This window comes from Pseudomonas sp. EB271-G4-1 (genome assembly GCF_058791355.1).
The window spans coordinates 1-56,695 of the sequence record NZ_JBYTEO010000045.1 but is presented as its reverse complement, the minus strand read 5'-3'; the positions used below and the strand labels follow the sequence as shown (position 1 = coordinate 56,695).

General features: G+C 59.1%; 54 protein-coding genes and 1 tRNA gene (1 of these 55 cut by a window edge). 31 read left to right on the top strand and 24 right to left on the bottom strand.

Annotated features, from left to right (window positions below; translation table 11 throughout):
• From msrQ to AC3WWR_RS21245, 6 genes are all read right to left on the bottom strand, one after another.
• Window positions 1–516, bottom strand: partial view of a protein-methionine-sulfoxide reductase heme-binding subunit MsrQ gene (msrQ, locus tag AC3WWR_RS21270; RefSeq protein ID WP_042955491.1) — the 5' portion only. 105 nt of this gene lie to the left of the window's left edge; the window shows 516 of its 621 coding nt (coding positions 1–516); its start codon is at window positions 514–516; its stop codon lies off the left edge, out of view.
• Window positions 516–1,529, bottom strand: a complete 1,014-nt coding sequence (msrP, locus tag AC3WWR_RS21265) for a protein-methionine-sulfoxide reductase catalytic subunit MsrP (protein ID WP_020798576.1) — start codon at window positions 1,527–1,529, stop codon at window positions 516–518. The genes msrQ and msrP overlap by 1 nt, the downstream gene beginning before the upstream one ends.
• Before the next feature lie 63 nt (window positions 1,530–1,592).
• Window positions 1,593–2,450, bottom strand: a complete 858-nt coding sequence (gene pssA, locus AC3WWR_RS21260; RefSeq protein ID WP_020798577.1) for a CDP-diacylglycerol--serine O-phosphatidyltransferase — start codon at window positions 2,448–2,450, stop codon at window positions 1,593–1,595.
• Between the two features lie 144 nt (window positions 2,451–2,594).
• Window positions 2,595–3,611: a ketol-acid reductoisomerase gene (gene ilvC, locus AC3WWR_RS21255; RefSeq protein WP_007909969.1), complete on the bottom strand. Its 1,017-nt coding sequence runs from the start codon at window positions 3,609–3,611 to the stop codon at window positions 2,595–2,597.
• A gap of 45 nt (window positions 3,612–3,656) precedes the next feature.
• Window positions 3,657–4,148: an acetolactate synthase small subunit gene (gene ilvN / locus AC3WWR_RS21250; protein WP_003176102.1), complete on the bottom strand. Its 492-nt coding sequence runs from the start codon at window positions 4,146–4,148 to the stop codon at window positions 3,657–3,659.
• A 2-nt stretch (window positions 4,149–4,150) separates the two neighbouring features.
• Window positions 4,151–5,875 carry an acetolactate synthase 3 large subunit gene (locus AC3WWR_RS21245; RefSeq protein ID WP_020798578.1) on the bottom strand — a complete coding sequence of 575 codons (1,725 nt, stop codon included), beginning with the start codon at window positions 5,873–5,875 and terminating at the stop codon, window positions 4,151–4,153.
• A gap of 400 nt (window positions 5,876–6,275) precedes the next feature.
• Between AC3WWR_RS21245 and AC3WWR_RS21240 the strand changes: the two genes are divergently transcribed.
• Window positions 6,276–6,698, top strand: coding sequence for a DUF4124 domain-containing protein (locus AC3WWR_RS21240; RefSeq protein WP_489326402.1), 423 nt, complete (start codon window positions 6,276–6,278; stop codon window positions 6,696–6,698).
• A 108-nt stretch (window positions 6,699–6,806) separates the two neighbouring features.
• Here AC3WWR_RS21240 and AC3WWR_RS21235 read toward each other — a convergent pair whose 3' ends face one another.
• Genes AC3WWR_RS21235 through mrcB form a run of 3 tightly spaced genes read right to left on the bottom strand, consistent with a single transcriptional unit; the run spans window position 6,807 to window position 10,232 of the window.
• Entirely contained in the window at window positions 6,807–7,142 is a 336-nt protein-coding gene (locus AC3WWR_RS21235) for a YqcC family protein (protein ID WP_020798580.1), read from the bottom strand.
• Window positions 7,142–7,891 (bottom strand): tetratricopeptide repeat protein, encoded by a 750-nt coding sequence (locus AC3WWR_RS21230; protein WP_020798581.1) that lies wholly within the window; start codon window positions 7,889–7,891, stop codon window positions 7,142–7,144. Before AC3WWR_RS21230 ends, AC3WWR_RS21235 begins: the two co-directional genes overlap by 1 nt.
• Before the next feature lie 16 nt (window positions 7,892–7,907).
• Entirely contained in the window at window positions 7,908–10,232 is a 2,325-nt protein-coding gene (mrcB, locus tag AC3WWR_RS21225; RefSeq protein WP_033044039.1) for a penicillin-binding protein 1B, read from the bottom strand.
• A gap of 115 nt (window positions 10,233–10,347) precedes the next feature.
• Here mrcB and AC3WWR_RS21220 point away from each other — a divergent pair, with 115 nt between their 5' ends.
• From AC3WWR_RS21220 to AC3WWR_RS21200, 5 genes are all read left to right on the top strand, one after another.
• Window positions 10,348–11,904 (top strand): bifunctional aminoglycoside phosphotransferase/ATP-binding protein, encoded by a 1,557-nt coding sequence (locus AC3WWR_RS21220; RefSeq protein WP_020798583.1) that lies wholly within the window; start codon window positions 10,348–10,350, stop codon window positions 11,902–11,904.
• A 90-nt stretch (window positions 11,905–11,994) separates the two neighbouring features.
• Window positions 11,995–12,339: a pentapeptide repeat-containing protein gene (locus tag AC3WWR_RS21215; protein ID WP_020798584.1), complete on the top strand. Its 345-nt coding sequence runs from the start codon at window positions 11,995–11,997 to the stop codon at window positions 12,337–12,339.
• 242 nt (window positions 12,340–12,581) lie between these two features.
• On the top strand, window positions 12,582–12,854 hold the full coding sequence (locus tag AC3WWR_RS21210; RefSeq protein ID WP_007971093.1) for a TfoX/Sxy family protein: 273 nt from the start codon (window positions 12,582–12,584) through the stop codon (window positions 12,852–12,854).
• 16 nt (window positions 12,855–12,870) lie between these two features.
• On the top strand, window positions 12,871–13,680 hold the full coding sequence (locus tag AC3WWR_RS21205; protein WP_492599036.1) for a Crp/Fnr family transcriptional regulator: 810 nt from the start codon (window positions 12,871–12,873) through the stop codon (window positions 13,678–13,680).
• 311 nt (window positions 13,681–13,991) lie between these two features.
• Window positions 13,992–14,309, top strand: a complete 318-nt coding sequence (locus AC3WWR_RS21200) for a Rieske (2Fe-2S) protein (RefSeq protein ID WP_454866296.1) — start codon at window positions 13,992–13,994, stop codon at window positions 14,307–14,309.
• Here the strand turns inward: AC3WWR_RS21200 and sfsA are convergent.
• Together sfsA and AC3WWR_RS21190 are read right to left on the bottom strand one after the other, a co-directional pair.
• Window positions 14,306–15,019: a DNA/RNA nuclease SfsA gene (sfsA, locus tag AC3WWR_RS21195; RefSeq protein WP_454866297.1), complete on the bottom strand. Its 714-nt coding sequence runs from the start codon at window positions 15,017–15,019 to the stop codon at window positions 14,306–14,308. The two genes, AC3WWR_RS21200 and sfsA, sit on opposite strands and share 4 nt — an antisense overlap.
• Window positions 15,019–16,191: a pyridoxal phosphate-dependent aminotransferase gene (locus tag AC3WWR_RS21190; RefSeq protein ID WP_020798588.1), complete on the bottom strand. Its 1,173-nt coding sequence runs from the start codon at window positions 16,189–16,191 to the stop codon at window positions 15,019–15,021. Before AC3WWR_RS21190 ends, sfsA begins: the two co-directional genes overlap by 1 nt.
• Before the next feature lie 333 nt (window positions 16,192–16,524).
• Here AC3WWR_RS21190 and dksA point away from each other — a divergent pair, with 333 nt between their 5' ends.
• The 14 genes from dksA (at window position 16,525) to AC3WWR_RS21120 (ending at window position 36,457) form a co-directional block, all read left to right on the top strand.
• Window positions 16,525–16,968, top strand: a complete 444-nt coding sequence (dksA, locus tag AC3WWR_RS21185; protein WP_008058386.1) for an RNA polymerase-binding protein DksA — start codon at window positions 16,525–16,527, stop codon at window positions 16,966–16,968.
• Window positions 16,969–17,170: 202 nt separating this feature from the next.
• Window positions 17,171–18,067, top strand: a complete 897-nt coding sequence (gene gluQRS / locus AC3WWR_RS21180) for a tRNA glutamyl-Q(34) synthetase GluQRS (protein ID WP_110751127.1) — start codon at window positions 17,171–17,173, stop codon at window positions 18,065–18,067.
• Window positions 18,068–18,144: 77 nt separating this feature from the next.
• Window positions 18,145–18,321: a hypothetical protein gene (locus AC3WWR_RS21175; RefSeq protein ID WP_003176118.1), complete on the top strand. Its 177-nt coding sequence runs from the start codon at window positions 18,145–18,147 to the stop codon at window positions 18,319–18,321.
• The gene (locus AC3WWR_RS21170) at window positions 18,305–21,259 is read left to right on the top strand and encodes a sensor histidine kinase (RefSeq protein WP_162276369.1); all 2,955 of its coding nucleotides are present in this window, start codon (window positions 18,305–18,307) and stop codon (window positions 21,257–21,259) included. Before AC3WWR_RS21175 ends, AC3WWR_RS21170 begins: the two co-directional genes overlap by 17 nt.
• Before the next feature lie 22 nt (window positions 21,260–21,281).
• Window positions 21,282–22,721, top strand: coding sequence for a sigma-54-dependent transcriptional regulator (locus AC3WWR_RS21165; protein ID WP_492599035.1), 1,440 nt, complete (start codon window positions 21,282–21,284; stop codon window positions 22,719–22,721).
• Window positions 22,722–23,420: 699 nt separating this feature from the next.
• A complete protein-coding gene (locus AC3WWR_RS21160; protein WP_020798592.1) occupies window positions 23,421–24,821 on the top strand; it encodes a polynucleotide adenylyltransferase PcnB in 1,401 nt (466 codons plus the stop codon).
• Window positions 24,822–24,824: 3 nt separating this feature from the next.
• Entirely contained in the window at window positions 24,825–25,310 is a 486-nt protein-coding gene (folK, locus tag AC3WWR_RS21155) for a 2-amino-4-hydroxy-6-hydroxymethyldihydropteridine diphosphokinase (protein ID WP_492599034.1), read from the top strand.
• Window positions 25,311–25,675: 365 nt separating this feature from the next.
• Complete coding sequence (gene panB, locus AC3WWR_RS21150) at window positions 25,676–26,476, top strand: 3-methyl-2-oxobutanoate hydroxymethyltransferase (protein WP_020798594.1); 801 nt, start codon at window positions 25,676–25,678, stop codon at window positions 26,474–26,476.
• Window positions 26,473–27,333 (top strand): pantoate--beta-alanine ligase, encoded by an 861-nt coding sequence (gene panC / locus AC3WWR_RS21145; protein WP_020798595.1) that lies wholly within the window; start codon window positions 26,473–26,475, stop codon window positions 27,331–27,333. The genes panB and panC overlap by 4 nt, the downstream gene beginning before the upstream one ends.
• Before the next feature lie 221 nt (window positions 27,334–27,554).
• A complete protein-coding gene (pgi, locus tag AC3WWR_RS21140) occupies window positions 27,555–29,219 on the top strand; it encodes a glucose-6-phosphate isomerase (RefSeq protein ID WP_020798596.1) in 1,665 nt (554 codons plus the stop codon).
• Window positions 29,220–29,378: 159 nt separating this feature from the next.
• A complete protein-coding gene (gene acs, locus AC3WWR_RS21135; RefSeq protein WP_492599033.1) occupies window positions 29,379–31,316 on the top strand; it encodes an acetate--CoA ligase in 1,938 nt (645 codons plus the stop codon).
• A 37-nt stretch (window positions 31,317–31,353) separates the two neighbouring features.
• A complete protein-coding gene (locus AC3WWR_RS21130) occupies window positions 31,354–32,223 on the top strand; it encodes an oxygenase MpaB family protein (RefSeq protein ID WP_033039530.1) in 870 nt (289 codons plus the stop codon).
• A 169-nt stretch (window positions 32,224–32,392) separates the two neighbouring features.
• A complete protein-coding gene (locus tag AC3WWR_RS21125; protein ID WP_033039528.1) occupies window positions 32,393–33,409 on the top strand; it encodes a class I SAM-dependent rRNA methyltransferase in 1,017 nt (338 codons plus the stop codon).
• Window positions 33,410–33,502: 93 nt separating this feature from the next.
• The gene (locus AC3WWR_RS21120; RefSeq protein WP_033039526.1) at window positions 33,503–36,457 is read left to right on the top strand and encodes a DUF748 domain-containing protein; all 2,955 of its coding nucleotides are present in this window, start codon (window positions 33,503–33,505) and stop codon (window positions 36,455–36,457) included.
• Window positions 36,458–36,691: 234 nt separating this feature from the next.
• Here AC3WWR_RS21120 and AC3WWR_RS21115 read toward each other — a convergent pair whose 3' ends face one another.
• Together AC3WWR_RS21115 and AC3WWR_RS21110 are read right to left on the bottom strand one after the other, a co-directional pair.
• The gene (locus tag AC3WWR_RS21115) at window positions 36,692–37,045 is read right to left on the bottom strand and encodes a BON domain-containing protein (protein WP_033039525.1); all 354 of its coding nucleotides are present in this window, start codon (window positions 37,043–37,045) and stop codon (window positions 36,692–36,694) included.
• Window positions 37,046–37,357: 312 nt separating this feature from the next.
• On the bottom strand, window positions 37,358–37,777 hold the full coding sequence (locus AC3WWR_RS21110; RefSeq protein ID WP_020798602.1) for a pilin: 420 nt from the start codon (window positions 37,775–37,777) through the stop codon (window positions 37,358–37,360).
• A gap of 313 nt (window positions 37,778–38,090) precedes the next feature.
• On the opposite strand from AC3WWR_RS21110, the gene AC3WWR_RS21105 reads away from it, so the two are divergent.
• The 5 genes from AC3WWR_RS21105 (at window position 38,091) to AC3WWR_RS21085 (ending at window position 41,778) form a co-directional block, all read left to right on the top strand.
• Window positions 38,091–39,308 (top strand): type II secretion system F family protein, encoded by a 1,218-nt coding sequence (locus tag AC3WWR_RS21105; RefSeq protein WP_033039523.1) that lies wholly within the window; start codon window positions 38,091–38,093, stop codon window positions 39,306–39,308.
• A gap of 1 nt (window position 39,309) precedes the next feature.
• A complete protein-coding gene (locus AC3WWR_RS21100; RefSeq protein ID WP_020798604.1) occupies window positions 39,310–40,182 on the top strand; it encodes a prepilin peptidase in 873 nt (290 codons plus the stop codon).
• On the top strand, window positions 40,179–40,802 hold the full coding sequence (coaE, locus tag AC3WWR_RS21095; protein WP_033039521.1) for a dephospho-CoA kinase: 624 nt from the start codon (window positions 40,179–40,181) through the stop codon (window positions 40,800–40,802). The genes AC3WWR_RS21100 and coaE overlap by 4 nt, the downstream gene beginning before the upstream one ends.
• Complete coding sequence (yacG, locus tag AC3WWR_RS21090; RefSeq protein WP_020798606.1) at window positions 40,799–40,999, top strand: DNA gyrase inhibitor YacG; 201 nt, start codon at window positions 40,799–40,801, stop codon at window positions 40,997–40,999. The genes coaE and yacG overlap by 4 nt, the downstream gene beginning before the upstream one ends.
• A 218-nt stretch (window positions 41,000–41,217) precedes the next feature.
• Window positions 41,218–41,778: a hypothetical protein gene (locus AC3WWR_RS21085; RefSeq protein WP_020798607.1), complete on the top strand. Its 561-nt coding sequence runs from the start codon at window positions 41,218–41,220 to the stop codon at window positions 41,776–41,778.
• A gap of 21 nt (window positions 41,779–41,799) precedes the next feature.
• On the opposite strand, the gene AC3WWR_RS21080 is transcribed toward AC3WWR_RS21085, so the two are convergent.
• Genes AC3WWR_RS21080 through AC3WWR_RS21060 form a run of 5 tightly spaced genes read right to left on the bottom strand, consistent with a single transcriptional unit; the run spans window position 41,800 to window position 46,815 of the window.
• Entirely contained in the window at window positions 41,800–42,117 is a 318-nt protein-coding gene (locus AC3WWR_RS21080) for a cytochrome C oxidase subunit IV family protein (RefSeq protein ID WP_033039536.1), read from the bottom strand.
• A 13-nt stretch (window positions 42,118–42,130) separates the two neighbouring features.
• Window positions 42,131–42,835 (bottom strand): heme-copper oxidase subunit III family protein, encoded by a 705-nt coding sequence (locus AC3WWR_RS21075; RefSeq protein WP_033039518.1) that lies wholly within the window; start codon window positions 42,833–42,835, stop codon window positions 42,131–42,133.
• Window positions 42,836–42,841: 6 nt separating this feature from the next.
• The gene (locus AC3WWR_RS21070) at window positions 42,842–43,534 is read right to left on the bottom strand and encodes a cytochrome c oxidase subunit 3 (protein WP_020798610.1); all 693 of its coding nucleotides are present in this window, start codon (window positions 43,532–43,534) and stop codon (window positions 42,842–42,844) included.
• Window positions 43,531–45,306, bottom strand: a complete 1,776-nt coding sequence (ctaD, locus tag AC3WWR_RS21065) for a cytochrome c oxidase subunit I (RefSeq protein ID WP_020798611.1) — start codon at window positions 45,304–45,306, stop codon at window positions 43,531–43,533. Before ctaD ends, AC3WWR_RS21070 begins: the two co-directional genes overlap by 4 nt.
• Before the next feature lie 48 nt (window positions 45,307–45,354).
• Window positions 45,355–46,815: a cytochrome c oxidase subunit II gene (locus AC3WWR_RS21060; protein WP_033039513.1), complete on the bottom strand. Its 1,461-nt coding sequence runs from the start codon at window positions 46,813–46,815 to the stop codon at window positions 45,355–45,357.
• Between the two features lie 180 nt (window positions 46,816–46,995).
• On the opposite strand from AC3WWR_RS21060, the gene AC3WWR_RS21055 reads away from it, so the two are divergent.
• Window positions 46,996–47,337 carry a hypothetical protein gene (locus AC3WWR_RS21055; protein ID WP_492599032.1) on the top strand — a complete coding sequence of 114 codons (342 nt, stop codon included), beginning with the start codon at window positions 46,996–46,998 and terminating at the stop codon, window positions 47,335–47,337.
• Between the two features lie 20 nt (window positions 47,338–47,357).
• Here the strand turns inward: AC3WWR_RS21055 and AC3WWR_RS21050 are convergent, their stop codons facing one another.
• Window positions 47,358–48,047 (bottom strand): energy-coupling factor ABC transporter permease, encoded by a 690-nt coding sequence (locus tag AC3WWR_RS21050; RefSeq protein ID WP_020798615.1) that lies wholly within the window; start codon window positions 48,045–48,047, stop codon window positions 47,358–47,360.
• A gap of 76 nt (window positions 48,048–48,123) precedes the next feature.
• Complete coding sequence (locus AC3WWR_RS21045) at window positions 48,124–49,056, bottom strand: LysR family transcriptional regulator (protein ID WP_020798616.1); 933 nt, start codon at window positions 49,054–49,056, stop codon at window positions 48,124–48,126.
• A 120-nt stretch (window positions 49,057–49,176) separates the two neighbouring features.
• On the opposite strand from AC3WWR_RS21045, the gene AC3WWR_RS21040 reads away from it, so the two are divergent.
• Window positions 49,177–49,419, top strand: coding sequence for a DUF2790 domain-containing protein (locus AC3WWR_RS21040; RefSeq protein WP_033039509.1), 243 nt, complete (start codon window positions 49,177–49,179; stop codon window positions 49,417–49,419).
• Window positions 49,420–49,432: 13 nt separating this feature from the next.
• Here the strand turns inward: AC3WWR_RS21040 and AC3WWR_RS21035 are convergent, their stop codons facing one another.
• From AC3WWR_RS21035 to AC3WWR_RS21025, 3 genes are read right to left on the bottom strand one after another with little or no spacing between them, the layout of a single operon-like run.
• Window positions 49,433–50,701, bottom strand: coding sequence for an OprD family porin (locus tag AC3WWR_RS21035; protein WP_248676999.1), 1,269 nt, complete (start codon window positions 50,699–50,701; stop codon window positions 49,433–49,435).
• Between the two features lie 17 nt (window positions 50,702–50,718).
• A complete protein-coding gene (locus AC3WWR_RS21030) occupies window positions 50,719–51,936 on the bottom strand; it encodes a benzoate/H(+) symporter BenE family transporter (protein WP_492599031.1) in 1,218 nt (405 codons plus the stop codon).
• Window positions 51,933–53,300, bottom strand: a complete 1,368-nt coding sequence (locus tag AC3WWR_RS21025; protein ID WP_020798620.1) for an aromatic acid/H+ symport family MFS transporter — start codon at window positions 53,298–53,300, stop codon at window positions 51,933–51,935. Before AC3WWR_RS21025 ends, AC3WWR_RS21030 begins: the two co-directional genes overlap by 4 nt.
• 221 nt (window positions 53,301–53,521) lie before the next feature.
• Here AC3WWR_RS21025 and AC3WWR_RS21020 point away from each other — a divergent pair, with 221 nt between their 5' ends.
• From AC3WWR_RS21020 to AC3WWR_RS21005, 4 genes are read left to right on the top strand one after another with little or no spacing between them, the layout of a single operon-like run.
• A complete protein-coding gene (locus AC3WWR_RS21020; protein ID WP_003228301.1) occupies window positions 53,522–54,148 on the top strand; it encodes a DUF1780 domain-containing protein in 627 nt (208 codons plus the stop codon).
• On the top strand, window positions 54,145–54,672 hold the full coding sequence (locus AC3WWR_RS21015) for an MOSC domain-containing protein (protein ID WP_033039503.1): 528 nt from the start codon (window positions 54,145–54,147) through the stop codon (window positions 54,670–54,672). The genes AC3WWR_RS21020 and AC3WWR_RS21015 overlap by 4 nt, the downstream gene beginning before the upstream one ends.
• 52 nt (window positions 54,673–54,724) lie before the next feature.
• The gene (locus AC3WWR_RS21010) at window positions 54,725–54,898 is read left to right on the top strand and encodes a DUF3094 family protein (protein ID WP_020798622.1); all 174 of its coding nucleotides are present in this window, start codon (window positions 54,725–54,727) and stop codon (window positions 54,896–54,898) included.
• A 60-nt stretch (window positions 54,899–54,958) separates the two neighbouring features.
• Window positions 54,959–56,257, top strand: coding sequence for an NAD(P)/FAD-dependent oxidoreductase (locus AC3WWR_RS21005; protein ID WP_020798623.1), 1,299 nt, complete (start codon window positions 54,959–54,961; stop codon window positions 56,255–56,257).
• 195 nt (window positions 56,258–56,452) lie between these two features.
• Here the strand turns inward: AC3WWR_RS21005 and AC3WWR_RS21000 are convergent.
• A tRNA-Pro gene (locus AC3WWR_RS21000) sits at window positions 56,453–56,529 on the bottom strand.
• Window positions 56,530–56,695 lie beyond the last annotated feature (166 nt).

The following is a 56,695-nucleotide window of genomic DNA, read 5'->3' as shown; positions in this document are numbered from 1 at the left end:
GATCGACCACTCCTTAACATCGGCGCGCACGATCCAGAGCATATGCAGCAATCCGAGTACGAGAACCAGATAAGCCAAGCGATGCAGCTTCTTCCAAAGAACTCCCATACGTCGTTGGCTGTATCGATTGGACGTGCAAGCCAACGACAGCAAACACAAAAAACCCAATGCCCCGACAATGATGTACGGTCGCTTGCGCAATTCGACACCTAGCTGCGACCAGTCAAATCCAAGGATGAACGCCAGGTAGGCGCTCAAGTGCAGAACCACGTAAGCGAAACACCACAATCCCAATTGCCGCCGGACCGCTATCCACACCGCCCAACCCGTGAGCTTTTGCAGCGGCGTCATACTGAGCGTGATGAGCAACAGCACAAGCGCCCCTAACCCCAACCGATCAACCAGCACCTTGCCGGGATCAGGCCCCAGCGCATCCTGCCAGGCCTGGTACAACCAAAGCAGCGGCCACACCATTGCACAAATGAAAACCGCTGTACGCCAGAGCGGATATCGCATCAATAATTCTTCCGCAAATCGAGCCCTGCATATAAAGAAGCGACTTCATCCGCATAACCGTTGAATATCAGCGTGTCACGCACATTGGGCTTGAACAGGCCGCTCGGCAGTCGGCGCTCGCGAGCCTGGGTCCAGCGCGGGTGGTCAACCGTAGGATTCACGTTCGCGTAGAAACCGTATTCATCCGCGGCAATACTCTGCCAAGTGGTTTTAGGCTGTTCGCTCACCAGGCTTATCCGCACGATGGACTTGATGCTTTTAAACCCGTACTTCCATGGCACGACCAAACGCAAAGGCGCCCCGTTCTGGTTCGGCAACTCACGCCCGTACATCCCCACCGCCAGTATTGCCAGCGGGTTCATGGCTTCATCCAATCGCAGCCCTTCTACATAAGGCCAGTCGATCAAGGCGAACCCGGACCGCTGTCCAGGCATGCTCTTTGGATCCTGCAGGGTTTCGAAGCGTATGAATTTGGCGCTTGACGTGGGCTCTACCTGGCCAAGCAGCGCCGAAATGGGGAAGCCGATCCATGGAATCACCATCGACCACGCCTCAACGCAGCGCAAACGGTAAATGCGCTCTTCCAACTGATAAGGCTTCATGAAGTCTTCCAGAGCATACCGCCCAGGCTTACCCACCTCCCCGTCCACGACCACGCTCCAGGGTTCGGTTTTCAGCGCACCGGCGTTGGCAGCCGGGTCACCCTTGTCAGTGCCGAACTCATAGAAGTTGTTGTAATGCGTCGCGTCCTTGAACGGTGTGATCGCCTCATCCTTCACGCTGACGGCACCCCATCGAATCGAGGGAAGCTTTTCGCCAAACCAGGAGGGTGCCTTGCCAGGCTCGACACCCGGGTATCGCGCCGCTTCATCGGCCACCGCCCACCGCGGCAGACTGCTCACCGCCAATCCGGTTACGGCAGCACCCAATACATTGCGTCGAGAAAGATAGAGAGATTCAGGCGTGACGTCCGACTCATGGCAGTCGGACGCTTTTGGGACTTTGATCAGCATGGCTACTCCGCAGCATTGGAGAACAGGCGCACCAACAGACTGCGGAGTATGAGGGAAATTACATCACTCGGCGCTTTTACGCCGACGAAGATGTAACAGGTATTGCACTGGACCAGATGCGGCGTAGGCGAGGAACACCAGGAGCAGGATGCGCGGCGGATCACTGAATACGACGGCAAACACCAACACCACAGCAAGGATCGCCACAAACGGAACGCGCCCTTTCAGGTCCAGCTCCTTGAAGCTGTTGTACTTGATGTTGCTGACCATCAGCATGCCGGCCGCCGCCACCATCAGCGCAACCAGGAAGGACATCTTGGAACCCTGGATGCCGTAATCACTGAACGCCCAGACAATACCGGCTACGACTCCCGCCGCAGCCGGGCTGGCGAGACCGATGAAATAACGCTTGTCGGCAGTACCGACCTGGGTGTTGAACCGTGCCAGGCGCAACGCCGCACCCGCGACATAGATGAAGGCGACCATCCAGCCGACCTTGCCCATGTCACCAAGCGCCCAGCCGAAGGCGAGCAACGCCGGTGCCACGCCAAAGGCGACCATGTCCGACAGCGAGTCGTACTCGGCGCCAAAGGCGCTCTGGGTATTGGTCATGCGGGCAACGCGGCCGTCAAGGCCGTCGAGCACCATCGCCACGAAAATCGCGATGGCGGCGAACGCAAAATACTTGCTCGCACCAATCGAATCGCCGGCACTCAAGGCACTCTGGGCGCTCATCGAGTTGATGATGGAATAGAACCCTGCGAAGAGATTCGCAGTGGTGAACAGATTCGGCAGAAGATAGATACCACGATGCCGGACTTTACGGCCGTCAGCGTCATGCCCTTCTTCGATGTGCTCATCGATGGGCAGAAGGCTTTCGGCGTCAGAAGCCTGCTTTGGCTCTTCGGGACGTTCGCTCATGGACATTACCTTGCAACGGGGTGGAAAGTTTCGACAGGTGTCTGGGACGACGGTTCGACCGCAAACGATGCAGCTTTATACCAGAACCGGTCACCCAAACGAAAAAACGCGGCCTAAGCCGCGTTTTTCGGACAAGCAATCGACTTAGTTCTTGGCTTTGTCGACGATCTTGTTGGCACCGATCCAAGGCATCATGGAGCGCAGTTGCTCGCCGATGACTTCGATACCGTGCGCGGCGTTATTACGACGCTTGGCGGTCATCGAAGGATAGCCGGTAGCGCCTTCGCTGATGAACATCTTGGCGTATTCGCCGTCCTGAATGCGTTTCAGGGCGTTGCGCATGGCCTGACGGGATTCGGCGTTGATCACTTCCGGGCCAGTCACGTACTCGCCGTACTCGGCGTTGTTGGAGATCGAGTAGTTCATGTTGGCGATACCGCCTTCGTACATGAGGTCCACGATCAGCTTCAGTTCGTGCAGGCATTCGAAGTAGGCCATTTCCGGCGCGTAGCCAGCTTCAACCAGGGTTTCGAAACCAGCTTTTACCAGTTCAACGGTACCGCCGCACAGAACGGCTTGTTCGCCGAACAGGTCGGTTTCAGTCTCGTCCTTGAAGGTGGTTTCGATGATGCCGGTACGACCGCCACCCACGCCAGCAGCGTAGGACAGTGCTACGTTTTTAGCGTTGCCGGATGCGTCCTGGTAGATCGCGATCAGGTCAGGGATACCGCCGCCTTTGACGAACTCGGAACGTACGGTATGACCTGGTGCCTTCGGCGCGATCATGATCACGTCGAGGTCAGCGCGCGGCACAACCTGGTTGTAGTGGATCGCGAAACCGTGGGAGAAGGCCAGGGTGGCGCCTTTCTTGATGTTCGGCTCGATTTCGTTCTTGTACAGGGAAGACTGGAACTCGTCCGGGGTCAGGATCATGACCAGGTCGGCAGCAGCAACAGCGGAAGCAACGTCAGTCACTTTCAGGCCGTGGGCTTCAGCCTTGGCAACAGTGGCCGAGCCTTTGCGCAGGCCAACAGTCACGTCAACGCCGGAATCTTTCAGGTTGCACGCTTGAGCGTGGCCTTGGGAGCCGTAACCGATGATGGCAACTTTCTTGCCCTGGATGATCGACAGGTCGCAGTCTTTATCGTAGAAAACTTTCATGAATTTCCCCTATATCAGGCCGTTCAGGCCATTCGCTAATTTGGTTTAGATGCTGAGTACTTTGTCGCCGCGGGCAATACCGGTGACGCCACTGCGGACGGTCTCCAGGATCGAGGCGGTGCCAATGGACTGGATGAAGCTGTCGAGCTTGTCGCTGGTACCGGTCAATTGAACGGTATATACGCTGGCACTGACATCGACGATCTGTCCACGGTAAATATCGGTGGTGCGCTTGATCTCGGCGCGCTGGGCGCCGGTGGCCTTGACCTTGACCAGCATCAGTTCGCGCTCGATGTGAGCACTTTCCGACAGGTCGACCAATTTGACCACTTCGATCAGCTTGTTCAGGTTCTTGGTGATCTGCTCGATGACTTCATCGTGCCCGACAGTGGTCAGCGTCAGACGCGACAGGGTCGGGTCTTCGGTGGGGGCCACGGTCAGGCTTTCGATGTTGTAGTTGCGCTGCGAGAACAGGCCGACAACACGAGACAAAGCGCCAGGTTCGTTTTCCAGAAGCAAGGAAATAATGTGCCGCATGATTAAGTACGCTCCGTCTTGCTCAGCCACATATCGCGCATGGAGCCGTCTTTGATCTGCATCGGATAGACGTGCTCGCTGGTGTCGACCGAAATATCGATTACCACCAGGCGATCTTTCATGGCGAACGCCTCTTCCATCTTCGACTTCAAATCTTTCGAATCAGTGATGCGCACGCCAACGTGGCCATAGGCCTCCGCCAGCTTGACGAAATCAGGCAGCGATTCCATGTAGGAATGAGAGTGACGGCTGCCGTAGCTCATGTCCTGCCATTGGCGAACCATGCCCAGTACACCGTTGTTCAGGATGACGATCTTGACCGGCAAACCGTATTGCAGGCAGGTCGACAATTCCTGAATGTTCATCTGGATGCTGCCCTCGCCCGTTACGCAGGCGACGTCATCATCCGGAAAGCTCAACTTGATACCCATGGCCGCAGGGAAACCGAAGCCCATCGTGCCCAGGCCACCGGAGTTGATCCAGCGGTTCGGCTTGTTGAACTTGTAGTACTGCGCCGCGAACATCTGGTGCTGACCCACGTCGGAGGCTACAAAGGCATCGCCCTTGGTCACTTCGCACAGGGTTTCAATCACCGCCTGCGGCTTGATGACACTGCCGTCGCCCTTGTCATAAGGGAACAGGCCGCGGTCACCGCGCCACTCGTCGATCTGCTTCCACCAGCTGGCCACGGACTCCTTGTTCGGGGTCTCGCCGATTTCCTTGAGGATCGCGACCATTTCGGTCAGGACGCTCTCGACCGGACCCACGATAGGCACATCGGCCTTGATGGTCTTGGAGATCGAAGCCGGGTCGATGTCGATGTGGATGATCTTGGCGTTCGGGCAGAACTTCGATGCGCCGTTGATGACGCGGTCGTCGAAGCGCGCGCCGACGGCCAGGATCACGTCAGCATGGTGCATCGCCAGGTTGGCGGTGTAGCTGCCGTGCATACCCAGCATGCCGATGAACTGACGGTCGGTACCAGGGTAACCGCCCAGGCCCATCAGGGTGTTGGTCACTGGCAGGTTGAGCATCTTCGCCAACTCGGTGAGCGGCGCGGAACCACCACCCAGGATGACGCCACCGCCCGAATACAGCACAGGCCGCTTGGCCGCCAGGAGCATTTCTGCCGCCTTGCGGATTTGCCCCGAGTGGCCGCGAACGGCCGGGCTGTAGGAGCGCAGCTTGGCTTTTTTCGGGAAGACGTATTCGAACTTCTCGGCCGGGTTGGTCATGTCTTTCGGAATGTCGACAACGACCGGACCAGGACGACCGGATTGCGCCAGGTAGAACGCCTTCTTCATGACTTCCGGGATTTCCGACGCATGCTTGATCATGAAGCTGTGTTTCACGATCGGCCGGGAGATACCGATCATGTCGGTTTCCTGGAAGGCGTCGGTACCGACCATGGTGCTAGGCACCTGGCCGGAAATCACCACCATCGGAATGGAGTCCATGTAGGCCGTGGCGATACCGGTGATGGCGTTGGTCGCGCCCGGGCCGGAGGTCACCAGTACCACGCCGGCTTTACCGGTGGCACGGGCGTAGCCGTCAGCCATATGGGTCGCGGCCTGCTCGTGACGAACCAGGATGTGAGTCACTTCCGGTTCTTTGAACAAGGCATCATAGACATGAAGAAGAGCACCACCCGGGTACCCGTAGATATATTTGACGCCTTCGTCGCGCAAAAAGCGGACGAGCATCTCACCGCCAGATAAAAGCTCCACGTTGTTCACCTCTAAAACGCCAGAATACCGTCCACGAAAAGGGGGACGGGTCTTAATAGGTTTACTTCCCAGCAGAGCATGAGCGACGGTGGTCGCCGACTACGTCAGCACTGACTGAGCAAGTATTGGGATCGTCCCAAGTGTTGCGGGCCTTTCCCACCCAGCGCGAGGTAACGCGTTGCGGGTGTAACAGGTCGGCGCGGATGTGCGCCTCATGATCTGCCGAGTGGGTCTGCTTCTGGCAGTCCCTCTACAGCGGACTTTGGATTCTTCTGTTTCATCCCTTGCAAGTCAAGTCGTCTATGAGCTTTATTCTACTAACCACATGAGAACGCAAGAAAAAACCTGTAAACCCCCTGCGTGTTAGCTTCAATTGCGCAACTTTTGACAAGGAATTGGCATGCGTACGCACTTCCTCATCGCCGGCCTGATGCTCGCCCTTAGCCCGATGTGCATGGCCGCGCAGATTTACCAGTGGGTCGACGCCCAGGGCGTTACCCATTTCGATGCTCAACCGCCTCGGGATCAGCCTGCCACTACCATCGTCACGCCCGCCCCAAAGCCTGGCAGGTCGGGCACTGGCGCACAAAACGGGGCCATTGGCGACCAACAGGCGATCGACAAGTCGGTGAAGAAGCAGGTGAGCGAGCAACAGAACCAGCTGAAGGTCTTCTGCGAACAGGCACGAACCAACCTGGCGCAGCTACAGAATAATCCGCGCTTGAGAGAGGAAGTGGATGGCCAGATGCGGCGTATTGACGACTCCCAGCGTCAGGAGCGCATCGATGAAACGCAAATGCAGATTGCGGATAACTGCATGTAGGAGCCCGTAGGAGCTGTCGAGTGCAACGAGGCTGCGATCTTTTTTTGAAAGCAAGATCAAAAGATCGCAGCCTCGTTGCACTCGACAGCTCCTACAGGGGATCGCAGCTCAGCGCGAGGCGGTGATCAGTTGATCGAACTCTTTGAGCAAAGCCTGCAGCTGCCGATCCTTGCCCTGGACATTGCGCTGGGCGAAGACCATTTCAGCCATCTCCTGAATCCCCGATGCATTCGGCAAGGGCAGATCCTGCTCCAGGATTGCTTTCATGCGCGGCAGGAAGATCCATTGCAGCCACTGCTCGAAGTCCAGCGTATCAACTGAAAACGGCTCGACGCTGGACAGCGCTTCAGCGGATGGCGCGACCTCGTCCCACCACCCTTGCACCCGCAATTCGCGTTCGATCAGCAGCAGTTGATCGGCAATCTTCGGAAACCGTACATCCATCACGAAGTAACCTTGGCTTTCTGGCGAGCCAAAGCGGCGCCCGCCGAATCACCCTGCTTCTCGCGCGCTTGGGCAATCAGCTCCCAAAGGCTGGCCTGCAGTGCCGGACGCCCGTTGGCGAAGGTCAGGCCACGGCGAGCAAATTGCTCGGCCTGCGGCGCATCACCTTGGGCCATGCGCACCTGCGCCAGGCGATAGAGCACTTGCGGCTCACGCGGGGCGACACGCTGGGCGCGCTCGAGGCTGGAAGAAGCGCCATTGAGATCGCCGCCGGCCTGTTGCTGCTGAGCGGTGGTTAATAATGCCAGCACCGGCCCGTCCAGTTGCTCGTCGGCGGACAAGCCACCGGAAGTGGCCGACGGAATCCCGCTCGGTGTCGAGGGCATGCTGTAGCTGCCTTGATTGACCGGTGCGGACTGAACCGGCGACGTATCGATCGGCCCGGGCGTAATCGGGCCCGGGGTTATTGGTCCCGGAGTAATCGGAGTCGTGCTGATCGGTGCCGACGTCACCGCACCACCACCCGGCACCATCACGACAACACCGGTATCGCCTTGTGGAATCTCCTGGGCCTGGGGTTGCACAGGACGCTTTACCGTCGTCTGACGGTAGCCGCCGTTCGCCGATACGCGCTCGCTATTGGAGACCTTGGTGCCGGAGTCCACCACCGGAATCGAGCCGCGCTGTACCGAAGAACAACCGCTGAGCAAAGCCACGGCGGTAATCGCTGGAATCAACCACTTGTTCACTTGAAACCCTCTTTGCTTAATTCATCCAGCCCTTGACCCAATCCATCACCGTTTCACCGTTGATCGGGCTTTCGCCACCACAAGCGGGACCGGGAGGCGGTTCGCTGCCGCGAATATACGGCATCTGCACGGCGCCGGGGCAACCGGCGTCGGAGCCTTGGCCGGTTCGCGAATCGACCCAGGCCTGAACGATATTATCCGGCTGCGGCATGTCCAGCGGCAACGGGTCGGCCTTGCGCATGAAGCTGGTCCAGACCTGCAACGCACCGGTGGCACCCGTGAACGGTGTCTTGCCGTTGTCGTCGCGTCCCAACCAGACCACCGCCAGCAAGTCCTGACTGAAACCTGCGAACCAACTGTCTCGCGAGTCGTTACTGGTGCCGGTCTTGCCGGCCAGGGTCAAGGTCTTTGGCAACACGTTGTAGACCGAGCTGCCGGTACCTTCACGCATCACGCGCTGCATGGCGCTCTGGATCAGGTAGATCGACGCGGGGTCGAAACGCTGCTGGATCTGGAACGGATAACGCTTGAGCGGCTCGCCTTCCGCCGTCAGGACGCTACGGATCCCGCGCATCGGCGTATTGAAACCGCCATTGGCGAGCGTCTGGTACATGGTCGCCACTTCGATCGGGGTCATACCGCCAGCGCCCAGCAACATCGACGGGAAGGCCGGAAACTCGCGACTGACACCCAGGCGCCCAAGAGTCTTGAGGACATTCGGCACACCCACGGCCAGGCCCAGGCGTGCGGTCGACAAGTTGTAGGAGTGCGCCAGCCCTTGGTAAAGGAAGACCGTGCCGTGGGAACGGCGATCATAATTCTGCGGTTTCCAGACCTGGCCGTCGGCGCCCTTGACCGAGAAGTAGTCGTCCGACAGCCAACTGGTCAATGTGTACTGGCTCGGTTTTTCCAGCGCCGTCAGGTAAACCGCCGGCTTGATCAACGAGCCGATCGGCCGCACCGCGTCCAGCGCCCGGTTGAAACCGGCAAAGCTGGCCTGGCGACTGCCGATCATGGCCTGCACCTCGCCGGTTTCCGGATTGGTCACCACCATCGCCGCCTCGACCTCATCCGAGCCCTTGCGACCGGACAGGCGCTTGAACGTGTCGTTGACCGACGCTTCGGCCTTCATCTGCAGGATCGGATCGAAGCTGGTGAAGATCCGCAGCCCCTCCTCGGTCAAGTCTTCGTCGCGGTAGTCTTCACGCAGCTGGCGCTTGACCAGGTCAAGGAAGCCAGGGAACGAGCTGTCCGCCAGACTGCCGCGCTTGGTCACGCCCAACGGCATTTTTTTCGCCGCTTCGACTTGCTCCGCCGTGGCGACACCCTGCTCCTGCAGCACGTCGAGCACCAGGTTACGTCGCTCAAGTGCACGCTCCGGATACCGGCGCGGGTTGTAGGAGGACGGCCCCTTGACCATGCCGACCAGCAAGGCCACCTGATGCAGCTTGAGCTCGGCCAGAGGCTGACTGAAGAAGAACTGGCTGGCCAGGCCGAAACCGTGCACCGCGCGTTGACCATCCTGACCGATAAACACTTCGTTGAGGTAAGCCTCAAGGATCTCACGCTTGTCGTAGTGCAGTTCCAACAGCAACGCCATCATGGCTTCGGTCAGTTTGCGGGTCAGGCTGCGCTCGTTGGTCAGGTAGAAGTTCTTGACCAGCTGCTGGGTCAGGGTACTACCCCCCTGACGCATGCGACCCGACGAGCCGTTGACCCAGATCGCCCGGGCAATCGACTTCGGCGAGACACCAAAGTGGTGATAGAAATCACGGTCCTCGACCGCGACCAGGGTCTCGAGCAAATACGGCGGCACCTGATCGATCTTGATCAGGATCCGGTCTTCGAGGTTTTTCGGGTACAGGCCACCGATCAGCAGCGGTTCCAGACGCACCACCGACAGTTTCGAACCCTTGGCCGCCGACAGCTCGGCCACGTAGTCGCCCGAGAAGCGCACACGCACCGGTTGCGCTTGCTCCATGCCTTCATAGAACTGGAAGCCACGGGTATTCAGATCGACGGTATTGCCGTTGACGGAAGCCGCGCCCGGACCGTTGGCCACGCTTTCACGGCGATAACCCAAGGCATCGAGCTCGGTGAGAAAATCGTCCCTGCTCAGCTTTTGTCCGACGAACAGCTCGAGCGGACGTGCGTAGACCTTGGCCGGAATCATCCAGCGCTTACCGGAGAACTTCTCCTGCACGATGGCATCGAGGTAAACGGCGAACCCGGCCAGCACCACAAGGCCGACCAGGCTGAGTTTAAGGGCCCAGCCAAGCCAGGGCCGCAGGCCTCTGGAGGGGGGATTCTTTGGGGTACGGGGGGATCGAGTACGAGTCATGGCGGCGGATTATACGCACTTTATTCATAGTCAACAGGAGGCCCGCGAGTTTGCGTTAGGCTGGCTAGACGCCATAATGACGACCTGAATTTTTTCCGACTCTTAAGGATCGCCTGTGAGCCAGTCCCTGATCGCCGCCCTGCAAAACCCGGCCCTCTACCCGCATCCTGTAGATGGATTCAAGGTCATCGAGACCCACATTTCCTGGGTCGTGCTTACCGGCCCCTTTGCTTATAAAGTGAAGAAGCCGATGAACTTCGGCTTCCTCGACTTCACCACCCTCGAGGCTCGGAAGCACTTCTGCGCAGAAGAGCTGCGCCTGAACCAGCGCCTGACCCAGGATCTTTATCTCGAAGTGTTACCGATCACCGGTAGCGCCGAAGCACCGCAACTGGGCGGCGAGGGTCCAGCCATCGAGTACGCGCTGAAAATGCGCCAGTTTGATCAGGACGGATTGCTCAGCACTCTGCAAGCCAATGGCGAACTGACACCGGCGCACATCGACCAGATGGCTGAACAGATTGCCCGCTTCCATCTGGACGCACCGCGAGTGCCGGCAGAACACGAAGCCGGGACCGCAGACAGCGTCATGGCCCCTGTACGGCAGAACTTCGAGCAAATTCGCCCCTTCCTCAGCGACAAGGCCGACCTGCTGCAACTGGACGCCCTGCTGGCCTGGGCTGAAAGCAGCTTCGAGCGTCTCAAGCCACTGTTTGCCCAACGCAAGGCCGAGGGCTTCATTCGCGAATGCCACGGCGACATCCATTTGGGCAACGCTACCGTGATCGACGGCCGCGTGGTGATCTTCGACTGCATCGAGTTCAACGAACCGTTCCGCTTCACCGACGTGTACGCCGACACCGCCTTCCTGGCGATGGACCTGGAAGACCGCGGCCTGAAGTGCCTGGCACGTCGATTCATCAGCCAATACCTGGAGCTGACCGGCGATTACCGTGGCCTGGAACTGCTGAACTTCTATAAAGCCTACCGGGCGCTGGTGCGCGCCAAGGTTACTCTGTTCAGCATGCCGGCCGAGGCCACTGCGGTGCAGCGCGCCACGACACTGCGCCAATACCGCAACTACGCCAACCTGGCGGAAAGCTACAGCACCATCCCGTCCCCCTTCATGGCCATCACCCACGGCGTTTCCGCCGTTGGCAAAAGCCACGTGGCCATGCGCCTGGTCGAAGCACTGGGGGCGATTCGCCTGCGCTCCGATGTCGAACGCAAACGCCTGTTCGGCGAGCAAACCGTCGCCAATGACCTGCAAGCCGGCATTTATAGTGCCGATGCCAGTGTCGCGACCTACCAGCGTTTGCATGAAATTGCCGGGCTGATCCTGCACGCCGGGTTCCCGGTGGTGGTCGATGCCACCTACCTCAAGCATGAAGAGCGCGACAAGGCGGCGAAAGTGGCCGAAGCGACCGGCGCGCCGTTCCTGATCCTTGACTGCAATGCACCCCAAGCAGTGATCGAGAGCTGGCTGGCCCTGCGCCAGGCAGACAAAAAGGATCCGTCCGACGCCACCCTGGCCGTAATCGAAGCCCAGCAAGCCAGTCGTGAAGCATTGACGCCCGCAGAAATACTCTGCAGCAAACGCGTGCAGACCAACGAAAGCGGAACCCTCGACACAGTCGTAGAACAGATTCGCCAGCGCCTGCCCGGCCTGTAAGGAGCATTTAAGCCGTGAAGCCTGATCCGGCTTCACGGCCTTCAAACAGTGGCACTATACTGGCGTCATAAATCCAACAGGTGACGTGACATGAGCCAGCCGAAACTGCTCGACTCCCCGCTGTATGCCTTGCTGCATAAAGACGACATCACCGGTTTTAACAAAGAGCGCCCCAAACAGGGTCCTATCGACATGATCGGTGGTGATTTCCGCGGCCTCGACCTGCGCGAACTCAACGCCGAGGGCATCGACTTCACCGACGCCTATTTTCGCTCCGCCGATCTGCGCGGCATCGATTTTCGCAACGCTTCGCTCGAAGGTGCGAGCCTGGCCCACGCACAGATTTCCGGCGCCTATTTCCCAGTGGAGCTGAGCGCGGACGAAATCCTGATGTCGATGAACTTCGGTACGCGCCTGCGTTATCGCACCCGCTGACCGCCAGTCTGAATTGACAAGTCCAGCGCCCCGACATTGCGCTGAATTTTGGGCAGTATTGCCTGAAAACTTGGCAAATTGATCGCTTTTCTCACCTTTTCCTTGCTTTTGGCAGCATCACAGCCAGCGGCCTCTTAGAAGCTTTTGCGTCAAAAACGAGCAAACAATCACGCTTTTCCTACTGATGGCTACACTCCTCAGAAGCTTGCCCATGCACCATTCGGCCATCGCAAGGAGGCTTGATGAATGATGAACTGCAACACCTGAAGAATCTTGGCAAGACGTCGGCGCAATGGCTGCATGCCGTGGGCATCCACAGCGCCTCGGACTTGCGTCGCCTGGGGGCGGTGGATGCTTATCGAGCCGTGCGCACGCGCGGGTTCCGGGCGTCCAAGGTGTTGTTGTACGCGATCGAAGGCGCCTTGATGGACGTGCACTGGAATGACATCCCCGCCGAACGCAAGGAAGCCTTGAACAAACAACTCGAAGCCATCTCGTCACGCCACAAGAATTGAACGAGTACCGCTCGCCATGTACTTACTTGGGGAACAACCGGCCTACGCCGAAACACTGATCACTCGCCTGCAGAACATTCCCGCCCGGCTGTTGCAGGGTTTGACACCGAGCGGGCCCGCCGTCGAATTTTCCGCCATCGACGACCTGGCCGCCGTTTTGCCCGCCGATCAACTGTTCATGCTGGATGACGGCCGGCTGCATGGATGCATCGACGATCGCGCACTGTTCTACCTGCAGCATGGCGATCTGATCGGCCTGCGCCAGGACGCGGGATTGCCGCGCTGTCGCTTGTGCAGCAAGACGCCCCTGGCGCTGACACCCTACCTTCGATCGCAGGTGTTCCAGCACATCTATGCCGACCCGACCCGCTCGGAGCTGTTCCTGCAGTACATGGCGGGCCAGACCGCCCTGCTGTCCGATGCCGTGGCGCGCCTCAAGCAACCGGAGTTTCGCGCCACCAACGGCTTCCAGCGAGTTGCCAGCGGCGAAATCCTGATCCATCAGGGCGATGAGGCGGACCATGTGTTCGTGATCATCGACGGCCATGCCGAAGCGTTTGTCGATGGGGTGAAGGTGGGCGACGTGCCCAAGGATGAGATTTTCGGCGCCATGGCCGTGTTTACCGGGGAGAAACGCAACGCAACGGTCATCACCAGTGAACCCTGCACCCTCATGCGCATTCCCAAGGATCAGTTCTTGAGCCTTACCCAGAGCAATCCGAAGATTGCTAACAGCCTGATAGAGAGCATGGCCCGGCGTATCGACCTGCTGAATAAACAGGTTACACAGTTGAGTGCACTGAAAACGACAGACAGAGCTCAGTGAATACAAGGACTTGGAACCATCGTGCGACAGGAATCAGGTAAATGGAAATCACCTGTTGACTTGGTAATGAGAATCGATATGATTATCACAACTGGTCGCGAGACTGGTCGATATTCTGAAAAGCCCTTGGTTCGGACTCTCAGATTATCTCCTCATCAGGCTAATCACGGTTATTTGACCCGGCTCTTGCCGGGTCTTTTTTTGCCCGCGGGAAAGTCGCGCAACGCTGCAGCCAGTATCCTGAGCATCTGAAACGGGTTTGCATTGGGCAACTCAGCTATTTGGTCAGTGCTTGCGACCTGAGGATCAGCATGAAATTTCTGTGTACCGGCATTGAACTGGCCGACGCCAGCAGCCGCGGTTTCAACCTCGACGGCCAGAAGTTGTTCGCCGTACGCCGGGGTGGCCAGGTCTACGTCTACATCAATCGCTGCCCGCACCGTGGCGTCGGACTCGAATGGACCCCTGACCAATTCCTCGACCCCAGTAACAGCCTGATCCAGTGCGCCACCCATGGCGCCCTGTTCCTGATCGAGGACGGCGAATGTGTCGCCGGCCCTTGCGCAGGACAATCGCTGACCCGTGTCGATTGTCGCGAAGACGCACAAGGCATCTGGGTCAGCTTCTAACCGCCGAGCAATACTTCAAGACGCCGGTCCACCACCATCTCCTCATGGGTCAGGCGAACACCGTAGGCCAACACTTCAACCCCGCACGCCACGGCCTCACGCAAGGCCTGTGCGTAGGCTGAATCGATTTCTTGCGCCGGACGCACCGCTTCGATGCCGCTGAGATTGACGCAATACAATTGCACCGCACGAATCCCGTCCCGAGCCAGATGGGCCAATTCCCGCAAATGCTTGGCCCCGCGCTGGGTCACCGCATCGGGGAACGCCGCCACCGGCGTGCCGTCATAGCCCAGGGTGACACTTTTGACTTCCACGTACGCGTGCCCGCTCGGGTACTCGAGGCGGAAATCGATGCGACTGCTTTCCTGACCGTAGGCGACTTCGCGCTTGAGCTCGGTGAAGCCGTTCAACTCGGTGATCACCCCCGCTCGCAACGCCTCTTCGATCAAGCCATTGGCCCGCCCGGTATTCACGCAGAACAAGCGCCCTTGCGGGGTTTCGCCGACTTCCCAGGTGCCGGGCAACTTGCGCTTGGGGTCATTGGAGCGACTGAACCAGACCTGCCCGCCTTCGACCTGACAATTGAGCATCGAGCCCGTGTTAGGGCAATGAATAGTCAGCAACTCGCCATCGACGGTCTCGATATCGGCGAGAAAACGCTTGTAGCGGCGAATCAGCCGACCTTCTTCGAGTGGGGGATGAAAACGCATCAGCCTTGCCAGCTCCGCAAGCCACGCCCGATACGCTCCACCGCTTCCTGCAAGCGCTCAAGGTTTTGGGTGTAGGCAAACCGTACATGATGCCCGGCCTGATACCGGCCGAAGTCCAGCCCGGGCGTAATCGCGACATGCTCGGTTTCGAGGAAATGACGACAGAACGCGAAGGCATCGCCGCCGAACTTGCTGATATCGGCATACAGGTAGAACGCGCCTTCCGGCTCGACGGCGATACCGAAGCCAAGCGCTCTCAAGGCAGGCAGCAGGTAGTCGCGACGACGACCAAATTCGGCGCGACGCTCTTCCAGGATCGCGATGGTCGCCGGTTCAAAACAGGCCAACGCCGCGTGCTGGGCCATGCTAGGCGCGCTGATATAAAGGTTTTGCGCGAGCTTTTCCAGCTCACTCACCGCCGCATCCGGCGCTACCAGCCAGCCAAGACGCCAGCCGGTCATGCCGAAATATTTAGAAAAACTATTCAGCACAAAGGCGCTGTCGTCGACTTCCAGCACGCTGGCCGCATCGGTGCCGTAGGTCAGGCCGTGGTAAATCTCGTCCACCACCAGGTGACCGTGGCGTTGTTTGATGGCCTGGGACAGTTGCGCCAACTCGTCGCGGGTGAGGATCGTGCCGGTCGGGTTGGCCGGTGAGGCCACCAGTGCGCCCACACTGTCCTGGTCCCAATGCCGCTCAATCAGATCCGGCGTCAGTTGATAACGCACGTCCGGCCCCACCGGGACTAGCTGCGCGGCGCCTTCCACCAGGCGCAGGAAGTGCCGGTTGCACGGGTAACCCGGGTCGGCGAGCAGCCAGTGCTTGCCCGGATCGACCAACAAGGCACTGGCCAGCAGCAACGCACCGGAACCGCCGGGCGTGATGAGGATGCGTCGCGGGTCGATGTTCAAGCCATGACGCTGCTGATAAAAGCCCGCAATAGCCTCGCGCAGCTCGGGGATTCCGCGCGCGGCGGTGTAACGCGTCTTGCCCCCCTCCAGTGCCGCCTGTCCGGCGCGGATGATCGGCTCGGCGGTTGTGAAGTCCGGTTCGCCGATTTCCAGGTGGATCACATCGTGACCTGCAGCCTGCAATTCATTGGCCCGCGCGAGCAACGCCATGACATGGAAAGGTTCGATTGCGCGACTGCGGGCACTGTAGGACTGAGCCATTGGCCTTCCTTCAACAGGGAAAAGAACCAATTCTACCCAAGCGCAGGAACGAGCGAGAACCTAAAGCGGTCAGAGGCCTTATGACCCAGGCACAAACGAACTGAGCGAGTGCCCGGGGTTTGACTAAAATCATTAATTGAGCAGGGTTCCAGAGCCACCAGGCAACGCTTTGCCATCATTTGAAAGCGCCGCAGGCCGCGGCCTCGACATCCGGGAGTAGCGCGGTCTGATTTGATCTGGTAAGTTCGCCCGCTTGCAGCCGCAGGGCCGGCAGGTGCCGGTGATGGAGCAATCCTGCGCAGATGGATTACAAGAGTAGAGGCGGTCTATTTCATGTCCACCCAAGCAAAGCAACAAGCGAATCAGGCGATCAGCGGCTTCGAGCCCTATGTTCAGAAAGCTGGCGAAGAGTACATGGGCGAGCCCATGCGCAAACACTTCACCAAGGTTCTGAATCAGTGGAAAAAAGAGCTGATGGAAGGTGTCGACAAGACTGTGGACCACATGAAGGACGAAGCGGCCAACTTCCCTGACCCGGCAGACCGTGCCAGCCAGGAAGAAGAGTTCGCTCTCGAGCTTCGAGCCCGCGATCGTGAGCGCAAGTTGATCAAGAAGATCGACAAGACGCTTCAGTTGATCGAAGACGAAGAGTACGGCTGGTGTGAGTCCTGCGGCATCGAGATCGGCGTCAAGCGTCTTGAAGCACGCCCTACCGCTGACCTGTGCATCGACTGCAAGACTCTGGCGGAAATCAAGGAAAAGCAAGTCGGCAAGTAATATCGACTTGAGTAAAGAACGGAGCGTGCGAACGCTCCGTTTTTGTTTCTGACGTATGCTTCGACAGGAAACCTGTGGGAGCGAGCCTGCTCGCGAAGGGGCTTCCAGGCCCAATATTGATGCAGGCTGACACTCAGCTTTCGCGAGCAGGCTCGCTCCCACATGGGACTTGCGCACGACCGGACAACGTAACATTGCATTCATGACCGCCATCACCTCCCCTACCTACATCGGCCGCTTCGCCCCCACGCCCAGTGGTCACCTGCACTTCGGCTCGCTGGTTGCTGCATTGGCCTCGTACCTCGACGCGCGCTCGGTGGGTGGGCGCTGGTTGATGCGCATGGAGGATCTCGACCCGCCCCGCGAAGAGCCCGGCGCTCAGGCCGCAATCCTCAAGGCACTGGAGAGCTATGGTTTCGAGTGGGATGGCCAGATGGTGCGCCAGAGCGACCGTCACGATGCCTATGCCCAAGTGCTCGATCGCCTGTTCAGCCAGGGCCTGGCCTACGCCTGTACCTGCTCGCGCAAACAACTGGAGCCGTACCACGGCATCTATCCGGGGTTGTGCCGCAATGCCGGACACGGCACCGAAGATGCCGCCATTCGCATTCGCGTCCCCGAACTTGATTACCACTTCATTGATCGGGTGCAAGGCGAGTTTCACCAGCATCTGGGCCGGGATGTCGGTGATTTCGTGATTCGCCGGCGCGACGGGCTCTATGCTTATCAACTGGCGGTGGTGCTGGACGATGCCTGGCAAGGCATCACCGACATCGTGCGCGGTGCCGACCTGCTCGATTCCACGCCGCGCCAGCTCTACCTGCAGGAGCTTCTCGGCCTGCGCCAGCCGCGCTACTTGCACATCCCGCTGATCACCCAGCCCGATGGCAACAAACTCGGCAAGTCCTACCGTTCGCCGCCGCTCACCGCAGATCAGGCTACGCCGTTGTTGTTGCGAGCCTTGCGCGCCCTGGGACAAAAACCCGGTGCCGAACTGGCCTACGCCACGCCACGGGAAGTGCTGGATTGGGGCATTGCCCACTGGGATGCCCGGTTGATCCCGCGCACACTGAGCCTGCCCGAGGCGCAGCTACAGTGATCGTGCTTGCAGTGGCGCGCCCATCCGTTACCATCGCCGCACGTTTTCGGGCACGGGCATAAAAAAGAGAGGCCGGGATGTACATCTATCGCTTGGTCCTGCTCCTGGTAGTGGGGATTTATCTGTTTTCCCCGGCCATCATGGATTGGTGGATCGACGCCACCGGCGCCTGGTATCGCCCTTATCTGCTCTGGCTGATCCTGATCGTCGTGACCTTCATCCTGCAGAGCCAAAAAGATGCCGATGAGCTTTAGCCTGACCCAGATGATCCTGATCAGCGCCGCGTACCTGGCGGTGCTGTTCGGCGTAGCCTGGGTCAGCGAACGGGGCATGATCCCGCGGGCGATCATTCGCCACCCGCTGACGTACACCTTGTCCCTGGGGGTCTACGCCAGTGCCTGGGCATTTTATGGCACCGTGGGCCTGGCCTATCAGTATGGCTACGGCTTCCTGTCCAGCTACCTGGGTGTTTCCGGCGCGTTTCTGCTGGCGCCGGTGCTGCTGTATCCAATCCTGAAGATCACCCGAACCTATCAGCTGTCATCCCTGGCCGATCTGTTCGCGTTCCGCTTTCGCAGCACCTGGGCCGGCGCGCTGACCACGATTTTCATGCTGGTCGGGGTATTGCCCCTGCTGGCGCTGCAGATCCAGGCAGTCGCCGACTCCATCGGCATCCTCACCCGCGAGCCGGTACAGCATCGCGTGGCGCTGAGTTTCTGCGCACTGATCACGCTGTTCACGATTTTCTTCGGCTCCCGGCACATCGCCACCCGGGAAAAACATGAAGGCCTGGTGTTCGCGATCGCCTTCGAGTCGGTGATCAAGCTGATCGCCCTCGGCGGCGTCGGCCTCTATGCGCTGTATGGCGTATTCGACGGCCCGCAACAACTGGAGTTGTGGCTGCTGCAAAACCAGACCGCCCTGGCCGCGCTGCACACGCCACTGCAGGAAGGCCCTTGGCGCACGCTGTTGCTGGTGTTCTTCGCTTCGGCGATCGTCATGCCGCACATGTACCACATGACCTTCACCGAAAACCTCAATCCGCGCTCGCTGGTCAGCGCGAGCTGGGGCTTGCCGCTGTTCCTGCTGCTGATGAGCCTGGCAGTGCCGCTGATTCTCTGGGCCGGCCTGAAACTCGGCGCCACCACCAACCCGGAATATTTCACCCTGGGCATCGGCATCGCGGCCAACAGCAAGGCCCTGGCACTGCTGGCCTATGTCGGCGGCCTGTCTGCGGCCAGCGGCCTGATCATCGTCACCACCCTGGCCCTGTCGGGCATGGCCTTGAACCACCTGGTGCTGCCGCTGTACCAGCCACCGGCTGAAGGCAACATCTACCGTTGGTTGAAGTGGACCCGTCGCGCCCTGATCGTCGCCATCATCATGGCCGGCTACGGTTTCTACCTGCTGCTGGGTGCGGAGCAGGACCTGGCCAACCTCGGCATCGTCGCCTTCGTGGCCACGCTGCAGTTCCTGCCGGGCGTGCTGTCGGTCCTGTATTGGCCGACCGCCAACCGTCGCGGCTTCATCGCCGGGCTGCTGGCGGGGATCCTGGTGTGGCTGGTGACCATGTTGCTACCGCTGGTCGGCAACCTGCAGGGCTTCTACATACCGTTGTTGAACATGATCTACGTGCTCGACGACACCAGTTGGCACATGGCTGCGATCGCCTCCCTGGCCGCCAACGTACTGATGTTCACCCTGATTTCGCTGTTCACCAATGCCAGCACTGAAGAGGCCAGCGCCGCCGAAGCCTGTGCCGTGGACAACGTGCGCCGCCCGCAACGCCGGGAGCTGCACGCCGCCTCGCCCCAGGAATTCGCCACCCAGCTGGCCAAACCACTGGGAGCCAAGGCGGCGCAGAAGGAAGTCGAGCAGGCCCTGCGCGATCTCTACCTGCCCTTCGACGAGCGTCGACCGTACGCCTTGCGCCGCTTGCGCGACCGGATCGAAGCCAACCTGTCGGGCTTGATGGGACCCAGCGTGGCCCAGGACATGGTCGAGACGTTCCTGCCCTACAAGGCCGGCGGCGAAAATTATGTCACCGAGGACATCCACTTCATCGAAAGCCGCCTCGAGGATTACCATTCGCGCCTGACCGGCCTGGCCGCCGAACTCGATGCCCTGCGCCGCTATCACCGCCAGACCCTGCAGGAATTGCCGATGGGCGTCTGCTCGCTGGCCAAGGACCAGGAAATCCTCATGTGGAACAAAGCCATGGAGGAGTTGACCGGGATCGCCGCGCAGCGCGTGGTCGGTTCGCGCCTGAGCACCATTGCCGATCCATGGAAAGAACTGCTGCAAGGCTTCATCAATGTCCCGGATGAGCACTTGCACAAACAGCACCTGGCCCTTGACGGCCAGACTCGCTGGTTGAACCTGCACAAAGCGGCGATCGACGAACCCCTCGCTCCGGGCAACAGTGGCCTGGTGCTGCTGGTGGAAGACCTGACCGAAACCCAGATGCTCGAAGACAAACTGGTGCACTCCGAGCGCCTGGCCAGCATCGGTCGCCTGGCCGCGGGCGTGGCCCACGAAATCGGCAACCCGATCACCGGCATCGCCTGCCTGGCGCAGAACCTGCGCGAAGAGCGCGAGGAAGACGGCGAACTCAAGGAAATCAGCGGGCAGATCCTCGAACAGACCAAGCGCGTCTCGCGCATCGTCCAGTCGCTGATGAGCTTTGCCCATGCCGGCAGCCACCAGCACAGCGACGAGCCCGTCTGTCTGGCGGAAGTGGCCCAGGACGCCATTGGCCTGCTGGCCCTGAACCGGCGCAATTTCGAAGTGCAGTTCTATAACCTGTGCGATCCCGATCACTGGGTCGAAGGCGATCCGCAGCGGCTCGCCCAGGTATTGATCAACCTGCTCTCAAACGCCCGCGACGCCTCGCCTCCCGGCAGCGCGGTGCGGGTCAAGAGCGAAGCCGGCGAACACACGGTCGACTTGATCGTGGAGGACGAAGGCAGCGGCATTCCATCGAGCATCATGGATCGATTGTTCGAACCCTTCTTCACCACCAAGGACCCGGGTGAAGGTACCGGCCTGGGCCTTGCACTGGTCTATTCCATCGTTGAAGAGCATTATGGACAAATCACCATCGACAGCCCGGCTGATGTTCAGAGCCAACGCGGCACCCGTATCCGGGTGACCTTACCGCGTCATGTCGAAGCGACGTCCGCTGTGAACTGAGACCGTCGAGAGTATCGAATCAATGCCGCACATTTTGATCGTCGAAGACGAAACCATTATCCGCTCCGCCTTGCGCCGCCTGCTGGAACGTAACCAGTACCAGGTCAGCGAAGCCGGTTCAGTGCAGGAAGCACAAGAACGCTTCACCATTAACACGTTCGACCTGATCGTCAGTGACCTGCGCCTGCCGGGCGCGCCGGGTACCGAGTTGATCAAGCTTGGCCAGGGCACTCCGGTGCTGATCATGACCAGCTATGCCAGCCTGCGCTCGGCGGTGGATTCGATGAAAATGGGCGCGGTGGATTACATCGCCAAGCCTTTCGACCACGACGAAATGCTCCAGGCCGTCGCGCGCATCCTGCGTGACCGGCAAACGGCGCAAGCCAGCGGCGAACCGGTCGTTGGCAAAGTCGCCAACGCTGCCGCCAAAGCCGGTAGCGACAACAGTAACGGTGAAATCGGCATCATCGGCTCGTGCCCACCGATGCAGGACCTGTATGGCAAGATCCGCAAAGTCGCGCCGACGGACTCCAATGTGCTGATCCAGGGCGAGTCCGGCACTGGTAAAGAACTGGTGGCGCGCGCCCTGCACAACCTTTCCAGGCGGGCCAAGGCGCCGATGATTTCGGTGAACTGCGCAGCCATTCCGGAAAGCCTGATCGAGTCCGAACTGTTCGGCCACGAGAAAGGCGCATTCACTGGCGCCAGCGCTGGACGTGCCGGCCTTGTGGAAGCGGCGGACGGAGGCACCTTGTTCCTCGATGAAATCGGTGAGCTGCCACTGGAAGCCCAGGCGCGCCTGCTGCGCGTGCTGCAGGAAGGTGAAATTCGCCGAGTGGGTTCGGTCCAGTCGCAGAAAGTCGATGTGCGCCTGATTGCTGCAACCCACCGCGATCTCAAGAGCCTGGCGAAGATCGGCCAGTTCCGTGAAGACCTGTATTACCGGCTTCACGTGATTGCCCTGAAACTGCCAGCCCTGCGCGAGCGTGGCGCGGACGTCAATGAAATCGCCAATGCGTTCCTGGCGCGCCAAAGCGCACGAATCAACCGGACAGACCTGAAGTTCGCCCCGGACGCCGAGCAAGCCATTCGTCATTACTCGTGGCCAGGCAACGTTCGCGAGCTGGAAAACGCGGTCGAGCGCGCCGTCATCCTGTGCGAGAGCCCGGAAATTTCCGCCGAGCTGCTGGGCATCGACATCGAACTGGGCGACCTGGAAGACGACGAGTTCATCGGCCTGCCTCCGCAACAAGGTGGCAGCAACACCGGCAACAATAACCATGAGCCGACCGAAGACCTGTCCCTGGAAGACTACTTCCAGCACTTCGTGCTCGAGCATCAGGATCACATGACCGAAACCGAACTGGCGCGCAAACTGGGGGTCAGTCGCAAGTGCCTGTGGGAACGCCGTCAGCGCCTGGGCATCCCGCGGCGAAAGACTGGGGTACCAAGCGAGAGCTGAACGCCGCCTGTCTCATGTGCGGGTAACACATGATTTTGTGAAAAAACTGTTACCTCAGGTTTTTCACGTAACAGAACCGGGGCTTACGGTAACGAAGCCCCGGTTTTTTTTGGCCCTTGTTGACCCCCTCGACGCACCTAACCCCTTGTTTTACTGGGGTTCGCAAAAGTTGGCACGCACCCTGCTATATGTTTGGTACAAGAACAATAACAAGCAACGAACAACACAATAAAAATAAGACGAATCGACTCACGCACAATAAAAACAAGACGGCGAGAGGCGCAGCTAACTGATTCTTTTGGAGAGGCGTTGTATTTGGGGCTTGCCCCACGACCAGGCCGAGAACAACAAAAAACTGTCTTAAGACAGAGCCTGAACTGGTTGGATCGCAAGATCACTGCAGCACAGCGACCAAAGCAATCCGTTTGCTCTTGGCTCCCGATTGGGAGGGTCATGAAGGAAAGCTTCATGACAAGGGCACTCAACAAAAACAAGAAGCCCGAAACCAATAACAAAAATAGAGCATGCAACTACTTCTTGGGGAGCTTCGGCTCCCCTTGTGGTTTCTGCGATTTGGAAACCTGCCTACACCTCAAATCTGCTGTGTCCTACACCATCCCCCGACTAAATGCTAGAATCCCCGCCCATCATGCGGTCATTCTTCGTTTTGGCCGAACATTCCTTCAAACAGTGCATCCCATGCTGAAGAAGCTGTTCCAGTCATTCCGTACTCCCCTGCGTCGTACGCAACACATTCGCAGCACGCCTGAAGTGCTCAACAGCGGTCAACATTCGCTGCAAAAGGCGCAATTCAGCCGTTACGCGGTGAACATCGTCGAACGCCTACAGGGCGCCGGGTACCAGGCCTATCTGGTCGGCGGCTGTGTGCGAGACATGCTGCTCGGCATCACGCCGAAAGACTTTGACGTCGCCACCAGCGCCACACCCGAACAGGTACGGGCAGAATTCCGTAATGCACGGATCATCGGCCGCCGGTTCAAACTGGTGCACATCCACTTTGGCCGCGAAATCATCGAAGTCGCGACCTTCCGCGCCAATCACCCGCAAAACGACGAAGAGGAAGACACCAATCAATCCTCGCGCAACGAAAGCGGGCGCATCTTGCGCGATAACGTCTACGGGACCCTGGAAGAAGACGCCCAACGTCGCGACTTCACTATCAACGCCCTGTATTACGACCCGGTCAGCGAACGCATTCTCGATTACGCCAACGGCGTGCACGACATTCGCAACCAACTGATCCGCTTGATTGGCGACCCCAAGCAGCGCTACCAGGAAGATCCGGTGCGGATGCTGCGGGCCGTGCGTTTTGCCGCCAAGCTGAATTTCGGCATCGAAAAACACAGCGCCACGCCTATCCGCGAGCTGGCCCCCATGCTGCGCGAGATCCCGTCAGCCCGCTTGTTCGAAGAAGTGCTCAAGCTGTTCCTGTCCGGTCACGCCGCTGACACTTTTGAAATGCTGGTCGACCTGCAATTGTTCGATCCACTGTTCCCGGCGAGCGCCGAGGCACTGGAATACAACCCGACCTATACCCATACCCTGATCAGCGAAGCCCTGATCAACACCGACCTGCGTATCAAGCAGAACAAACCGGTGACCCCGGCGTTCCTGTTTGCCGCCCTGCTCTGGCCTGCCCTGCCGGCGCGCGTATTGCGCCTGCAGGACCGTGGCATGCCGCCAATTCCGGCGATGCAGGAAGCGGCTCACGAACTGATTGCCGAGCAGTGCCAGCGCATCGCGATCCCGAAACGCTTCACCATGCCGATCCGCGAGATCTGGGACATGCAGGAGCGCCTGCCACGGCGCAGCGGCAAACGTGCCGACCTGCTGCTGGACAATCCGCGATTCCGCGCCGGCTACGACTTCCTGCTACTACGCGAAAGCGCGGGCGAGCAGACCGATGGCCTGGGCGAATGGTGGACGGACTACCAGGACGCCAACGACAGTGAGCGGCGCGACATGATTCGCGACCTCAGTGGCAAGGACGACGGCACCGGCGGCCCACGCAAACGTCGTCGCAGCGGCGGCGCCAAGCGCAAGCGTTCAGCAGACGCTTCGAGCACCACGGGCGAGTAATCCATGGAACGCATCTACATCGGCATGGGCAGCAACCTCGCTGACCCCGCCGAACAGCTGCGCAGCGCCACCCTGGCGCTGGCACAGTTGCCGCAATCGGAACTGGTCGGGGTTTCAGCCTTCTATCAAAGCGATTCGTTGCTCCCTGGCCAACCGCGCTACACCAACGCGGTTGCCGCTCTCGACAGCACTCTGGCACCGCTTGAGCTGCTGGACGCCTTGCAATCCATTGAAAACGACCAAGGTCGCGAGCGCCTTGAGCGCTGGGGGCCGCGCACCCTGGATCTCGACATCCTGCTGTTCGGTGACCGCCTGATTGACGAGCCTCGCCTCAAAGTCCCGCATTACCATATGCACGAGCGGGCCTTTGTGCTCTATCCATTGGCAGAATTGGCCCCTGTGGATCTGCGCCTGGCTGATGGCCGCAGCCTGGCAGAATTGCTCAATGCGTGCCCGTTCGTCGGCCTGGAACGCCTGGCTACAAATTGACACAAACCCCCTGTGGGAGCGGGCTTGCTCGCGAATGCGGTGTGTCAGTCGAGATCAATTTTGTATGACACACCGTATTCGCGAGCAAGCCCGCTCCCACATTGATGTGCGTCGAACAAAAGGTCCAAGGCTGCTGAAACGCATCAGTCCCATCGGTAACACCCTCCTCGTAACAATGCGGTAACACACGCAATTGACTTCCCACGTTCTCCTCACGACTATAGGCGTCCCGCTGCCGCCATCACGGCATCAAGGGCGCAATCCAGGCCTTAAAAGCACGACAGAAGACCGTGCGCCTGTATTTAACGAAGAATCACGCGCGTTACTCGCAGTAGTTTCCACAGCGCCTGAATGAGGAACTTTTCATGCCAGCCATCACCCTGACCACTCTGCAAGGTCTCAAGCACAAAGGTGAAAAAATCACCATGCTGACCTGCTATGACGCAACCTTCGCCCACGCCTGCAACCAGGCCGGTGTCGAAGTGCTGCTGGTGGGCGACTCCCTCGGCATGGTTCTGCAAGGTCATGACAGCACCCTGCCAGTGACCACCGCCGAAATGGCTTACCACGTGGCGGCCGTCAAACGCGGTAACACCGACGCCTTGATCCTTGCCGACTTGCCCTTCATGGCCTACGCCACCACGGAACAGACCATGACCAACAGCGCCCTGCTGATGCAGTCCGGCGCTCACATGATCAAGGTCGAAGGCGCATTGTGGTTGGCGGACTCGATCCGCCTGCTGGCGGAACGAGGCGTTCCGGTCTGTGCCCACATGGGCCTGACCCCGCAATCGGTGAACATCCTCGGTGGCTACAAGGTCCAGGGTCGCAATGAAAACCAGGCGCGGCAGATGCGTGCCGATGCCATTGCCCTGGAGCAGGCCGGCGCGGCGATGTTGCTGCTCGAATGCGTGCCCAGCGAACTGGCCGCAGAAATCACCCAGGCCGTGAACATACCGGTCATCGGGATTGGCGCCGGCCACCACACCGACGGCCAGGTACTCGTGCTGCATGACATGCTGGGCCTGTCCATTACCGGTCGCGTCCCCAAGTTCGTGAAAAACTTCATGACCGGCCAAACCAGTATTCAGGCCGCCTTGAGCGCCTATGTCAGCGAAGTCAAGGCGTCGACTTTCCCTGGCACCGAACATGGATTCTCTGCATGAACACCGTCAAAACCGTCCGCGAACTACGGGCCGCCGTGGCCCGTGCCCGCGGTGAAGGCAAGCGCATCGGCTTCGTGCCAACCATGGGCAACCTGCACAGCGGTCATGTCGCACTGATCACCAAGGCCACCCAACGGGTGGATTTCGTGGTTGCGAGCATTTTCGTCAACCCGTTGCAGTTCGGTGCCGGCGAAGACCTCGACAAATACCCGCGCACCCTCGCCGCCGATCAGGAAAAACTCCTTGAAGCGGGCTGCGACCTGCTGTTCGCGCCAACCGTTGAAGAGATGTACCCCGACGGCATGGCCGGACAGACCCGCGTCAGCGTCCCGCAACTTTCCGAAGGCCTGTGCGGCGCCAGCCGTCCAGGGCATTTCGAAGGTGTGGCAACGGTGGTCAGCAAGCTGTTCAACATGGTCCAGCCGGACCTGGCGATCTTCGGCCAGAAAGACTTCCAGCAACTGGCGGTCATTCGCGCGCTGGTGCATGACCTGAACATGCCGATCCAGATCATCGGCGAGCCGACGGTACGGGCGGCCGATGGCCTGGCACTGTCATCGCGCAATGGCTTCCTCACCGAAGACCAGCGCGCCGTGGCACCGGTGGTGTATCGCACGCTGAGCGAGATCGCCGAAGCGATCAGGCAGGGTGAGCGTGATTACCCGGCCCTGATCCGCACCAAGCTGCAACAACTCGAAGCGGCGGGCCTGCGCCCCGACTACCTGGAAATTCGTCATGGTATGAGCCTGCGCCCGGCAACCCCGGAAGATCGCGACCTGGTCATCCTGGTGGCGGCGTTCCTGGGGACGACGCGCTTGATTGACAATTTGCACCTGAACCTCGACACCCCCGCCTGAATTCCCCCCCACAACGCCCCCACGACTGCGCCGGTATAAAAAAGTACCGGTCGCAGGTCCGACAAAGCCAAGACAGATCGTCTCTCTGGGTTTACTGTTACCGGCCTGCGCTATTTAATCGTGTGCACGCAGGCTAACCGGATACCACTCAGACGGTGGTCAGGACATTCCGGTATTTTCAGTGTCTTAAAGGCAGTTCAAGTAAAAGGAAACCCGCAGCGATGGCGTACTACCGCACCCCCCACGACGTGACCGCCCTGCCCGCCTGGCAAGCGTTGAAAGACCACCGCCAGGCCATGCAGGATTTCAACATGCGCGAGGCGTTCAACGCCGACCCGCAGCGTTTTACCCAATTCACTCTCAGTAGCTGCGGCCTGTTTCTCGACTATTCGAAAAACCTGATCAACGCCCAGACCCGTGACCTGCTGGTAGGCCTGGCCGACGAAGTCGACCTCAAGGGCGCGATCAAGGCGCTGTTCGATGGCGAAATCGTCAATGCCTCCGAAGGACGCCCCGCCCTGCACACCGCCCTGCGTCGCCCGGTTGGCGACAAGTTGTCGGTCAACGGCGTCAACGTGATGCCTGAAGTGCACAAGGTGCTGAACCAGATCACTGACCTGGTGGGCCGCATCCACGACGGCCTGTGGCGCGGCTACTCCGAAAAGCCGATCACTGACGTGGTCAACATCGGCATCGGCGGTTCGTTCCTCGGCCCCGAGCTGGTGTCCGAAGCCCTGCTGGCCTATGCCCAGAAAGGCGTGCGCTGCCACTACCTGGCGAACATCGATGGCAGTGAGTTCCACGAACTGGCGCTGAAACTGCGCGCCGAGACCACCTTGTTCATCGTCTCGTCGAAATCCTTCAACACCCTCGAAACCCTGAAAAACGCCCAGGCCGCACGCGCCTGGTACCTGGCCCAAGGTGGTTCGGAAGCCGAGTTGCATCGCCACTTCATTGCGGTATCGAGCAACAACGCTGCCGCCGTGGCGTTCGGCATCCGCGAAGAAAACATCTTCCCGATGTGGGACTGGGTCGGCGGGCGTTACTCGCTGTGGTCGGCCATCGGCCTGCCGATCGCCCTGGCCATTGGCATGTCGAACTTCAAGGAACTGCTGTCCGGTGCCTACACCATGGACCAGCACTTCCTCAACACCCCTTTCGAACAGAACATGCCGGTGCTGCTGGCCCTGCTCGGCGTCTGGTACGGCAATTTCTGGGGTGCGCAAAGCCACGCGATCCTGCCGTACGACCACTACCTGCGGAACATTACCAAGCACCTGCAACAGCTGGACATGGAATCCAATGGCAAGAGCGTGCGCCAGGACGGTACGCCCGTCAGCACCGATACCGGCCCGGTGATCTGGGGCGGTGTAGGCTGCAACGGCCAGCACGCTTACCACCAGTTGCTGCACCAGGGCACCCAACTGATCCCGGCCGACTTCATCGTGCCGATCGTCAGCTTCAACCCGGTGGCCGACCACCACCAGTGGCTGTATGCCAACTGCCTGTCGCAAAGCCAGGCGCTGATGCTCGGCAAGACACTGGCCGAAGCCCAGGCCGAGCTGCGTGACAAAGGCATGAGCGAAGAACAGGTGCAGAGCCTTGCGCCGCACAAGGTGATCCCGGGCAACCGTCCGAGCAATACCCTGGTGGTCGAGCGTATCAGCCCGCGGCGCCTGGGTGCGCTGGTGGCGATGTACGAGCACAAAGTCTTCGTACAAAGCGTGATATGGGGCATCAACGCCTTCGACCAATGGGGTGTGGAGTTGGGCAAGGAGCTGGGCAAAGGCGTCTACAACCGCCTGGTCGGCAGCGAAGAAACCCCGGCTGACGACGCGTCTACCCAGGGCTTGATCAACTACTTCCGCGGGCGTCACCGCGGCTGATCTGACACCGTTCCTGCGGGGAACTAACCTTGTAGGAGCTGCCGCAGGCTGCGATCTTTTGATCTTCTAAAAGCAAAGTCAAAAGATCGCAGCCTTCGGCAGCTCCTACGAGGGTCGCGCAGCTCCCCTCTTGTCGCCAAACAAGAAGAAGGAACCGTCATGTTCGATATCAGCACGTTCCCCAAAGCCGATGCCGTGCGCCGGGCTGCACAATTGAGTCAGGACGACTATCACCGCCTGTACCGCGAATCCATCGAGCACCCCAGCACCTTCTGGGCCGAACAAGCCACCCGCTTCCTCGACTGGAGCGCACCGTGGCAAACCGTCCAGCGCTACGATCTGAAAACCGGTGAAGCCCATTGGTTTGCCGGCGCCAGGCTGAACGTCAGCTACAACTGCATCGACCGTCACCTGGCAACACGCGGCGATCAGACCGCGATCATCTGGGAAGGCGACGACCCCGCCGAATCCACGCAAATCACCTACAAGAAGCTTCACCATTACGTCTGCCGCCTGGCCAACGTGCTCAAGAGCCGTGGCGTGAAGAAAGGCGATCGTGTATGCATCTACATGCCGATGATCCCTGAAGCCGCCTACGCCATGCTCGCCTGCTCACGCATCGGTGCAGTGCATTCGGTGGTGTTCGGTGGCTTCTCGCCGGATTCGTTGCGCGACCGGATCCTCGACGCCGACTGTCGCACAGTGATTACCGCCGATGAAGGCGTGCGCGGAGGCAAGTTCGTGCCGCTCAAGCACAATGTCGACAAGGCGCTGCAAAGCTGCCCGGATGTCAGCACCGTGGTCGTGGTGGAACGGACCCAGAACCCGGTGAACTGGGTCGAGGGCCGGGATCTCTGGTATCACCAGGCACTGCGTGACGTCGGCGACGACTGCCCGCCCGAGCCGATGGACGCCGAAGACCCGCTGTTCATCCTCTACACCTCCGGCAGCACCGGTAAACCCAAAGGCGTGCTGCACACGACGGGGGGCTACCTGCTGCAAGCGGCAATGACCTTCAAATATGTCCTGGACTACCGCGATGGCGAAGTTTTCTGGTGCACCGCCGATGTCGGCTGGGTCACTGGCCACAGCTACATCGTCTACGGGCCCCTGGCCAATGGCGCCACCACCCTGATCTTCGAAGGCGTGCCGAGCTACCCGAGCACCTCGAGGTTCTGGCAGGTGATCGACAAGCACAAAGTGAATATCTTCTACACCGCCCCCACCGCATTGCGCGCTCTAATGCGCGAGGGCGCAGAACCGTTGCAGGAAACGTCCCGCTCCAGCCTCAGATTGCTCGGCACCGTCGGTGAGCCGATCAATCCGGAAGCGTGGGAGTGGTACTTCAATGTCGTCGGCGAACAACGCTGCCCAATTGTCGATACCTGGTGGCAGACCGAAACCGGCGGCATCATGCTCAGCCCGCTGGTCAGTGCGCAACGGATCAAACCAGGCTGCGCGACACAACCGATGTTCGGCGTGCAGCCGGTGTTACTGGACGAACATGGCAAGGAAATCAAAGGCGCCGGGAGCGGCGTGCTCGCCCTGAAATCAAGCTGGCCAGCGCAGATCCGCAGCGTCTATGGCGATCCGCAACGGATGGTCGACACTTACTTCAAGCCCTACCCCGGCTACTATTTCACCGGCGATGGCGCCCGCCGCGACGAAGACGGTGACTACTGGATCACCGGGCGCATCGACGACGTCATCAATGTCTCCGGGCACCGCATCGGCACTGCCGAAGTGGAGAGCGCCCTGGTGCTGCACGACAGCATCGCCGAAGCCGCCGTGGTCGGTTACCCCCATGACGTCAAGGGCCAGGGCATCTACGCCTTCGTCACTCCCATGAACGGCGTCGAGCCCAACGAAGAACTGAAGAAAACCTTGCTGGCCCACGTCAGCAAGGAGATTGGCAGCTTCGCCAAGCCCGACCTGATCCAATGGGCGCCGGCCTTGCCGAAAACCCGTTCGGGCAAGATCATGCGGCGCATTCTGCGTAAGATTGCCTGTAACGAACTGGACAGCCTGGGAGATACCTCGACCCTGGCCGACCCGAGCGTGGTCCAGGGCTTGATCGACAAGCGCCTGAACCAATAACGTACTGCCGCCGCCTACGGAAAATCACCGGGACACCATGGAATTCATTCGCAGCCGTATCGAAACCCAGATCATGAGCCTGACCGGCCTGTCCCTGGGCAAGCTCGACCTGGAAAACCCCAAGGGCGATCCTGGGCTGTTCGGACCGGATTCAGTGAGCTGGCAAGTCCACGGCGACTTCAGTAGCATGTTGATCGGCGGTATCAGCGCCCTGATGCTGCAAGCGCTGCACCCGCTGGCCTTGGCCGGTGTGTGGGACCATTCGAATTTCCGCGAGGATATGCTCGGTCGCTTGCGCCGCACCGGGCAATTCATCTCCGGCACCACCTTCGGCTCACGACAGGACGCCGACTGGCTGATCGAAAAGGTGCGCACCATCCACCTGCAAATCACCGGCACCGCGCCCGATGGCCGGCTCTATGCCGCCAGCGATCCCGACCTGCTGACCTGGGTGCACGTCGCCGAGGTCAGCAACTTCCTAGCAGCGCACCTGCGTTATCGAAATCCGCAGCTGTCCCTGGCCGATCAGGATCGTTATTACGCAGAGATCGCGTTAGTCGCCGAGCGCCTGGGCGCCCGTGACGTGCCGCGCTCCCGGCAGGAAATTGCCGCTTATCTTGAGCGCGTTCGCCCGCAACTGTTGTGCGACGAGCGCAGTCGTGAAGTACTTCGCCTGTTGTTGAACGCTCCCTCCCCCAGCCGTTTAGCCCGGCCTTTCGGCGGGTTGATGATGCAGGCCGGGATCGACCTGCTGCCGGATTGGGCCAGTGACATGCTCGGTGTGAGCCAGGGGCCGCTGCAACGCAAACTGATCCGCGCCAGTGTCAATCGCAGTGCGCCGATGCTGCGCTGGGCGGTGCGTAATGGCTCGGTGCATCGTGCGAAACGGCGTATGGGCCTGTCGTAGGAGCGAGCATGCTCGCGATGGACTTGAATACTGCGCGGAGTGTCAGGCACCCAGCGTCATCGTTGACGATCATCGTCGGAACGCCGCCCGGAGCATGCTCGCTCCTACAAGTGTTACTGCGCTCAAGCTGTTAAACTCCCGCGCCCAATTCCTCCTGTAGGCGCCCAGCATGTCTTCCTTGAATCAGGCGCTGCGCGCCGCCCTTGAACATCGCCAGGACCTGCTGGCCGAGTTGCACAGCCAGGGCACCGACTGCTATCGCCTGTTCCATGGCAGCCAGGAAGGCGCCGGGGGGCTGACGATCGACCGCTATGGCCCACAACTGATGGTGCAAAGCTTCCATCAGTCGCTGGACCGCGAGGCGTTGCTGCACTTGCATGAAATCGTCAATCAATACCTGGGGCTGGAAACCCTGCTGGTCTATAACGACCGCTCCCGCGGCAACTCGCGCATCGACCGTGAAGACACCGTCTACCGCGCCGAAGAAGCCGCACTGCAAGACCTGGTTGGCCACGAGTGGGGCTTGAATTACCGGGTACGCGGGCGCCATGCCGGGCAAGACCCGCTGTTGTTCCTCGACCTGCGCAACACCCGTGGCTGGGTCAAGGAGCACAGCAAGAACAAGCGCGTGCTGAACCTGTTCGCCTACACCTGCGGGGTCGGCCTCAGCGCCGCAGCCGGTGGTGCCAGCCAGGTGTGCAACCTGGATTTCGCCGAAGGCAACCTGGCGGTCGGGCGCGAGAATGGCTTGCTCAACCCGCAACTGCCAACCATGGAGTTCATCCAGTCCGACTACTTCCCGGCCATTCGCCAGTTGGCCGGCCTGCCTGTCAGCCAGCGTCGTGGGCAGAAATTGCCGAGCTATCAACGCCTGGAACAGCGCCAGTACGACCTGGTGCTGCTCGATCCCCCTGCCTGGGCCAAGAGTGCCTTTGGCACCGTCGACCTGCTTCGCGACTACCAGAGCCTGCTCAAGCCGGCATTGCTGACCACCGCTGACAATGGCGTGCTGATCTGCTGCAACAACCTGGCAAAAGTCAGCATGGACGACTGGCGCGAGCAGGTCTTGCGTTGCGCCGAGAAGGCCGGCCGTCCGGTACGGGAGTGGACCGTCATGAAACCGGGCGCCGACTTCCCGTCGATGGATCAGCAGCCGCCCCTGAAAACCCTGATTCTGCAGCTCTGAAAGTCGCCGTTGTTTTCAGATACATCCCGCCCGATGTAAGGACTTCGGAACCGAAATCGCGTGCCATACTCCAAGGCACTCCGATCCAGACAGATGAAGCCATACATGTACAAAGGATTGATTCGCGCCATCGGCGCCTTGTTGACTGCTCTGGCCCTCTACAGTCTGCTGGGCTTTCTCATTTTGCCCGGCATCGCGTTGCGCGTTGCCAACCAGCAACTGGCCAACTACGCCACGACGCCCGCCACGATCCAACGGATCGAACTCAACCCATTCAGCCTTGAAGTAACCCTTTGGGGCCTGAACATTGGCGAGCCCGGCAAAGAGCAGGTCGGCTTCGAGCGCCTGTACGCCAACCTGCAACTCGACAGCCTCTGGACCAAAGCGCTGCACCTGTCGGATATCGAGCTGGAAAAATCCAAGACCGAGGTGCTCTTCGGCAAGGACGGAAAGCTCAACCTGATCGGGTTGTTCAAATTGCCGACCAGCGAACCGACACCCGTCGACCCTGACGCCAAGCCATTCCCGCTGCGCATCGACCGAATCAAACTGGTGGACGGATCGCTGCACTTCAAGGATGCACGCCCCAGCGAAGCCATCGAATTCCTCTACGACAAGCTCGATTTCGAACTCAAGAACCTCAGCACCCTGCCGGAAGACAGTGCCGACATGACACTGGTGGCAATTGGTCCCAACGGCGGCCAGATCGACTGGACCGGCAACTTCAGCCTGATCCCTCTCGCCTCCGAAGGTAAGCTGAAAATCACCGACGGCAAGATGAAAGCTTTTTGGCCCTATGTGCGCGACGCCGTGCCGCTGGACCTCGAAAGTGGCGTACTCAGCCTCAGTACCGATTACAAACTCAACCTGTCCAAGCAAACCGAACTGCTGCTGAACAATGTCGCGGTCAGTATCGCCCCCTTCGCGATCAAGGCCCCGGATGGACGGCCGCTGGCGAGACTCGAACGCCTGGACATCAGCGAAACCACTGTCGACCTGGCAAAGCAACAAGTGGTGGTCGGCAAGATCCGCAGCCACAAGCTGGAAACCTGGGCAGCCCTGGAAGCCGACGGGCAACTCGACTGGCAGAAACTGTTCGCCAGCCAACCGTCCAAACCAGCGGCCAAGGCCAACGCCGAACCGCCGAGCACCCCGGCGGCGGCCGATTCGCCGAAACCCGAACCCGCGACGCCAGGCAAACCGTGGCAAGTGCTTCTCAATGATGTGCAATTGCGCGATTACAAAGTGCATCTGGCGGACCGCAAAGCACAACCTGCGGTGGAACTGGAACTTAGCCCGCTGAATCTCGACTTGCAGAAGTTCGACAGTCTCAATGGCTCGCCCTTCCTCCTCAAGCTCGACACCGGCGTAGGCAAACAGGGCAAGCTCACGGCCGATGGCGAGGTCAACCTGGCCCCGGTCAGCGCCCGACTCAACGTACAGACCAAGGACATCGACCTGCGCGTCGCCCAGTCCTACATCAGCCCGTTCATTCGCCTGGAACTGCGCAGTGGCATGCTCGGCAGCGACCTGGCGGTCAACCTGAAAAGCACCGATCCGCTGGCGCTCAGCGTCACCGGCCGCGCCCAGGTCGATCAATTGCATACCCTCGACACCCTGAAAACCCGCGACTTTCTCAAGTGGCAACAATTGGTGGTAGAAGGCCTGAACTACCAACACGGCGACAGCCTGTCGATCGACAAGATCAATCTGCTGCAACCCTATGCGCGCTTCATGATCAACGATGACCGGACCACCAACATCGATGACCTGCTGATCCCGCAACCGGCCGACGCCGGCGCCAAGCCCGCCGCCGCCAAACCCACCGCCAGCAAGGACAAGCCCCTGGGCATCCACATCGGCGGCATTGCCATCAACGACGGTTCTGCGAACTTCGCCGACTTCAGCCTGACTCCGAACTTCGCCACCGCCATTCAGCAGCTCAACGGTTCGATCGGCACCATCGACAGCCGTCAGGCGAAACCGGCCAGCGTCGACATCAAAGGCAAGGTTGACCGCTATGCACCGGTGACCATCAAGGGCGCGGTCAATCCGTTCGACCCGATGGCCAGCCTCGACATCGCCACCAGCTTTAAACGCGTGGAACTGACTACATTAACCCCCTACTCCGGCAAGTTCGCCGGTTATCGCATCCGCAAGGGCCGACTCAACCTCGATTTGCATTACGTGATCGTCAAGGGCCAGCTCAAGGCTGAGAACAAAGTGGTGGTCGAACAGTTGCAACTGGGCGAAAAGGTCGACAGCCCGGACGCCGTGAGCCTGCCATTGAAACTGGCCATCGCCTTGCTCAAGGATGTCGATGGCAAGATTTCCATTGAACTGCCGGTCAGCGGTGACCTGAACAATCCACAGTTCAGCGTGATGCCGATTGTCTGGCAGACCCTGCGCAACCTGATTGTCAAGGCCGCTGCCGCGCCGTTCAAACTCATTGGCGGCCTGGTGGCCGGTGGTGGTTCGCAAGACCTGGGTACCGTGGCATTCGCACCGGGTTCCAGTGAACTGAACAAGGACGCCGAAGCGGCGCTGGTCAAACTGTCCCAGGCCCTGAAGGAACGTCCGGCCCTGCGCCTGGAAATCGAAGGCACTGCCGCCAAGAGCAGCGACGGCCCGCTGCTCGCCGAGCAACGCCTGGAACGGGAATATCAGTACAACTACTACAAAATGCTCCAGCGCCGTGGCGACAAGGTTCCGGCCAAGGCAAATTTGCTGGAGGTACCCGATAGCGAGAAAGGTCCGCTGCTGGAAGGGATCTATCGCACGCGCCTGAAGGTCCAGCCACCTGCTGAATGGAAAGACCTGGGCAAAGAAGAACGCACCGCGAAAATGCGCGAGCAGGTTATCCAGTTCTGGAGTTCCAGCGAAGTGCTGTTGCGTGAGCTGGGCCAGGAACGCGCCAGCAGCATCAAGGACTATCTGGTCGATAAAGGCCAGCTCGCCGATGACCGTGTGTACTTCATCGATGCCCAGTTGGGCGAAGCGGAAAAAGACGGCAAGGTCGTTACGCCCCTGCATCTGGACGCCGAATAACGGCAACAGCAAAAGATCGCAGCCTTCGGCAGCTCCTACTGGTCTACACAAACCCATGTAGGAGCTGCCGAAGGCTGCGATCTCTGCTTTGAATAGAACAGGCCCCGACACGAATGCCAGGGCCTGTAATGGCCACATCCTTATGGCCGGTCGCATGAACTACAAGGTTGCGGCAGACGTATGACTCAGCCCGTCTGCCGCGCCTTCTCCCAGTCCAGGCGAGAAGTCTTAGCCTTAATCGGCTTTCAGGCCGTCAGCAGAGACCGCTTTGACGCCTTTGATTTTCTTGGTGATGGACACGGCGGTGGCTTTCTGGGCATCCGTTACCGCAACGGTGGACGACAGGGACACAACACCTTTGTTGGTTTCTACTTTGATATCGGTACCTGGGATGCCTTTTTCGGTGACCAGGTCTGCTTTGACTTTGGTAGTGATCCAGGTATCGGAAACATCCTCTTTCGCTTCGGTGACTTCACCGGCGGCCAGCATCATGGGTGCTTGTGTGGCCTGAGCCTGGGCAAATGCAGCGTTGGCCATGGTCAGGGTCAACGCGGTAGCAGCAGCGGCAGCAATAGCGAACTTCTTCATACGAGTAACTCCTGTTTTTCTGGAAAGTCTGCTGGTTAGCGTGTCAGCAGGGTTACCAGAGATATTGCGAACGCTGTGCCAACTTTGAAACAGACAACAATTACTTATAAATCAACGACTTATAAAAACAGTTATTTTTCACAATCATGCAAAATGCATGAGTTGGAAATTATCTACATGCAAGTTGCGGGTTTTGAAGAAGGCCTAAGGCCATGAATTTTTGGAAGTTTTCTCAATTACTCGAAATCGCTGAACGGCGAGCAAAAAAAATACCCCGCACTGAGCGGGGTATCGGGCCCACAAGCCGATGGATCAGGCCTTTGGCTCAACGCCCTTGCAGCCTTTTGGCGCATACTCCTGTTCGACACCGGTGGTGCACGTCCAGCCAGTCAACGAGCGGGTCAAGGTAATGGTTTTATTCAACACCTGCGCCGGAGCATTGAGGATTGTGCAACCAATTGTGCCAGTACCTTCTGCTGCTTTGCCCACTGCGGTCGTGGCGCAGTTGGACGTGGTGGCGGAGCCGCCCACCTGCGTCAGGTCCGGATCTGTTCCTTGGTTCATCAAGTCTTCAAACGCCACCTTCAATGCTGAAATCTCGGCAAGACCTGCCGTGACCTTGGCCCGCGCCTGGTACTTGGAGTAAGCAGGGATCGCAAACGTCGCCAGGATCCCGATGATCGCCACGACTATCAGCAACTCGATCAGGGTAAAGCCTTTTTGATTATTCAATGACAGCCTCCGTGCATGAGTCGAAATCTCATGATCTGCACCTGCTGCAGCACAGCCCATGCCAAGCCCGACGTACCTTGTTCGCGGGGTGCAATCGTTGCCACGAAGCCCTTCCTACCCCCAGGAACCGCACTATCTGACACTTTTTGTCACCTCAAGACCGCAGGTTTTGTTCCCCCGCTTGACTAGGCTATAAGTCTTCAATTGCTTGCGCCCGGAACCCCGAGGAACGCATCGGCACATTCACGATCTATGAGGCGGTCGATTGCAATCAATGCAACGGCGGTTATAACCGGGTCAGCAAGGACTGAACATGGCAGTCAAGGCAGCAAGAACCAGTGTGTACACCTGGGAAGGCACAGACAGGAAAGGTACGAAGGTGACGGGCGAATTGAGCGCCCAGAACCCGGCAATGATCAGGACGAAATTGCGCAAGCAGGGCATCAACCCCGGCAAAGTGCGCAGGAAAACCACGTCGATTTTCAATCTGGGCAAACGTATCAAGGCCCAGGACATCGCCCTTTTCACCCGGCAAATGGCAACCATGATGAAAGCCGGCGTGCCGTTGTTGCTGTCTTTCGACATCATCGGTGAAGGCTTCGATAACCCGGCCATGCGCAAGCTCGTTGATGAGGTGAAACAGGAAGTGGCGGCGGGCAATAGCTTCGCCACCGCCCTGCGTAAAAAACCGCAATATTTCGATGAGTTGTACTGCAACCTGGTAGACGCCGGGGAGCAGGCTGGCGCGCTGGACACGCTGCTGGAACGGGTGGCGACCTACAAGGAGAAAAGCGAAAGTCTCAAGGCGAAAATCAGGAAAGCCATGACCTACCCGCTGATCGTGGTGTGTGTTGCGATCATCGTGACTGGCATCCTGCTGGTCGAGGTGGTGCCGCAATTCGAATCGGTGTTCAAGGGCTTTGGCGCTCAATTGCCGTCCTTTACCTTGATGGTCATCGACCTGTCGCAATTCATGCAAGCATGGTGGTGGATGCTGCTGGGCGTACTGGTCACGGCTGCTTTCGCTGTACGCCATGCCCTGAAAACCTCGCAAGGTTTTCGTGACCGAATGGACACCTGGCTGCTGAAACTGCCGCTGGTGGGGACCTTGATGTACAAGTCCGCCGTGGCCCGTTTCGCCCGCACGCTGTCGACGACCTTCGCCGCTGGCGTGCCGCTGGTCGAGGCCTTGGAATCGGTGGCCGGCGCCACCGGCAACATCGTGTTCAAACGCGCGGTGTTGCGCATCCGACAGGACGTTGCGACGGGTATGCAGCTGAATTTTTCCATGCGCACTTCCGGTATTTTCCCGAATATGGCCATTCAGATGACCGCCATAGGCGAGGAGTCGGGCGCACTCGACGACATGCTCGACAAGGTGGCAGGTTTCTACGAAGACGAGGTCGACAATATGGTCGACTCCCTCACCACCCTGATGGAACCGTTCATCATGGTGGTGCTGGGTGTTATTGTCGGCGGCCTGGTGGTCGCAATGTACCTGCCCATCTTCCAACTCGGCTCAGCGATCTGACATGCCCTTGAACGATATGCTTACCCACTACCCACTGGCTTTCGTCGTCATCGCCGGGGTGGTCGGCCTGCTGGTCGGCAGCTTCCTCAACGTACTGGTGTGGCGCCTGCCGAAGATGCTTGAGCGCGAGTGGCGCGTGCAGGCCCATGAGATCCTCGGGCTGCCCGGCGAAACGTCGCTGCCGACTTTCAATTTGATGCTGCCGCATTCCCAGTGCCCACATTGCGGCCACCGGATTCGCGCCTGGGAAAACATTCCAGTGTTCAGCTTCATGTTCCTGCGCGGGCGCTGTTCCGCCTGCGCAACGCCGATCAGCAAACGCTATCCATTGACTGAGCTGGCCTGCGCCCTCCTGTCGGCGTTCATTGCCTGGCACTTCGGCTTCGGCTGGCAAGCCGGCATGGCAATGCTCCTGACCTGGGGCTTGCTGGCCATGAGCCTGATCGACGCCGAGCATCAACTATTGCCCGATGTACTGGTGCTACCGCTGATGTGGCTGGGGCTGATCGTCAACAGCCTCGATCTGTTCGTCCCATTGCCTGAAGCGTTATGGGGTGCAATTGCCGGCTACATGGCGCTGTGGACGGTGTTCTGGGTGTTCAAGCTGATCACCGGCAAGGACGGCATGGGGCATGGGGATTTCAAGCTGCTGGCGATGTTTGGCGCCTGGGGCGGTTGGCAGATCCTGCCGCTGACGATCGTCTTGTCATCCCTGGCGGGTGCGATCATCGGCGCGATTTACCTGCGCCTTCGCAAGGCACAAACAGCGACGCCTATCCCTTTTGGCCCCTATCTGGCCATTGCCGGCTGGATTGCCTTGCTCTGGGGTGGTCAAATAACCGCCTTCTATTGGCAGTTTGTCGGTCTGAAATGAATAACCCTGTGGAAAAACCCTGGATTCTCGGCTTGACCGGCGGCATTGGCAGCGGCAAAAGTGCGGCGGCCCAACATTTCATCGACCTGGGCGTGCATGCGGTCGATGCCGATCATGCCGCTCGCTGGGTGGTGGAACCCGGTCGGCCGGCGCTGGCAAAGATTGCCGAACACTTCGGTCCGGGGGTGTTGCAAGCCGATGGGCAACTGGACCGCGCCGCGTTGCGTAAACTGATCTTCGAAGTACCGGAGCAACGCCTCTGGCTGGAAGCCTTGTTGCATCCGCTGATCGCCGAAGAGATTGCCCATCACCTGGCGCTGGCAAAATCACCTTACGCGATCCTGGTTTCGCCACTGCTGATTGAATCCGGCCAGTACGCCATGACCCAACGGGTCCTGGTGATCGATGCCCCCGAACAGCTGCAGATCGAACGCACCCTGCGGCGTGACCAGACCAGCGAACAGCAGGTCCAGGCGATCCTCAAGGCCCAGTCCAGCCGTCAGGATCGCCTAAGCCATGCCGACGACGTAGTGGTCAACGACCGCGACCTCGCCTGGCTGCACAGCGAGGTCGAACGCCTGCATCACTTTTACCTTACTTTGCGTGGAGGCCAGTCATGAGCCAGATTTCAACCGTCGAATGCCCAACCTGTGGTGCCCCTGTCGAATGGAGCCCCGAGAGCAAATTCCGGCCGTTCTGCTCGGACCGGTGCAAGCTGATCGACCTAGGCGCCTGGGCGTCGGAAGAGCACAAGATTCCAGTGGCCCCGGATGCCGAGGACGAAATGTTCAGCGGCGATTTCGACCCGCGCCACTGATCCGGATCATCAGGGGCCTGGCCTGTGCCAGGGAGTGAGCCAGGCCTTGACTTTTAGAGCTTGCGCCCCGAAATCCGGCTTATTAGCGAATGCTATACTTCTCTCGAATTGCATGAATGTGCAACGTTCCCCACGGGTACCGTTACCGACGGCAAAATCTCGGTTATTGGCTGCAGGACAAAGGAGGTTCACCGCCAACACGAGATGGGAGGTGTGGCATGAATCGACACTATTACATCAGTGACAATCTCGACGATCTTGAAGCCGTTGAAAATGAGCTGGAAGCCAGCGGCATCAATTCCGAACAAATTCATGTGCTCAGTGAACAGGTTGCTGATGTTGAACAACATCACCTCCACGAAATCAGCTCGTTAATGGAACAGGACGCCGTTCACTCTGGTGAGATTGGTGCGGTGGTCGGTATCCCACTCGCAGCAGTGGTCCTGGGTGGCGCCTATTGGATGGGCTGGACCGAATCCGCCGCAGGCTGGACACCCTTCGTCTTCCTTGCCGTGGTTGTTTTGGGCTTCTGCATCTGGGAAGGCGGCTTCTTTGGATTCCAGGTGCCGAACTCTCACTTCCGCAATTTCAAGCAGGCGGTGCATGAGGGCAAGCACATCTTCTTCGTGGATGTTGAGCCGAATCAGGAAACGGTACTGGACCAGGTCATCGGACATCATCCCATGCTGGAAATCGCTGGCACGGGAGCGGCAGCACCCCACTGGACAGTAGCCTGGCAGCACAAATGGCATCAGTTCAAGCGAGTGATATCAGGTTAACTGCCGAAGACTGATGGCCGCTTATTGGCCAAAGAAGATGACCCGACTGAGGAAAATATAATCCGCCTCGGTGGCCATCAGTCCGACGAGCACCAGCAGACACAACGGTGGCACCAATATGGCGTAGACCAGTGCCAACCGTTCCCAAGCCATGTGCATGAAGATGGAGACAATCAGGCCTGCCTTCAACAACATGAACGTAATAATCAGGGCCCACCTGAGATAGCCGTGAAAATGGAAATAGTCGACAAGGTACGAGAGTGTGCTGAGGACGAATAACAGTCCCCAGATTTTCAGGTACAAACTGATTGGATGTTGCTGACCTTGAGCATGCGCCATCATCCGTGCTCCTCTACCACAAATAGAAGAAAGCAAAAATAAACACCCACACCAAGTCCACGAAGTGCCAATAAAGCCCGGCTATCTCGACGTTCTGATAGTTGCCGGAGCGCTCATAATCTCCGCGCAATACCTTCATCGCCACAATGCTGAGGTAGATGGCGCCGATGGATACATGCAGTCCGTGGAAACCGGTAATCATGAAAAAGCTGGCACCAAATTGCGCCGCCCCCATGGGGTTTCCCCAAGGGCGCACCCCTTCTGCGATGAGCTTGCTCCATTCAAAGGCCTGCATGCCGACGAAGGTCACCCCCAAGGCAGCGGTCGCCAGCATCAGGGCCGTGGTTTTCACGCGATCACGGCGATAGGCGAAATTGACGGCCATGGCCATGGTGCCGCTGCTACTGATCAGCACAAAAGTCATGATGGCGATCAGGATAAGCGGGATTTCCCTACCGCCGATCGTCAATGCAAACACTTCACTGGGATTGGGCCAGGCGTCGGTGATGGTCATGCGTACCGACATGTAGCCGGTCAAGAAACAGGTGAATATGAACGTGTCGCTCAGCAGGAATATCCACATCATCGCCTTGCCCCAGGGGACCTGTTTGAAGGCGTCTTTATCCGAGGCCCAGTCGCTGGCGATGCCCTGCCATCCCGGTGCAGGCAACGGGCTTGTTGGATCCGACTCGACTGGGGCTTGTGGATGCGCTGCCATGGTTTTTCACCTCAGGCCGCAGAGTCTGGCGATGGTTTCATAGGTTTGCGGCGTGCTGGTCAGTAGCGCGAACAGCACGAACCAAAGACCCAATAGGTAGTGCCAATAGATGGCACAGAGCTCTACGCTGGCGCTGAGTTGCGGCAACGGCACCTGACGCAGGAACTTGCCGACGGTCCTGCCCCAGGCCACCAACCCGCCCAACAGGTGGAGGCCGTGCACGCCAGTCAGCAGGTAGAAGAAACTGTTGGCTGGGTTACTGGCGACAAAGTAGCCCCAGGCGACGAACTGCTGCCAGACCCAGAGTTGCCCCGCCAGAAAGGCAATGGCAAATCCTCCCCCTACTACAAAAGCAATGACCGTTGCGTCCATTCGAGCCCGGCGGGCGGCCATGCGCGACCACTGCAGAGAGATGCAACTCAATACCAGAAAAGCCGAATTCACCCACAATTGCCAAGGATTGGCCAACGGCGCCATGGGCTCTGTCAGGGGTAGCCAGTCGGCCATTTGCGAGCGGGCGATAAAGGCGAGCAGGAAGAGAAAGAACAGCGAGCTCACTACTGCCAGAAACAGGCGCAGGCCGGTTTTTGCAACGTGGCTTCTATCGGCACCCTCGCCGGCCTGAATACCTTCAGGATCGCGATTCCAACTGCCGCCGGGGTCAGCGCCATCGGCATTTCTCAATAGCAGTCTGTTCATGTCTTGACGTCCGCTATCCTGGTGCCCTCGCTGCGTTGCCGCATTTGCTCCAGTTCCTCGGCGGAGACCGTTTGCGGCACGAAATCCTGGTCTATCCCTGGCACGCTGTAGTCATAGGGCCAACGATGCACGACTGGCAGTTTCTCGCCCCAGTTACCGTGTACCGGCGGTGTGTCCGGTGTTTGCCATTCCAGACTGGCCGCGCCCCAGGGGTTACTGCCTGCGGGTTTACCCTTGAATACACTCCAGGCCATGTTGAACACGAACAGCAGTTGGGAAACACCGACGGTCAATGCAACCACCGTAATGAAGGCATTCAACTCGTGCGCCGACTGTGGAATGAACGCGTAGTTGTCATAGGCGTAGTAGCGGCGCGGCATCCCCTGGAAGCCCAGATAGTGCATAGGGAAAAAGATCGCGTAGGTGCCCAGAAAAGTTATCCAGAAATGCAACTTGCCCAAGGTGTCGTTAAACATGCGCCCGGTGACTTTCGGGAACCAATGGTAAATGCCGCCGAACACCACCAACACCGGTGCGACCCCCATGACCATATGGAAGTGGGCGACGACGAAATAGGTGTCCGAGAGCGGAATATCGACGATCACATTACCCAGGAACAATCCGGTCAGGCCGCCGACCAGGAAGGTGACGATAAAGGCCAGGGCGAACAGCATCGGTACGGTGAGATGGATGTCGCCCCGCCACAGGGTCAGTACCCAATTGTAGACTTTCAGTGCCGTCGGCACGGCGATGATCAAGGTGGTGACGGCGAAGAAAAAGCCAAAGTAGGGGTTCATGCCGCTGACATACATATGGTGCGCCCAGACCACAAAGCTGAGTACGCCGATCGCAATGATGGCCCACACCATCATTCGATAACCGAAGATATTTTTACGCGCATGGGTGCTGATCAGGTCGGAGACCAGGCCAAACGCGGGGAGCGCAACGATGTAGACCTCCGGATGGCCGAAGAACCAGAACAGGTGCTGGAACAATATCGGGCTGCCGCCCTGGTGATCGAGTTGCTGCCCCAGCGAGACCATCGCCGGCATGAAGAAACTGGTGCCCAGGAGTTTGTCGAACAGCATCATGACCGCACTGACAAACAACGCCGGGAACGCCAGCAAGGCCATGATCGATGCCATGAAGATGCCCCACACCGAAAGCGGCATGCGAAACAACGTCATACCGTGCGTGCGCGCCTGCAACACCGTGGTGACATAGTTCAATCCACCCATGGTGGCGGCGACAATAAAGATCGCCAATGAGATGAGCATCAGCACGATGCCCCACTCGAACCCAGGTGTGCCCTGGCTGATCGACTGCGGCGGATAAAGCGTCCAGCCCGAACCGGTGGCGCCGCCCGGGACAAAGAAACTGGAAAGCAACACCACTACCGCCAACAGGTAGAACCAGTAACTGAGCATGTTGACGTAGGGGAAGACCATGTCGCGGGCGCCCACCATCAACGGGATCAGATAGTTACCGAAGCCCCCCAGAAACAAGGCCGTCAGCAAGTAAATGACCATGATCATGCCGTGCATGGTCATCGCCTGATAGTAAGTACTGGCATCCATGAACGCCAAACTGCCGGGGAAGCCTATCTGCATGCGCATCAAGCCGGACAACACCACGGCGATAAGCCCCACGAACAGCGCCGTCAAGGAATACTGGACGGCGATGACCTTGTGGTCCTGACTCCAGATGTATTTGGTCAGGAAACTCTTGGGTTCGTGCAGTGCTTCTGTTTCGGCTTGCTCCGCATAAGCCATCACGTCATCCTCCTGTCGAAGTTTCAGTGCATTCCTGGCTGTTTACGGCTACTTCCCTGGTTGCGCCTTGCTCGCATCGGCATTGGCTTTGGATTTGATAAGGGCGATCAGTGCGTTCAACTCCTGATCAGTCGGCGTAAAGGCCGGCATGACGGCGGCATAGCCTTTGACGATCCTGGCGCCGGGATTGAGGATCGAATCCTTTAGATAACCCTCGTCGACCTTGATACTCGATCCGTCGGCAAGCGTCACTGTCGAGTCATACAGGCCCTGCCAGCTGGGGCCGACACCCTTGCTGCCATCGACGCTGTGGCAGGCCAGACAGCCGAGCGACTCGGATAGCCGCTGCCCCTGAGTCGCCAAGTCGTCCCCCCTGTCCAGTTTTTCGCTGGCAGAAGGTTCCTGCTGCGCGCCGCCCAGTGATTTGATCAGGGTGACGACAGCCGTCAGTTCATCGTCATTGAGAGTATAGGCTACCATCACCGGCGGGTAGCCCTGCACCAGGCGGGCCTGCGGCTTGAGAATCGACTCTTTCAGGTAAGCCTCATCGACCAGCGCACTGCTGCCGTCGGCAAACTGTTCAGTGCGACCGTACAGCCCCTTCCAGGTCGGACCAAGACGGGTACTGCCATCCTGGCTATGGCAGGCACTGCAGCCGTATTGTTCGACCAACTGGCGACCTTTTTCCAGCACGCTGTCCTGACCTGGTTTCGCAGTGCTCACCAAGGTCTGCGCAAAGGTCGGTTGGCCGCTCAGCCATTGATCAAAGGCGCCCTGCTCCTCCACGATCATCTGGCCGCGCATGTTGTAATGGCCTACGCCACAAAACTCAGCGCACAGGACCTCATATTTGCCGGTTTTAGTTGGAGTAAACCAGAAGTAAGACACCATCCCTGGCACCATATCCATCTTGCTGCGAATTTGCGGGATATAGAAATCATGCAACACATCTTTAGAACGAAGTAAAACTTTTACCGGCCTATTCAGCGGCAATCGGATTTCATTATTTTTTATAAGTATATCGTCCTGTCCGGCAGGGTCCTTGGGATCAATGCCGAGGGGATTGATGGCATCGACAAACTTGATATCCGACCTACCCAGCTTCCCATCCTGCCCGGGAAAACGATAGGTCCACTGCCACTGTTGAGCAACGACTTCAAGTTCATAAGCCTCTTTCGGCACCCGGATGAACTCGTTGTAGACAACCAGGCCTGGCGCCAACATGGCGGCGATACCGATCGAGGTCACTACAATCAACCAGAACTCCAACTTTTTACTTTCCGGCTGGTAGTGCGCCCTGGCGCCTTCCTTATGGCGATACCGCATTATGGCGACTGCCATGAATACCGTAATGGCGATGAAAAATATTCCGCTAATGATCAAAGTAATGAACAGTGTGGTGTCTATTGATCCCCAGTTGGAAGCGGGCGGTGCTGCATGCCAAGGCGCTAGTACATGAAAGAGCACTGAGGCAATAACGATTAGAATCAAGATAATTGCTATCGCCATTTCTCTTCATCCTATTCCTGTTGTTCGTTGGTTATGCGCAAGCATCGCCACTGACGTCCAGGCACGACAGGCAACTACCACCCGCGGTGGTAAAGTCATTGCAAAGTATAGGTCGGCAAGCGAAACCCGGTTGGCGGCTATACTCAATTGCAGTCCAGCAGCCCCGATGGAGGATTCGTCATGAGTGACCTGACGCTCGAAGGCAGGTGGAAACCCAGCGCCGACCAAAAATCCGAACCAATAGGTGAGATACGTTTTTACGTCGACGGCCCTCTTCATCTACGGCTGGAGGAAGCGGAAGAACGCTTGCAGAAGACCCCTGGGTTGAAAGAAGTCATGGTCGATGTCGACATGGACACATTGAACCTGGACTTGCCAGAGGGTTACGGCCCCTTGTCCGACTGTCAGATGCGCGTGTATTTGCACTACGAGCGTGGTCAGTTCCATCTGGTCGGACACCGGGCGAGCGATGGCAGCCTGATCTATTCCAACGTGGTTCTGATTGATCAATTGATCGATTGAAACGGCGGATTTGAAAGGACTCAAGACTTGGGATCGTCGTCCTTCCAGGGCGCCGAGAGGTAGCGCGTGCGATTGAAAGTTTCGAGCCACTCGGGGGAGAACACCACCAGCGCGCTGACCACCATGCCGTTGATGAACGCCTCCGGAAAAATGAGCAGCCACAGGTAGCCGATGAAGTCTTCGAGCCAGTAAGGCATGGCAAAACGCTCGTCGTACCACAACAATGTCAGCGATAGCACCAGGCACAGCAACGCTGTAAGGGCTGCGGCGAAAAAACCGGAAACGAAGATGTACACGAAGGGATTTCTGGGCTGCGCGCGCTCCACCAGAATCGCACAGCATTCGGTGATCAACACTGGCAATAAAATAAACAGCGCGCCATTGACCCCCATGGCCACAAGGTCCTGACGGCCCAGCAGCACCAGTCCCGTCTGCGCCACCAATCCACCAACGATTGCCAGCGGCCAGTCGAGCAACAGCGTCACCGCGGTCATGCCGATGAAGTGATAAGACACGCCGGTATCGAAATCGCGCCGCACCAGCCACAACGCAAAGAGCGCAAACACCGTGCCGAACAGCAAGTGCTGGCGACGGCTGTCGCTGAACAGCTCGACCCAGGACACTCGCGCAACGGCCCAGATCAGCACCGGCACATAGATCAGCCACCCCACCGTGAGGGTTTCAGGTGACAGCAACTCGGCACCGATCATGACAGGACACACTCCCTTGGCTTGCCAATAGAGAACAGGCCTTCAGTCTACACCGCCCTTTGCCGCCCCCTCGACTTCATGCCCAATGCCGGGGATCGTTAATCACCGCTTCATGTTCGGCGAACAGCTTGGGCAGCTCAGCCTTGAGAAAATCCACCCACGTACGAACCTTGGCATCGAGAAAGCGTCGCGACGGATACACCGCATACACATTGCGTTGACGCGGCCGATAGTCCGGTAGCAAACGCAACAAGGTGCCATCGCTCAAGGGCCGCGTGGCGGTGTAGAACGGAATCAGGCTGATGCCCATGCCGGCTTCCGAAGCCTTGACCATCGACTCGGCAACATTGCACTGAAAAGTCCTGGACGGGCTGACCGCATGCTCGCCCTCCTCGTCCTGAAACACCCACTGATCGCTGTACAACGGGTCGAGCATGCGCAAGCACTGATGATCGTCCAGCACCCGCGGATGGTCCGGCACACCCCGGCGTTGCAGGTATTGCGGGGAAGCACAGGGCACGCTGTAGAACTGCCCGACGGCCTGGGCGACCAATTGCGAATCGGCCAGTTCGTGGGCAGTCGAAATCACCACGTCGTGCCCTTCCTCCAACGGATCGGGATTGCGCTGCGACAGGGTTAGCTCGAACACCACATCGGGATAAAGCTCGCTGTAGCGAGCAATCAGCGGCGTGATCAGCACCCCCAGGCCGTTCATGCTATGCACCCGCAACCGACCGCTTGGCTTGAGATGCGCACCGCGAGCCTCTGCGGTCGCCTCCTCCATTTCCTCAAGTATCAGACGACTGCGCAGCAGGAATCGCTCGCCGGCCTCGGTCAGGCTCAAGCGCCGTGTGGTGCGCTGCAGCAGGCGGGCTTGCACATGCTGCTCCAAGTCCGCGACCAGGCGCGAGACTTGCGCGGTGGACAACTCCAACGCATCGGCCGCGGCGGTGAAACTTGCGCAGTCGACGACACGGACGAACACGCGCAAGTTGTTAAGCAAATCCATGAGCCCTCCAGGCTGGGTGACTGTTACGTTTCATGTAAGGCTGTATCAGGCGTTCGCCCCTTTATCCAGCGGTGGCAAAGACTAGACTTTACCCATCGAATCCACATGGAACTCGCCATAATGAAAACCTTGATCAGCCTGTTTCTGACCCTCGTCGCCACCTCGGCCATGGCCGCTGAAAACGAGCCCCTCGCTGTCCTGTACAACCCGGCGCAGCCGCTGGACATCGCCAAGGTGGTTTCGGTGTCAGACACTGCGACCGCCTGCGGGGTTGTACCAGCGACCATGGTCTATATCGATCATCAGGGCCAGACCCGCCGCGTGACGTACAACGTCATCGGTGATTGCACCAGCAGCCTGTGATCCGCCTTGGCAATTAGAGCAGCGTCCAGGTGTAACTCAGGATCAAGCGGTTTTCATCGATATCACTGCGGTAGTTGGAACGCGCCATTGCATTGCGCACACGGATACCGAGGCCCTTGAGGCTGCCGCTCTGCAGCACATAGCCGATGTCCAGGTCACGCTCACGATCCTTTCCCTCATAGCCCTTGCCGGTATCGACATTGTTGCCGCTGATGTAGCGCAGGGTGCTGGTCAACCCCGGTACTCCCAGGGCCGCAAAGTCATAGTCATAACGCGCCTGCCAGGAGCGCTCGTCGGTGGAGGCAAACTCGTAGGTCGGTACTTCGTTGCCCAAGGGCGAAATGTTGGCAAATACCCGCGGGAAGGCACTGTCTCCGAACATGCCCTGATAGCCGACATAAAAAGTGTGACCGCCACGCTTGGCCGACAGCAGCGAAAAGAATGCCTGATTGTCGATGTTGCCCAGCAATTTCTTGCCGTCCTCGCGCGAATCGAAGTAGCCGAGGTTCGCCCCCAATATCCAGTCGCCCGTCGGCTGGCTGTGCTTGAGCCCCAGGAAGCGCTGGTTGTAGATATCTTCCAGCTGCCCGTACCAGGCGCTGACCGAGCTGCGTTTATCGTTGAAGGCGTAATCGGCCCCGGCAAAGTTGAAACCGTCACTGCTGACTTGACGCTGCGGCACATGGCCGAGCATGGCTTGCATCTTTTCGTCACCGGCTTCGTTGCGCAGGCTGGTCGAATTCAAATGGCCGGCCTGCAATGTCAGGCCATTGATCTCATTGGAGCTGATACTTGCCCCCTGATAGCTGGGCGGTAGCAGCCGGATATCACTGAACACCAGCACCGGCAGGTTGGGTTGCAATTCACCCGCCTTCAGTTCGGTTTTGGAGTAGCGCACCTTCAAGGCGCCCTCCAGGCGGCTGTAATCGTTCGCCGCACGCCCGTCATCCTGCACCGGCAGCAAACCGGTATTGACCCGGTCCGGGCTGCTGTCGAGCTTGAGGCCGAGCAGGCCGATGACATCCACGCCGAAGCCGACGGTGCCCTGGGTATAACCGGATTTGACGTTGAGAATGAATCCCTGCGCCCATTCCTCGGCCTTCGATTGTTGATTGGCCCCGACGATGTCGGAATAGTCCCGGCTGAAGTAGTAATTGCGCGCTTGCAAGGTGGCCGTGGTGTCTTCGATAAAACCACTCTCGGCGGCCATCGTGCCGGTGGAGAAACTCGAGACGACAGCCATGGACAACACTGAACCGGTTGTTGGGAGAATCTGTTTCATCGTTTTTTCTCTTATTTTTATTGATCGACAGGTTGAAGTGCTTCTGCAGTGGACTCACTGCGCGAGACGGAGCGGCAGGCGTTCAATATCAAGTGGGTGGCCATGCCGAAAATCAGTCCCCAAAAAGCCGCGGACAACCCAAACAGCGACATACCCGAGGCTGTGGTGAGAAAGGTCACCAGCGCGGCTTCGCGATCGGTTGGCACCGCCATCGCGCCCGCCAGCGCTCCAGCAATCGCAGCGAACAGCGCCAATCCGGCGAGGGCCGCGATCAGTTCCTTGGGGAATGCCGAAAACAGTGAGACCAGGGTGGCGCCGAAGATCCCCAGCACCAGGTAACACAGGCCACCCATCACCCCGGCCACGTAACGCTTGCCAGGGTCTTCGTTGGCTTCGCGGCCAGTGCAAATAGCCGCGGTAATCGCTGCCAGGTTCAGCCCGTGGCAACCGAACGGTGCCAGCAGGGCCGTGCCCAATGCGCTGCTGGCGATGATCGGGCCCGATGGCGTGGCGTAACCACTGGCGCGCAGCACCGCCATGCCAGGAACGAACTGGCCAGTCAGCGCCACCATCACCAGCGGCAAGGCGATGTTCAGCGTCGCGCTGAGGCTGAACGCCGGAGTGATCCACACCGGCGTGGCCATACCGACGACCAACGCCTCGCCATGCAGATCTCCGGCGAGCAATGCCATCGAGCAGCCCACCAGCAGGACCATCAGCACCGCATAACGCGGCATCAGTCGTTTGCAGATCAGGTACGTGGCAAACATCGCCAGCACCAGCAACGGCTTACCCTGCAACGAGACAAACAACCCGGTGCCGAAGCTGAACAGAATCCCCGCCAGCATCGCTGCCGCCACCGCTGCCGGCAGCTTGCCGATGATCCGGTCGAACGCCCCCGACACCCCGACCAGGAAAATGATCAGGCTGCTGACCAGATAGGCGCCCACCGCTTCCGGCAAGGAGATCCCTGGCAACAGCGCCACGAGCAACGCCGAACCGGGTGCCGACCACGCGATGATCACCGGCACGCGGTAACGCAAACTCAGACCGATGCCAAGCACGGCGCTGCCGATGGAAATCGCCCAGACCCACGACGACAGCACTTCGCGCGACAGGTGCGCTGCCTCGGCGGCCTGGAAAATAATCACCAGGGGGCCGGCGTAGGAAATCACGGTGGCGATGAACCCGGCGACGGCCGCAGACAGGGAAAAATCCCGCAGCAAGGTTTTCATGAAGCCTCGCCGACAGCTCCGCCAGACGAGCCCTGCTGATCATCCAACAGGGATTGTCGGGCACTGCGCCGACTGCTGATGGCGAACACCGTCATGGCAATGGCGGCAATCGCACCAGGCAAAGCAAACGCCATGAAGTTCAGTTGTAGCGGCAGGCTGATCCCGAGCAAAGCGCCACCCAGCAGTGGTCCGACGATCGCACCATTGCGCCCGATGCCCGAAGCCCAGCCAAGACCGGTGGACCGAATGTTCATTGAGTAGAACTGGGCAGCGCAGGCGTAAAGCAGAATCTGCGAGCCGATGGTGGTGGCACCCGCGACAGCGATCAGCAAGTACAACACCGGCATCGGACTATTGAAGCCCAACAGGGTGATCGACACCGCCGCCATGGCAAAGAACACCGATAGCACACGCGGCAGATTGAGCTTGTCACCCAGCACACCGCCGCCAACTGCGCCGAAGATCGCGCCGAAATTCAGCACCAGCAGGAACGACAGGCTCGAGCCCAGGCTGTAACCGGCGTTGGCCATCAGTTTCGGCAGCCAGGAGCTCAAGGCGTAGACCATCAGCAGGCAGCAGAAAAACGCCAGCCACAACATCAACGTACGCAGTGCACGGCCCTCGCGGAACAACTGCAACACCGGGGTCCCGGTGCCCTTCACTTCACTCATGTGCAACTGGTCATCGGCCTCTGCGACGTAGGCCGGGTCGATCCGCTGGAGAATGTTGCGAGCTTCGTCATTGCGCCCCTGGCGCAGCATGAACCCCACTGACTCGGGCAGGAAATACATGATCAGCGGCAACAGCAGCAACGGCAGGACCGCCACATAGAACACCGACTGCCAGCCGAAACTCGGGATCAGCACTATACCCAGGCCGGCGGACAGCATGCCGCCCACCGAGTAGCCGCTGAACATGATCGCTACCAGGGTGCTACGGATTTTTTTCGGCGCGTATTCGTTCATCAACGCCACGACATTGGGCATCACGCCACCAATGCCCAGTCCGGCAATGAAGCGGCAAAGACCAAACTCAGTGGGGTTTCGGGCGAACCCGTTGAGCACGGTGAAACCACTGAAGAGCATCACGCAGATCGTGATGGCTTTCTTGCGGCCGATCCTGTCCGACAGCGGACCGAAGAACAGCGCACCGAACATCATGCCGAACAGTGCATAGCTGCCCAACGCCCCCGCTTGCAGAGGGCTGAGCCCCCACTCTTTCATCAGCATCGGCAAGACCACGCCGTAGATCACCAGATCGTAACCGTCGAAAATGATGATCAGGGCACACCAGAACAGCACCATCCAGTGGAAGCGGTTGAACCGAGCATTGTCGATAACCTCATGTACGTCGATCTTGCGCATGGCATTCATCTCTTGTTGTTGTTTTTTTCAGGAGCAGCGGAAGCACGGCTCACGTCCGTACAGCCGAGGGTAGAGTCAACAGGCTCGGGTCAATATCCGCATCGCGCAGACCACTATCCGTTTTGTGCAGCGCCCTGAACCGGGCTGGGAGGCGCGCGCAATTGCCCCTCTCCGATAAACTGTCTTCTTTACAATCGCATTTGAGCGCTAAGCTTGGGCGTATGGATGATTCAGATTACTTACGCCTGCTGACCATTGCGGCCGAGCAAGCCAACGCGTTCCTGTCCAATGCCCGCAAATGGGAGCGCGAGCGTTGGGTCTGCCAACGCCTGCTGCAAGGCTTGAACATTCCCTACCGGGCCGACGAATTTGCTCCGGCGGGAGAACCGCCGGACGTGTTGTTTCGCGACGCCAATTTCGAGGTGTTCTTCGTGCTCGACGAGGGCCGACGCCTCAATGATGAATGGCGCGACGAATTGCAGAGGCGGCGCAGTGCGTTCTCCCTGAGCCAGCTGGTACGGCGCGAAGCCAAGCCCCGCCGCATACCGGCCAACGAGTTCTTGTTGCGGCTGGCGCCGACCTTGCGCAAAAAAGCACACAACTACAAAGAGCGCGGCATGGACCTGGGCGAGCTTGACATCATTGCCTTCGCCAGCCTCAAGCGTGAAGTGCTGGACCTCAACAGTCATTTCCCACCGCCCACCGAATACCTGCGCCAGGGCTGGCGCTCGCTGTCACTGGTGGGCCCGACCTTCGCCCGCGTGCTGTTCGCTCATCCCGATGCGCCGGATTTCCTGCGCAGCAACCTGGGACGCAGCATCGTGTTCGACGTCGGGATCAGCCTGTGAGCCCATTGCAGGAACTGATTGCCGAAGTACCGCAGATCGGCCGCGTACGCTGGATTGGCGTGCGCCCGGAACGTCACGTGCCAATGATCGAACTGGAGGCCGTGGAAGCGCGACTGGAGGCCGGCTTGACGGGCGATCGCGCCCGCCCCGGCGTGCGCAATGCGCGGCAGGTGACGCTGATTCAGTGGGAGCATCTGGCAGTGATCAGTTCGCTGATGGGCCGCCCGGACGATCAACCGGTCAAGCCTGAAGATTTGCGGCGCAACCTCGTTATCAGTGGCATCAACTTGTTCAGCCTCAAGGGCCGGCGTTTTCGCATCGGCCAGGCGATTTTCGAAACCACTGGCTGGTGCCAGCCCTGCGCACGCCTGCAGAACAACCTGGGCCCGGGGACCTTTCAGGCCGTGCGCGGGCATGGCGGAATCACCGCCCGAGTGCTACAAAGTGGCATCATTCGCCTGGACGACAGGGTGAGCGTCGAGCCCCTAACTGACAGCGGCTATGCTCCGTTCAACGTTCGTTGAGTCTGCCTGTAGCTTCTTAACCTTCAGCAACGTCTACCTGACGAGGCCTTTTATGACCAGCCGCCTGAACCCCGAAGACCAAAAGCATGTCGAAGCGTATCTGCAACTGTCCCAACACCAAGTCGAGCGCCGGCCTTTCCGGCCGTGGATGCTCCTTGTGCTGGTATTGGCAGTGACCATTGGCCTGGGCCTGTTGAGCCGACTTATCAGTTACCTGACGCTATGAGCTGCTTGGCGCTCGCTCGGGTAATTGCACCGATTTCTTTTAGCCTTGCGAGATATCCCCATGACTCATCGTATTGTCATCGTTGGCGGCGGCGCCGGCGGTCTGGAGTTGGCTACCCGTCTGGGTAAGACTCTGGGCAAACGCGGCACGGCCAGCGTGATGCTGGTCGACGCGAACCTGACCCACATCTGGAAACCGCTGTTGCACGAGGTCGCGGCCGGGTCGTTGAACTCGTCCGAAGACGAACTCAACTATGTAGCCCAGGCAAAATGGAACCACTTCCAATTCCAACTGGGGCGCATGAGCGGGCTTGATCGCGCCAATAAAAAAATCCAGTTGGCCGCCACTTATGATGACGCCGGCCTGGAACTGGTGCCTGCCCGGGAAGTGCCTTACGACTCGTTGGTGATTTCCGTCGGCAGCACCACCAACGATTTCGGCACCCAGGGTGCAGCGCAGCACTGTCTGTTCCTGGATACCCGCAAACAGGCCGAGCGCTTCCATCAGCAGTTGCTCAACCACTACCTGCGCGCCCATGCGGGGCAGACCGACAAGGTCGAGCAGATCAGTGTCGCCATTGTCGGTGCCGGTGCCACCGGGGTCGAACTGGCCGCCGAACTGCATAACGCAGCCCATGAACTGGCGGCTTATGGCCTGGATCGGATCAAACCGGAAAACATGCACATCACCCTGATCGAAGCCGGGCCTCGCGTGCTACCGGCCCTGCCGGAACGAATCGGCGGCCCGGTGCATAAAACCCTGGAAAAACTCGGGGTCAATGTCATGACCAACGCCGCCGTCAGCGAGGTGACGGCCGACAGCCTGATCACCGTAGATGGCAAAGTGATCAACGCCAGCTTGAAAGTCTGGGCCGCCGGGATTCGTGCGCCAGGGTTCCTCAAGGACATCGATGGCCTCGAAACCAACCGCATCAATCAACTGCAAGTGCTGCCGACCCTGCAAACCACTCGTGACGAGAACATCTTCGCCTTCGGTGACTGCGCGGCCTGCCCGCAACCGGGCACTGATCGCAATGTGCCGCCACGCGCCCAGGCGGCGCATCAACAGGCGTCGTTGCTCGCCAAGTCACTGAAACTGCGGATCGAAGGCAAGCCTCTGCCTTCTTACAAGTACACCGATTACGGATCGCTGATCTCGCTGTCGCGTTTTTCGGCTGTGGGTAACTTGATGGGTAACCTGACGGGTAGCGTCATGCTGGAAGGTTGGCTGGCGCGGATGTTCTACGTGTCGCTGTACCGCATGCACCAGATGGCGCTATACGGGCCATTTCGCACTGCGATGCTGATGCTGGGCAGCAAGATTGGGCGCGGGACAGAGCCGCGCCTGAAATTGCACTGATCAAGCTGCTTTATGTAGGAGCGAGCATGCTCGCGAAGAACCTGAGAGCGCCGCGTTAAACCAGAAACGCTGCGTTTTCGTTAACGATCTTCGCGAGCATTCGAGCGTCGACCGGCTGCTCCTACAGTTGATCCGCGGCAAGCAATTAGCAGGCAAAAAAAATCCCCGTATCTTTCGATACGAGGATTTTTAATATGGTCGGGGTAAGGGGATTCGAACTCCTGACATCCTGCTCCCAAAGCAGGCGCGCTACCGGACTGCGCTATACCCCGGTAAAAAAAAGGCACCTTTGAAAGGCGCCTTCTGCGAACAGAGCTTTTGGCGTCTGATCTTAAGATTCGATTCCAGCGTTAACTGGTTTCAAAAATGGTGGGTCGTGTGGGATTCGAACCTACGACCAATTGGTTAAAAGCCAACTGCTCTACCAACTGAGCTAAC

What these genes read in the sequence shown, in the direction of transcription:
- msrP (WP_020798576.1), bottom strand. Translation starts at nt 1,529, where the DNA reads ATGCTGATCAAAGTCCCAAAAGCGTCCGACTGCCATGAGTCGGACGTC.
- pssA (WP_020798577.1), bottom strand. Translation starts at nt 2,450, where the DNA reads ATGAGCGAACGTCCCGAAGAGCCAAAGCAGGCTTCTGACGCCGAAAGC.
- ilvC (WP_007909969.1), bottom strand. Translation starts at nt 3,611, where the DNA reads ATGAAAGTTTTCTACGATAAAGACTGCGACCTGTCGATCATCCAGGGC.
- ilvN (WP_003176102.1), bottom strand. Translation starts at nt 4,148, where the DNA reads ATGCGGCACATTATTTCCTTGCTTCTGGAAAACGAACCTGGCGCTTTG.
- AC3WWR_RS21240 (WP_489326402.1), top strand. Translation starts at nt 6,276, where the DNA reads ATGCGTACGCACTTCCTCATCGCCGGCCTGATGCTCGCCCTTAGCCCG.
- AC3WWR_RS21235 (WP_020798580.1), bottom strand. Translation starts at nt 7,142, where the DNA reads ATGGATGTACGGTTTCCGAAGATTGCCGATCAACTGCTGCTGATCGAA.
- mrcB (WP_033044039.1), bottom strand. Translation starts at nt 10,232, where the DNA reads ATGACTCGTACTCGATCCCCCCGTACCCCAAAGAATCCCCCCTCCAGA.
- AC3WWR_RS21215 (WP_020798584.1), top strand. Translation starts at nt 11,995, where the DNA reads ATGAGCCAGCCGAAACTGCTCGACTCCCCGCTGTATGCCTTGCTGCAT.
- AC3WWR_RS21210 (WP_007971093.1), top strand. Translation starts at nt 12,582, where the DNA reads ATGAATGATGAACTGCAACACCTGAAGAATCTTGGCAAGACGTCGGCG.
- AC3WWR_RS21205 (WP_492599036.1), top strand. Translation starts at nt 12,871, where the DNA reads ATGTACTTACTTGGGGAACAACCGGCCTACGCCGAAACACTGATCACT.
- AC3WWR_RS21200 (WP_454866296.1), top strand. Translation starts at nt 13,992, where the DNA reads ATGAAATTTCTGTGTACCGGCATTGAACTGGCCGACGCCAGCAGCCGC.
- sfsA (WP_454866297.1), bottom strand. Translation starts at nt 15,019, where the DNA reads ATGCGTTTTCATCCCCCACTCGAAGAAGGTCGGCTGATTCGCCGCTAC.
- AC3WWR_RS21190 (WP_020798588.1), bottom strand. Translation starts at nt 16,191, where the DNA reads ATGGCTCAGTCCTACAGTGCCCGCAGTCGCGCAATCGAACCTTTCCAT.
- dksA (WP_008058386.1), top strand. Translation starts at nt 16,525, where the DNA reads ATGTCCACCCAAGCAAAGCAACAAGCGAATCAGGCGATCAGCGGCTTC.
- gluQRS (WP_110751127.1), top strand. Translation starts at nt 17,171, where the DNA reads ATGACCGCCATCACCTCCCCTACCTACATCGGCCGCTTCGCCCCCACG.
- AC3WWR_RS21175 (WP_003176118.1), top strand. Translation starts at nt 18,145, where the DNA reads ATGTACATCTATCGCTTGGTCCTGCTCCTGGTAGTGGGGATTTATCTG.
- AC3WWR_RS21170 (WP_162276369.1), top strand. Translation starts at nt 18,305, where the DNA reads ATGCCGATGAGCTTTAGCCTGACCCAGATGATCCTGATCAGCGCCGCG.
- AC3WWR_RS21165 (WP_492599035.1), top strand. Translation starts at nt 21,282, where the DNA reads ATGCCGCACATTTTGATCGTCGAAGACGAAACCATTATCCGCTCCGCC.
- AC3WWR_RS21160 (WP_020798592.1), top strand. Translation starts at nt 23,421, where the DNA reads ATGCTGAAGAAGCTGTTCCAGTCATTCCGTACTCCCCTGCGTCGTACG.
- folK (WP_492599034.1), top strand. Translation starts at nt 24,825, where the DNA reads ATGGAACGCATCTACATCGGCATGGGCAGCAACCTCGCTGACCCCGCC.
- panB (WP_020798594.1), top strand. Translation starts at nt 25,676, where the DNA reads ATGCCAGCCATCACCCTGACCACTCTGCAAGGTCTCAAGCACAAAGGT.
- panC (WP_020798595.1), top strand. Translation starts at nt 26,473, where the DNA reads ATGAACACCGTCAAAACCGTCCGCGAACTACGGGCCGCCGTGGCCCGT.
- pgi (WP_020798596.1), top strand. Translation starts at nt 27,555, where the DNA reads ATGGCGTACTACCGCACCCCCCACGACGTGACCGCCCTGCCCGCCTGG.
- acs (WP_492599033.1), top strand. Translation starts at nt 29,379, where the DNA reads ATGTTCGATATCAGCACGTTCCCCAAAGCCGATGCCGTGCGCCGGGCT.
- AC3WWR_RS21130 (WP_033039530.1), top strand. Translation starts at nt 31,354, where the DNA reads ATGGAATTCATTCGCAGCCGTATCGAAACCCAGATCATGAGCCTGACC.
- AC3WWR_RS21125 (WP_033039528.1), top strand. Translation starts at nt 32,393, where the DNA reads ATGTCTTCCTTGAATCAGGCGCTGCGCGCCGCCCTTGAACATCGCCAG.
- AC3WWR_RS21120 (WP_033039526.1), top strand. Translation starts at nt 33,503, where the DNA reads ATGAAGCCATACATGTACAAAGGATTGATTCGCGCCATCGGCGCCTTG.
- AC3WWR_RS21115 (WP_033039525.1), bottom strand. Translation starts at nt 37,045, where the DNA reads ATGAAGAAGTTCGCTATTGCTGCCGCTGCTGCTACCGCGTTGACCCTG.
- AC3WWR_RS21105 (WP_033039523.1), top strand. Translation starts at nt 38,091, where the DNA reads ATGGCAGTCAAGGCAGCAAGAACCAGTGTGTACACCTGGGAAGGCACA.
- AC3WWR_RS21100 (WP_020798604.1), top strand. Translation starts at nt 39,310, where the DNA reads ATGCCCTTGAACGATATGCTTACCCACTACCCACTGGCTTTCGTCGTC.
- coaE (WP_033039521.1), top strand. Translation starts at nt 40,179, where the DNA reads ATGAATAACCCTGTGGAAAAACCCTGGATTCTCGGCTTGACCGGCGGC.
- yacG (WP_020798606.1), top strand. Translation starts at nt 40,799, where the DNA reads ATGAGCCAGATTTCAACCGTCGAATGCCCAACCTGTGGTGCCCCTGTC.
- AC3WWR_RS21085 (WP_020798607.1), top strand. Translation starts at nt 41,218, where the DNA reads ATGAATCGACACTATTACATCAGTGACAATCTCGACGATCTTGAAGCC.
- AC3WWR_RS21080 (WP_033039536.1), bottom strand. Translation starts at nt 42,117, where the DNA reads ATGGCGCATGCTCAAGGTCAGCAACATCCAATCAGTTTGTACCTGAAA.
- AC3WWR_RS21075 (WP_033039518.1), bottom strand. Translation starts at nt 42,835, where the DNA reads ATGGCAGCGCATCCACAAGCCCCAGTCGAGTCGGATCCAACAAGCCCG.
- AC3WWR_RS21070 (WP_020798610.1), bottom strand. Translation starts at nt 43,534, where the DNA reads ATGAACAGACTGCTATTGAGAAATGCCGATGGCGCTGACCCCGGCGGC.
- ctaD (WP_020798611.1), bottom strand. Translation starts at nt 45,306, where the DNA reads ATGGCTTATGCGGAGCAAGCCGAAACAGAAGCACTGCACGAACCCAAG.
- AC3WWR_RS21060 (WP_033039513.1), bottom strand. Translation starts at nt 46,815, where the DNA reads ATGGCGATAGCAATTATCTTGATTCTAATCGTTATTGCCTCAGTGCTC.
- AC3WWR_RS21055 (WP_492599032.1), top strand. Translation starts at nt 46,996, where the DNA reads ATGAGTGACCTGACGCTCGAAGGCAGGTGGAAACCCAGCGCCGACCAA.
- AC3WWR_RS21050 (WP_020798615.1), bottom strand. Translation starts at nt 48,047, where the DNA reads ATGATCGGTGCCGAGTTGCTGTCACCTGAAACCCTCACGGTGGGGTGG.
- AC3WWR_RS21045 (WP_020798616.1), bottom strand. Translation starts at nt 49,056, where the DNA reads ATGGATTTGCTTAACAACTTGCGCGTGTTCGTCCGTGTCGTCGACTGC.
- AC3WWR_RS21040 (WP_033039509.1), top strand. Translation starts at nt 49,177, where the DNA reads ATGAAAACCTTGATCAGCCTGTTTCTGACCCTCGTCGCCACCTCGGCC.
- AC3WWR_RS21035 (WP_248676999.1), bottom strand. Translation starts at nt 50,701, where the DNA reads ATGAAACAGATTCTCCCAACAACCGGTTCAGTGTTGTCCATGGCTGTC.
- AC3WWR_RS21030 (WP_492599031.1), bottom strand. Translation starts at nt 51,936, where the DNA reads ATGAAAACCTTGCTGCGGGATTTTTCCCTGTCTGCGGCCGTCGCCGGG.
- AC3WWR_RS21025 (WP_020798620.1), bottom strand. Translation starts at nt 53,300, where the DNA reads ATGCGCAAGATCGACGTACATGAGGTTATCGACAATGCTCGGTTCAAC.
- AC3WWR_RS21020 (WP_003228301.1), top strand. Translation starts at nt 53,522, where the DNA reads ATGGATGATTCAGATTACTTACGCCTGCTGACCATTGCGGCCGAGCAA.
- AC3WWR_RS21010 (WP_020798622.1), top strand. Translation starts at nt 54,725, where the DNA reads ATGACCAGCCGCCTGAACCCCGAAGACCAAAAGCATGTCGAAGCGTAT.
- AC3WWR_RS21005 (WP_020798623.1), top strand. Translation starts at nt 54,959, where the DNA reads ATGACTCATCGTATTGTCATCGTTGGCGGCGGCGCCGGCGGTCTGGAG.